Raw genomic sequence first — 57,671 nt, 5'->3', positions numbered from 1 at the left:
CACCGGTAGTTCTATCGAAATAACCTTGGGTAATACCATTGGCAGGAGTCATTCTTAACCCTAAAGGCGGACGATTGTTCAAGAAGGCTTGGTAAACCGCCATAGCGCCGCTGGAACCATATAAGCCTGTCTTAGAGTTATCATCTTGACCAACCCAAATCGCAGCAACGTTTCTTTCATCAAATCCGGCAAACCATGAGTCACGGCTATCGTTACTGGTACCCGTTTTACCCGCTAAATCAACATTTGGGAAAGCGCGTCCTAAACGTTTTGCCGTACCATCTTTTACCACTTGATTCATAGCATATTGCACCAGGTAATCGGTTGCTGGCTCCATTCCTTGTGTGGCACTTTCTCGGCTCACTTTCAAAGGTTGATTGTTGCTATCTAATACCGCCGTAATCGAGGTCAACGGACGGTATCGACCATTATTTGCAATCGTTTGAAATGCTTGTGCCACCATATAAGGCGAGCCATTAATCGCACCTAATAACATTGACGGATAACGCGGTATAGCCTCACTCCAACCCGCATCTGCCATAGTTTTAGCCACATTATCCACACCGACTTCAATACCCACATTGACCGTTGGTACATTCATTGAGTTTTTAAAGGCGGTCAATAATGGTACTTCGTCTCTAAAGACTCTATCCACATTTTGCGGTGACCAAGTTTTACCCTGGCCATTTTGCAAAGTAATCGGTTTATCAGCCACAGGTGATGCCAAGTTGTATTTACTGCCTTGCTGAAGCGCCGTAGCGTAAACAAACGGTTTAACCAGAGAGCCAATCGGGCGTCGAATTTCTACCGCACGGTTAAAGCCATCAAAACTTGGCACTCTATCACCGACCATTGCCGCGATACCGTCAGTATATTTGTCGGTGACGACCATGCCGACCTGCACATTTTTGGCACGTTCATCTAACGTCTTCATAGTCGAAACAACTGCTTTTTCAGCAGCGTCTTGCGCCATAGGATCAAGTGTGGTGTAAACCTTTACCCCAGATTGCTGCAATAAACTGTCACCATAACGACGGCGCAGTTCATTTTTCACTACCGCAAAGAAAGCAGGTAACTTCTGATGTACTGACTTATTAAAGTCACGTAAACCAATGGGCGATTCAACCGCTGCCTTATACTGTTCAACAGTGAGTTTGTCGTCTTCCATTAACAAGCGCAGTACCAAGTCGCGACGATTCTGAGCACGCTCTGGCGAGCGCCACGGATTGTAATAAGATGGCCCTTTAATCGCAGCGATCAAAAATGCTTGCTGCGATACAGTCAACTCGGCAATTGGACGACCAAAATAGAATTGCGAAGCCAAGCCCATACCATGAACGCCGCGAGACTTATCTTGCCCCATATAAACTTCATTTAAATACGCTTCTAAGATTTCATCTTTGCTGTAGCGAAAATCAATAATGATCGCCATTAAGGCTTCACGAATTTTTCGCACGATGGAACGCTCACTGGTCAAAAAGAAGTTTTTAGCCAACTGCTGAGTTAATGTCGAGCCGCCTTGAACTGTGCGCCCTGCGGTGATGTTAACGATCGCTGCTCGCGCGATCGCAAAAGGGTTGACTCCGTGATGCTCATAAAAACTGCGATCTTCTACCAGTATTAATGCATCAACAATGGCTTGGGGCATTGCTTCTGTTGGCACAAATAAACGATCTTCGCCCCCAGAAGCTAATATTCTATCTAATAATACTGGCTCTAAATGGAACACTGCCATCTGACGTTTATCAGACATGCGCTGAACAGCTGAAACACCTTGGCTATCAAATGAAATCATCACTCGCTGTGCAACTTGATCGCCTTCTGGATGTAAAAATGGTCGACGCCATAACTCTATTTTTGTGCTCGACGCTGAAAACTCGCCCACTTGTCTCGGGTTAGCAACTTTGCGATATCCCAGTAACTTAAGTTCAGACATTAATTGTGGATGGTTAATCGCAGCGCCGGGATAAATGGACATTGAGCGACTAAAAACCTGTGCAGGTAAATGCCACTTTTGCCCTTCAAACTTACGCGCAATGATTTGGTCTAAGTAAATGCCATAGGAGCTCACAATCACTAAACCAATCAAGGCTATTTTCCAGGAGAATGACCAAAATACCTTCCATTTAGAGCGAGGTTTCTTTTTCGCATTAACACGTTTTACACCTGACTTTTTAGCGGGTGCTTTTTTTGCTGTGGTCTTTTTAGGCGCTGCTTTTTTTACTGCAGGTTTTTTCTTATTATCAGTCATATTTGGGTAAGTCTGTTCGTCCTTGGCTATTACTGTAAGCCTGGTGTTTTCTTTTTAGTGAATTTAGTGGCCGTAGTGTTGGCCGGATCGTCTGGCCATAAATGGCGCGGATATCGACCACGCATTTCTTTTTTAACATCAACATAAGGCCCTTGCCAAAAGCTGGCTAAATCCGCAGTCACAGCAATAGGTCGCTGCGCAGGAGACAATAGTTCCATCGTGACCACCAGCTTACCATGAAGTAATTGCGGGCTTTGTGATAAACCTAAAGCCTCTTGCAGTCGCACACTTAATAACGCTCGAGCTTGAATACCGAGACTTTTTCCGTTCTGGCGATTCGCTATTTGATCAATATCTGCATTATCACTGGCAATGTCATCAACTTGATAAGTGATCGGCGCTGATGTCCCTGTTGCCATTTTCCAATGTGTTGGTAACAGCTCATTTAATGTTTGTTGCTGCGACCAAGTTAATAGGTTCTTTACGTGGCCTAATATATCCACTTTTTGCAGTTTAGCAATCGAATTAACCTCAGTTAAATACGGCGCTAACCACTGCGACAAGCTGGCAAGTAAATGCTCTGTATCGATAACAGGCCAATCATGTTCAGGGGCAAACTGCTGTGCTAATTTTAAACGATATTGTAACTGATAAAAGCGCTCATCAAGGTTAAGGATGCTTAACCCTTTTCGTTGAATATGGCTCACTAACGCTTGCACAATTAAAGAAGAGTCAACATTACTCTCTAATGTGCGGCTAACAATAATGTCGCCTATTTTTTGTTGTCGTTCAGCATAAAATCGCCCTTTCACTTCATCCCATTCACAGATTTTATGTTCCGAAATCAAACTCGCTAAATCATGATGTAAATGGTCAGAGTTAATGGCTGCGGCTAAATAGACTCGACCGGCATTACGCCCTTGTGATTCTTGAAAATCTGCCACCACTAACCAGTCATGATTGGACATATTATCTTCAATATCTATGGTAACCCCTGTGCCGTTACTCAGCTGAAACCCTTGTTTACCCCGTGCTTTAGCTATGCGGTCAGGAAAGGCTAACGCCAGTAAACTGCTGATATCACGACTTGCTGCATCACGGGCGATTTGTTTTATATCACCTGAAGCCGCTAATAATTTCTGCCACTTTCTCACTTGATTAGCCATTAGCCCTTGGGATGCGAGAGAAAGGTACTGACTAATATCCACGCCTTTTTTAGGTAAGCCTCTCGCTTCTAATACGGCAGCGAGTAAGCATGCTAACGACACCAAATCCGCTTGTTGATGAGCATCAGCAAGTGCCTTAGATTGCAATAACATATGCGCTAAACGTGGATGGCAACCCAGTTCATAAGCGGCTTGGCCTTGTTGGGTAATCTTATGTTGAGCATCAACAAGTGCAAGCTGTGCTAACAAGCGCCAAGCAACTTGCTGATGTATCGTTGGCGGCGGCGTCAGTAAAGGTAAGTTTTCAATATTGCTTTCGCCCCAATAAGCGCAATCTAACGCCATTGAGGTTAATTCACTAATGCTGATTTCTGGGGCTTCTGTTTTGGCTAAGCGGCTTTGCTCTTCTTGTCCCCATAAACGTACACAGCAGCCTGGTGCAAGACGACCTGCACGTCCTGCACGCTGAATAGAGGAGGCTTGGCTTATGCGTTTAAGTGATAAGCGACTCACACCTGTGCGGGGATTAAAGCTCGCTTCACGCTTATAACCACTGTCGACCACAATGGTGATGCCATCAATGGTCAAACTTGATTCGGCAACGTTGGTCGCAATAACAATTTTCCGCTTGCCCTCTGGCGCTGGCGCTATCGCTTTATCTTGCTCTGCTGGGGTTAAGTCCCCATACAATGGACACAAGATAAATTGCTGACTATCAAGCTTTTGACTAAGGAGTCGTTGCAGTTTATTAATTTCGCCTTTGCCCGGCAAAAAAGCTAATACTGAACCTTGCTGATACTGGACTGGCACTGTTTTTGATTCAGTGCTGACACTATCGATGATGACACTCGCTAACGCATCTAACCACTGCTGTTGACCTGCTACTGGGCGGTAGACTTTTTCAACATCAAAACTTCTGCCTTCACTGACTAGCATTGCAGCATCAGGCATTAAGTTCTGTAACGGTAAGCCTGAGAGCGTCGCCGACATGGCAATCAGCTTTAAGTCATCTCGTAATGAATCTTGCACTTCTAACGCCAGTGCTAAGCCTAAATCTGTGGGTAAATGACGTTCATGAATTTCATCAAAGATGATCACTTCAATTCCTGTGAGTTCAGGATCTTGTTGGATCATTCGAGTTAGAATGCCTTCAGTAACAATTTCTAATCGAGTGTTGGTGCTGACTTTTGCTTCACCACGCACGCGATAACCGACACTATCACCAACCTTTTCGCCCCGTGATTTAGCAATAAATTGCGCGACACTGCGGGCAGCAACACGCCTGGGTTCAAGCATCAGAATTTTGCCGTTGATTTGCGGCCATTGCAGCATTGCCATTGGCAATGCAGTGGACTTACCCGCCCCTGTAGGCGCTTCAAGGATAATTTGACTATGGTCGGTCAATGCTTGTTGCAACGGTGCAAACAAAGCTTGGATCGGTAATGAACTCAAAAGGATAACTTTAACAACGGATGATGCTATTCAGTTTACGCATATTCGAATCTTGATGCCATCTCATAGACTGACACTATTGCGTTGAATTGCGATGAATTGAGTTGTGTTGCGTTAATTTAGTAACCAAGGGCTGCGAACCCCTGAGGATAATTCAATTAACCGTGCAGGCCTACCAATAGCATAACCTTGGCCATAATCTACGCCCAGCTCACGTAATAATTGGCCAATGGTCTCGCTTTCAACAAACTCACCAATCACTTCAAAATCCATATCTTTACCCAGCTGACATATGGCCGACACAATGGCTTTATCACTGCGGTCATCACAAACATTCACTACAAATTGACCGTCAATTTTAACGTAATCAACATCAAGGCATTTAAGGTAAGCAAAGCTTGAGAAACCTGAGCCAAAATCATCTAACGCCAGTTTACAACCTAGTGGCTTAAGTAAGTCAATCAAAGCTGTCGCTTGTTCAAGCTGACTCACAGCAGCTGTTTCAGTGATCTCAAAACACAGTTTGGACACTAACTCAGGCTCGACCATTAAACGCATTTCTAACCAGCTCATAAATTTACTGTCAGATAATGACAATGCAGATAAATTTACTGACACCATAGAAAGCTGTTCCCAAATTTCCATGTGGCGAGCGCCCCATTTTAATAAGTTATCTATGACCCAACGATCGATTTTTGAGGCCAGGTTATAACGTTCTGCCGCAGGAAGGAAAACCCCTGGTGAAACGTATCGGCCATCTTCTTGCACCATACGCAGCAGAATCTCCATATGAATACCCGATTCATCGGACGATAATGGCTCAATAAGTTGATAAAATAGTTCAAATTGGTTCAGAGCCAATGCTGAAATGATATCCACTGAAGCGAGCATTTGATTGTACAACTGGTGCATTTGTGGATCGTTTTTACAATAAAAGTGCCAGCGATTTCGGCCGCCTTCTTTGGCAATTCGACAAGCTGCATCAGCTTGGCTCATTATGCTATATATATCTGAAGTGCGTGAGTCAAGTTCTGACAAGCCCATACTGATACTGACATTATGGGTGATTTCCCCCCAAATAAATTCGTGTTCCGATAGTTGCTGGCAAATTCGTTTTGCCACTAATTCGGCCGATTCCTTATCAGCATAGAACATCAAGATGCCAAACTCATCCCCCCCTAACCTTGCGACAATATCACCGGTGCGTAATAGCAAGCTTAGGCGTTTGGATACTTGGCACAAAAGTTCATCACCCGCTTTATGACCACTCACATCATTGATCACCTGAAACTGGTCTAAATCAAGAAAAGCAACACACGCAGGCAGGCGATCTTTAGCATCAATAGCTTCTTCTAACATCGCTTCAAACTGCACACGATTGGGCAAACCAGTAAGAGGGTCATAGTTGGACTGGAATGACAGTTCATCGGCTAATCGATATCGCTCGGAAATATCTTCAACCATCATCAGTAAATGATTTTCGATATCTAACGCACGACAAAAGCTCATTTTATACCAATGTTTTGTTCCAGCGATAATTAATGGAATTTCGCACCAAGACTGATGCAAAGCGCCTTCACGCACAATGTGTAAACAATCTTCCAGCAGCAAATGATCATCTGAGTTAATTACCGAAAATAAACTTTGGTTTAGATGTAATGGTAAGTTTTGGTTGGCAACTTGGTTCTGTTTACTGACATTGTTATCTTTATCGATTAACGCACATGCGACGGGGAGTTGTTGAAATAGTTCTAAATATTGTAATTCTTTATTATTTAATAACTCAGTGACACGAGTCAGCTCCACTTGAGAACAAAGCGTAAGCGCACTTTCATTCACGAGATAAAATTTAGCATCTGCTTGAGCAACAATACCCTTATGTTGATGTTGATACGGCACCAAACATAATCGGCTGTTGCCAATAACGACAGTATGGTTAATGTGTAATTGAATAGGCAGCGTGGATGATGTGATGAATTGATTTAATTCGTCAATTAATCGTACTGAAAAATGACTTTGCTTAACCTCGCGGGACTCTGGCTCTAGGTCTTTATCAGGAAATAAGCCACTGTGTTGATTAAGTAATAATTGCTCACACAGGATTGGAAATGATGCCAATGATAAACCAAGGATTTCGGCATTTTGGCGATTGTTCTCATACACTTTCAATGCATTGGCTTGTAAAACAAAGCCACTGGTAATGTGCTCTGATACTTGGGACAAAATAACGATCACGCCATCGCAGCCAAGTTGCTGTTGCAACGCTTCAACTTCTGTAGCCACTTGCTCTGACGATAACAAGCGACTTAATTCAGAAGATTGTTTACTGACCCATATCGATTCCAATTCGCTATCAATCATTAAATAACTCATTATGTAATTGCAATTTATCTCTCACTATTTAGTCGTATCGCTTTTAGCATTACGATGGTGAACTGTTGTTCCATAACGTTAACTACAATCTTAGCTCATATTATTAACGTCAGGTTAAAAACGACAACTTTCTTGGTTATCCTTAACTTAAGTAACCTATAAATTATCTTAGAGTTTATCTCTGTGCGAGATAATTCAATGCATAACGACTTAGTAAGGCAAACGAATGTCTGAAAATGATAACAAACGCACTTTTATTGGCTTTTCTATATCAATTAATAACCAGCAAAGGCTAATAGACATCCAACAGCGATTGGCATCTCACATCAATTCATCTGCCACACCAGTGCGTAATACTAACTTACACATAACTGCGGCTTTTTTAGGACTGACCAGTGCTCAAGACATTGAAAAAATTGACACAGAGTTATCCTCAATGTCATTGAATCGCTTTAGCCAAAGGCTTGAGCATATTAGTTATTGGCCGAAGGCAAAAATACTGTGTATCGAAGGAATAGCCTCAATTGAATTAAGGAGTATTGTTGAGCAACTCACGCAGTTAACCAAGCAGCTAAACCTGCATCAAAGCCAACATGATTATCGGCCTCATATCAGTTTATTTCGTCATGTAAAAACACCATCTTCAACTCAAGCGTTAATGAATGAGATAACGACAAAAGCTTCCAACATGATAAAACTAGCGCCTATTAGCTTCGATATCACTGAGCTGACTTTATTTGAATCAAAATCAACACCAATGGGCGTTGAATATTTAGCCCTTAAAAGTTGGCCACTGAACTGATAACTGTAAACTGCAAATCGGAAAATTAAACACAAAAAAGCCGCATATAGCGGCTTTTGGGATGTAAATCGATTGTGGACTAACCAATACGACAGCTCTAGATCTCAGCTTATTTATTTAGTATCGCAGCAATAGTCAGAACACCGTGAGCCGTGGCACCCGCGCTCCATAGTGAATTAGCCGATGACGCATAGGCGCCAGCTAAATCCATATGTAACCAGTTAACATCAGGGCGAACAAAGCGCCACAAGAAGCCTGCAGCATTTGAAGCACCACCAGCACCGCCACCTTTCATTGCACGGCTGTTAGCCGTATCAGCATAAGGTGAAGGACACATATCTTTATGCCATGCATCTAATGGTAAAGGCCATACATTTTCAGCAACGCTTGCAGCTTGTTGCTGTGCTAACTGTAATGTTTCCATTTGCGGTGAGAAAATCGCGTTATAATTTGTCCCAACAGCCATGACGGCTGCGCCTGTTAATGTCGCTGCATCTATAATCAGTTCAGCTCCGGTATCGGATGCCGCTTGTAAACCATCAGCTAAGACTAAACGGCCTTCAGCGTCAGTATTAACCACTTCAACGGTAACTCCATTTTTGTAAGTCAGGATGTCACCTAACTTATAAGCATGACCACTGATTAAGTTCTCAGCGCAACATAGGAATAACTTCACGCGCTTATTCAGCCCAGCTTTCATTGCTAAACCTAATGCAGCGGTAACAGTGGCAGCGCCGCCCATGTCACATTTCATATCAAGCATGCCTTCAGATGGCTTAATACTGTAACCACCTGAATCGAATGTAATGCCTTTACCCACAAGTGCAGTTGATACTTCTGCATCATCACCTAGTGGATTAAAATCAAGTACCAACATCGCAGGAGGACGCTCACTACCACGACCTACAGCATGTAAGCCAATCCATTGCGCTTCTAATAGTTCTTGGCCTTCCACGATGTCATAACTAACATTGTCACCACCAATGGCCTTAAGCCATTTCGCAGCATGATTTGCCAATATCACTGGAGATAATTCTTCAGGGGTTTCATTTACCAACATGCGCGCAAAGCTGGCAGCTTCAAAGCGATGAGTTAACGTAGTCTGAACCTCACTGTCACCACACCACAATACCTCAAACTCACCTTTAGCAGTGGTAAAGCCTTGTGAGAATGCCCATTGAGAGTCAATGCTCCAAAGCGCACCATCCAATTGAACCTTGCTTACTCCCTGGCTGCGGATTTTTCTTGCCGCCGCCTGCACTTGGCGTAGTTCATCTGTACCTGATAAATGTATAAACGCTTGGTTGCCTTGATAGGTAACATCAGCTTTACCCCAGAGGCTCTGTGGCGCTTCTTGTGTTAGGGTAACAGTCATTATTTCCATTATGATTTCCTTGTTGTACTTGCATTGTCACTTTTGTTTCCAATGGGCTAAGTGTACTGTAATTCGATAATGAAACGTGACAAAAACTACTATAGATTTCAATAAAAATTGTAAACACTATTATTACGGAGAAAATTTTTTCATGGAGTTTACCCCAGCGCTGCAACAGGGAACCTTGATCAAACGTTACAAACGTTTTTTAGCTGATGTTAGGCTTGATGACGGAACAGAAATAACCATTCACTGCCCTAATACTGGTTCAATGAAGAATTGCTTATTTCCTGGTGAACTCGTGTGGTTTTCTACCTCAGATAACCCTAAAAGGAAATATCCAAATACGTGGGAAATAGCTCAAACAACAGAGCAACATTTAATTGGCATTAATACTGGTAGGGCTAATGCCTTGGCTGAAGAAGCCATCAATTCGGGTGTCATCACTGAGCTTACTGGTTATTCAACCCTAAAACGAGAAGTTAAATATGGTGATGAAAATAGCCGCATAGATATACTGCTCAGCGATGAAAGTCGCCCTTTATGCTATGTAGAAATCAAAAGCTGTACATTATTAGAGCAAACAGTAGGCTATTTCCCTGATTCGGTCACTACAAGGGGGCAAAAGCATTTGCGCGAGCTTATGCATATGGTTAGTCTAGGTCATAGAGCAGTATTGCTGTTTGTTGTTCAGCATACTGGTATCAATATTGTGCAAGCTGCAGAACATATCGATCCGCAATATGCATTATTACTAAAACAAGCGGTAAATAGCGGCGTAGAAGTTTTAGCTTATCAAACAGAATTATCGGCTATTTCAAGTACCCTAAGTCGTTCGTGCAAAGTGATTGTTTAGGTCAAAAAAGCGTAAAATACTAAACAAATAATTTGCCACGCTATAGCGTTTCTGCTATAGATAGCGGCCATAAATTTTACGACGCACATAAATCGCTAATTATTACAGGAGATGCGTTATGCCTGAAGGCACTAAAAAACTCGGCGTACTCGCTATCGCAGGTGTAGAACCTTACCAGGAAAAAGCTGGTGAGGAGTATATGGGTGAAGAGCAACGTGGTCATTTTAAAATGATTTTAGAAGCTTGGCGTAACCAGTTACGTGAAGAAGTTGACCGCACGTTAAACCATATGCAAGACGAAGCTGCTAACTTCCCAGATCCAGTAGACCGCGCGGCGCAGGAAGAAGAATTTAGTTTAGAGTTACGTGCTCGTGATAGAGAACGTAAACTCATTAAGAAAATTGAAAAGACATTACAAAAAATTGAAGAAGACGATTTTGGCTTCTGTGATTCTTGTGGTGTTGAGATTGGTATCCGCCGTCTTGAAGCACGTCCAACAGCTGATCAATGTATCGACTGTAAGACGCTTGCTGAAATTAAAGAAAAGCAAATGGCTGGCTAATTCAGCGACCACTGACAATCGGTTTAAGCACTTTCCGATATCAGATATTGGGCGAGATGATTCTCGCCCTTTGTTTTTGTATTTTCCCTACCGCTAAATTGATTTAAGCAAAAGGTATATCGGTGAACTCACCTCATTATATTGGTCGCTTTGCTCCATCTCCTTCTGGCCCATTACATTTTGGCTCTCTTATTGCTGCACTTGGCAGTTACCTTCGCGCTAGACATCAAAATGGCAAATGGCTTGTTCGTATTGAAGATATTGACCCGCCAAGAGAAGTTAAAGGCGCAAGTGATGACATTTTAGCCACGCTCGACGCCTATGGATTACATTGGGATGAGCAAGTTCTTTATCAAAGTCAGCGAACAGAAATATACCAACAGCAAATAGATACTCTATTAAGTAAAGACTTAGCCTACTTTTGTCAATGTACTCGAAAACAAATTGGTCAGATGGGTGGCGTTTATGACAGTCGCTGCGGACAATTAACCTCACCACTCAACCAAGGCGCTATTCGAATTCGAAATACCGCTAAAGTTGATCAGTTCAATGACTTGTTGATGGGTAATATCACAGTCAATGAAGGATTTGCAGGTGAAGATTTTATTATTAAACGCAGTGACGGCTTATATGCTTATCAACTTGCGGTAGTGATCGACGATGCTTTTCAAGGCATTACTGAAATTGTACGAGGCTGTGATTTGCTCGAAACCAGCTGCCGACAATTAAGCATGAATAAAATTCTTGGTTTTTGTTCGCCAAACTGGCTGCATCTACCTCTAGCATGCACTAAACCCGGATTTAAGCTTTCTAAACAAAATTATGCAAATGCAATTGATGTCATTAGGCCACAAGCCAGTATCAATGCGGCTTTGAAATTTTTAGGGCAAGCCCAAGTAGACATAGACCATGTGGATATCATGCTGAAACAAGCATGCGAGCAATTTAGTATTGTTGATATTCCACAAGTATCTGAGATTCTGATAGCGCAGTGATATACTCATTGGCGTACAATTGGTATATCATAGCCGCCAGATTTTTAACCATTTAATTTTAACCATTAATCGTATCGTTCGAGGTGTATTATTTTTCGCCGTATTAGCCAATTCTGCAAACAACTGTTTGAAGACAATAAATCCACTCCGGTCATTGAGCCAGAAGCTCAAGATGACGGATTGCGCCTGGACATTGTCACCAGAGATGCCCATACAATTTCTAGGCGTCAAATCAGTGAAAATGCACTAAAAGTTCTTTACCGTTTGAGCAAGTCAGGCTACAAAGCCTACCTTGTCGGCGGTGGTGTTCGCGATATCTTATTAGGCATGGAACCGAAAGATTTCGACGTTGTGACCAATGCAACCCCTGAAGAAATCAAAAAACTATTCCGTAATAGCCGCCTTGTGGGTCGTAGATTTAGATTAGCGCACATTGTATTTGGCCGCGACGTGATTGAAGTCGCCACTTTCCGTGGTCACCATGGCGAAACCGACGAAAAAATTTCGAAATCAAATGCTGAAGGTCGCCTATTACGCGACAACGTCTATGGCGAAATCGATGAAGATGCAGAACGCCGTGACTTTACGATCAATGCACTTTATTACGATATCAGTGACTACTCTATCCGCAGTTATGGCGGTGGTATTAGTGACTTAGATGCCAGAACCATTCGTTTGATTGGCGATCCAGAAACCCGTTACCGTGAAGATCCGGTGCGTATGCTTCGAGCTGTGCGCTTTGCAACCAAACTGGATATGCAAATCGAATCAAAAACAGCGGCGCCAATTAAAGAGTTAGCACCACTGCTTAAAGATATTCCAGCAGCACGTATGTACGAAGAAGTACTTAAGCTGTTTTTTGCTGGCAAAGCACAAGCTAACTACGAAATGATGCGAGGCTTAGGATTATTCCAACCACTTTTCCCGCAAATTTCAGCGCAAATTAAAGAGCAACCAAACGGTTATACCGCCAAAATGCTCAATGCTGTCATGAGCAACACAGATTTACGTGTAAGCCAAGACAAGCCAGTCACACCGGCATTTTTCTACGCTGCCCTGCTTTGGTATCCATTAAAGCAACGTGCTGATGATATAGCGCTTGAAAGTGGCTTAAGCCACTACGATGCACATGTCGCTGCAATGGGTGATGTGATGGAGCAACAATGCCGCACCATCAGTATTCCGCGTCGCTTTAGCACGCCAGCTAAAGATATTTGGCAACTACAACTTCGACTTGAGCGCAGCCAAGGCACTCGTGCATTTAAATTGCTCGAACACCCTAAGTTCCGTGCAGCTTATGATTTATTACTCCTTCGTGGTGAAGCAGAAGCTGGCAACATAGGTAAAATAGCAGCGTGGTGGCAATCATTCGTTGAAGCGGATGAACAACAGCGTTCTGACATAGTGAAAAGCAGCAAAAAAGGCCCTAGCCGTAATCGCAATGCTCAACAGCGTAAACGTCGTCGTCCTAGTAAGCCTAAATCAGAGTCTGCAGGTACGACTGAGAAAAACTCAGCACCTAAAGCTGAAACAAAAGGCTAACCATGAGCACCACGGTTTATGTGGCGTTAGGGGCAAACCTAAATGAACCAGTACAGCAAATCCAAGACGCTGTACTGGCGTTAAAAAAGATTGCTCTCGATGCGATTGTTAATGTGTCACCACTGTATCGTTCAGTCCCTATGGGCGATGTTGAACAGCCTGATTACGTCAATGGTGTGGCACGATTTAACACCGACCTTGCACCAATAGCTTTGCTCGACGCATTGCAAGCGATTGAAAATACCCAAGGCCGTGTCAGAGAGATACGTTGGGGACCACGTACGTTAGATTTAGATATCTTACTGTACGGGACACAAATCATCGATGAGCCTCGACTATCGGTTCCCCATTATGGAATGAAGCAACGCAGTTTTGTTCTCATTCCACTTGCAGATATTAATCAACAATTAATACTGCCATGTAGCACCGAATTAAAAAGCTTAATTACCCGTGAAATGCGAGCTGAATTAATTCAAATTTAATCAGCTTTTATGCCGTTTGCATCGCATATCCATTACTTGAATATGAATTGCTTCTAAGAGTTTATTATGTCAAAAGTCACTAGCTCAACCCTCATAAAATTCAAACAAGAAGGTAAGAAATTTACCGCGTTGACCGCCTACGATGCGAGTTTTGCTGGCGCATTTGATAGCGAAGGCGTCGATGTCCTACTGGTTGGTGATTCTTTAGGTATGGTACTGCAAGGCCACAGTGATACATTGCCTGTCACAGTCAATGATATTGCCTATCATACAGCCAGTGTTAATCGCGGTTGCAAACGAGCCCTACTTATTGCTGATATGCCTTTCATGAGTTACGCCACCCCAGAACAAACTATGGCTAATGCTGCAATTTTGATGCAGGCAGGTGCAACCATGGTCAAACTGGAAGGCGGTGAATGGTTACTTGATAGTGTGAGAATGTTGACTGAACGCGGTATTCCAGTATGTGCTCATTTAGGTCTCACGCCACAATCGGTGCATGTTTTTGGCGGCTTTAAAGTACAAGGTCGTGAAGAAGATAAAGCTCAACGCATGATTGATGATGCCTTAGCATTACAAACTGCTGGCGCTCAATTATTAGTGGTTGAATGCATTCCGAGCTCACTGGCAAAACGCATTACTGAAGCATTGACCATCCCAGTCATTGGTATTGGCGCTGGTGGTGATACCGACGGGCAAATCTTGGTTATGCACGATGTACTAGGTATCTCAAGCGGCTATATTCCTAAGTTTTCTAAAAACTATTTGCAGCAAACTGGCGAAATTCGTTCTGCAGTGAAAGCCTATATTGAAGAAGTCGCCAATGGCACATTCCCAGCCGATGAGCACTCGTTTAACTAAGTTTTATAACAAACAACATTGGCATGCAGTGTGAGTTCATCTTAGTAACTGCATTAAAATTTATTGTACAACTAGGTAAATATCGATGATTACCACAGCGAATATTGCTGAAATCAGAGCACAAGTAAAACAATGGCACATGCAAGGCGAAACCGTTGCCTTTGTGCCAACGATGGGTAACTTACACAATGGTCACATAACATTAGTGACTGAAGCGCTAAAACGCGCAGACCATGTGGTGGTGTCCATTTTTGTCAATCCAATGCAATTTGGCCAAAATGAAGATCTTGACGCTTATCCAAGAACGTTAGCAGCAGATAGTGACGCACTTATTAATGCAGGGGCAGAGCTATTATTCACCCCTACACCTAGCATCATCTACCCAAAAGGTTTAGCGCAACAAACTTTTGTTGAAGTACCGAATATTGGTGATGAGTTTTGCGGTGCAAGTCGACCAGGACATTTTCGTGGTGTAGCCACGATTGTATGCAAGCTATTTAATATCGTTCAAGCCGATGTGGCTTTATTTGGCCGTAAAGATTATCAACAGCTCATGGTGATTAAAGCGATGGCTGAAGATTTATCATTACCGATTGAGATTATTGGTATTGACACAATAAGAGAAGCATCTGGTTTAGCCATGAGCTCAAGAAATGGTTATTTAACTGCTGAGCAAAAGCAACAAGCTGCTGCGATTAAACAGTGTATGGATAAGCTTGCAGCTGATGTTGCTTGTGGAAAAAACATTGCTGAAAGTGAGGCTATTGCGGCTGAAACGTTAGTGAAGGCAGGTTTTAAAATGGATTACTTGTCTGTTAGAAACGCCACTAATTTAGCCCCTATTACTAGTGAAGATCACAATCTAGTGATCTTAGTTGCTGCCTACCTTGGCAATACCCGCCTTATAGATAATCTTACCTTTAGCCGCTAATCTATTCGCCACTGACTTTGTAAGACTTAGCTGATTGTTCACTAAGTCTTACAAATTTAACGCAAAGTTCTTCTGTGCCAATAAAAAATCTACTGTCAAAAAACTGGTTTTATCGTTAAAATTAGGCCATAGTAATTAAGTATATTTAAACATTATAGCTACAAGCAGCTATAATGATTTACAACCACCTAGCGCCAATGGGTTTTGGCCGACTAGCGGTAACCATCTGATATACCTTCAACACGGTGTTGAAACGATGTTAGATTACAAAAGGATCTGTGGCCGCATGCCAATAAGACTACTCATCACATTCATTATTGTATTATTCATGGGGCCAACTTTCGCCTCTGCTAATACAATTTATAAATGCATGAAGGACAATAAAATCGCCTTCAGTCAGACTGTTTGCCCAAAAGAATATCGTCAGCACAAAATTGAATACCAGCTTGGGATCACCACAGAAGTTGATTCGGATAAGGTTGTCTTAAAAGAAGACCCGCTTAAAGCTTTGCTGAAAAAACAAACCATTTCCAAAGAGAAATTAATCCAATTATTGGATAGTGAAGTTTATCGCCTCAAGCAAGAAAATAGTTATTTTGAAATTTTACGTGCCAGTGAAATTCAAAAACTTGATCGTAATCGCTATTGGCACAAGAAAGAAAAAGACGATCCAGATTATGTAGAAGATTTAGCTGAGATTAATAATCGATTTGATGAGTTAATGAAAAATAATCGTCACGTGATTATTGTACTTATCGAACACAAAAACAAAATCCTAGCAGAAAGCGCCAATGATGGCGCTATCGCTAAAGAATAATAGTAAGCAAATCCCTCAGCGCAACGCCCACTAACTAAAGCGTTCTCGGGCTATTCCAGTTCCTATCATCCAGATATTCGCCCAACACCTTACATTAGCCATTCATTAATCAGGCTTAAATACGCCGATTACATTACCTGTGGCTTTTTCAGCGACTTTTGCCTCTGTTTGTTGTTCACGGTAATCACAGTCAGTACACTCAACTGTTTCAACACCATTTTCTTTAAATAGTTGAATAGTATCTTGAGCATGACATTGAGGGCATTTAGCCCCAGCTACAAAGCGTTTTTTTATTTTAGCCATAATCTTATTATTGTTCTTCTGTGCATTTGCGATATCAGTAGCAGTATTTTGCCACGAATTGGTTAATCCAGTCTCGCTCTAGTGTTAAAAAAGTATCAATTACGCTATTATCGCTGCACTTTTTGTATTATCACCAGTCAAGTTGCCATTCATGATTAACATCAGCCAAGCCCAACTCATCCGCGGAACGAAAACCCTACTCGATGAAGCTAACCTTACCGTCTATCCTGGCCATAAAGTTGGCCTAGTCGGTGCGAATGGCACAGGGAAATCATCTCTATTGGCGCTCATTTTAGGCAATCTACAACTTGATAAAGGCGAATTTAGTTTACCTGCGGGTTGGCAAGTCGCCACTGTTGCCCAAGAAACACCGGCACTTGAAGTCTCAGCGCTAGAATATGTACTCGATGGTGATATTGAGTTTCGTCAACTTGAGGCTCAACTGGCCATCGCTCAAGAAAAAGATGATGGCCATAACATCGCGCTGATACATGGAAAAATTGATGCTATAGGTGGTTATGCCATTCGCTCACGAGCGAGCTCCCTGTTAGCTGGTCTAGGGTTTAGTGAGCCAGAACAAAGTAACCCAGTAAAAAGCTTCTCTGGTGGCTGGAGAATGCGTCTTAACTTAGCGCAGGCACTATTATGCCGCTCTGACTTATTGCTACTAGATGAACCCACCAACCATTTAGATTTAGATACCATGTATTGGTTAGAAGGTTGGATTAAAGCCTACCAAGGTACGCTTATCTTAATTAGTCATGACCGTGACTTTATTGACGGGATCGTTGATGAAATTGTTCACGTTGAGCATGCCAAACTGAATTATTACAAAGGTAATTACAGCTCATTTGAGCGTATTCGTGCTGAAAGATTATCTCAGCAACAAGCCGCATTTGAACGTCAACAAAAAGAACGCGCTCACATGCAATCTTTTGTCGACCGCTTCCGTTATAAAGCCAGTAAAGCCAAACAGGCTCAAAGTCGATTAAAAGCCTTAGAAAAAATGGCTAACTTATTACCTTCACAAGTCGACAGCCAGTTTCATATGGCTTTTCGTGAGCCTGACGCTTTACCTAATCCTTTAGCGACCATGGAGAATGTGTCTATTGGCTACGGTGACAAAACCGTATTAAGTGAAGTCAAACTTAACCTAGTTCCAGGTGCGCGTATTGGTCTATTAGGCCGAAATGGAGCCGGTAAATCGACTCTGATAAAATTACTCACTGGAGATTTAGCCCCTATAACAGGTAAATATCAGCCTAATCCTGGTCTGAATATTGGTTACTTCGCTCAGCATCAAATTGAATTTTTGAGTTTGGATGACACCCCGCTACAGCATTTAGTCCGTCTAGCGCCCAATGCGAAAGAGCTTGAACTACGTAGCTTTTTAGGCGGATTTGGTTTTAATGGTGATATGGCTATGTCGGCTGTTAGACCTTTCTCGGGTGGCGAAAAAGCCCGTTTAGTTCTGGCACTACTCGTATGGCAAAAACCAAACGTATTACTTTTAGATGAACCGACCAACCACCTTGATTTAGAGATGCGTCATGCACTGACCATGGCATTGCAAACTTTTGAAGGTGCAATGGTCATTGTGTCACATGATCGACATCTTTTACGGTTAAGCTGTAGTGACTATTACCTTGTAGACCAAGGTGCTGTTAAGCCTTTCCAAGGCGATTTAGATGATTATCACCAATGGTTGCTCGATGCAGCAAAAGCAGCGCAATCATCGGCCGCTAAAGAGGGTGACACTAAGCCAACAATCGATAAAAAACAGCAGAAACGTTTTGAAGCCGAATTAAGACAGAAAGTGTCTCCATTGCGTAAACAGCAAATTAAGCTTGAGACACAACAGCAAAAAATCAGCACACGTTTAGCTGAACTTGAAATCGACTTGGCTGATGGCTCGCTTTATGAAGCGGAAAATAAAGCTAAAATGACTAAAGTGCTTAATGAGAGAACTGAACTGACACAAGCGATGGACGAAAGTGAAATGACTTGGCTTGATCTTCAAGAGCAGATTGAAGTTATCGAACAAGAGTTTACCCTCAATTAATCTGCCAATTGTTTGAATGAGCTAAATATGTGCCTGCAACAATCATTCAAACAAGAGGAAACAGGTTAAAGCCTCTGATTTAATAAGCTTTAACCTGTAGTTATCAAAATTTAACTATCACCTGAAATGCACCGAGCTTTTCAAGGACAATAAGATTCAAGTTATCGTGCTATCGATAACGCAAGATAACGTAATTCTCATTATCAGTCTGAATCTTAAAGAATGGATACTTACACGTTGGAGAAAGTCTAGTGCAACCTTTTAACTCATTAATTTGGCGTGATTGTGACAATCTATACGCGACCAATCCAGTAAGCTACATCAGCGTACAAGACGACTACCAAGTTAATGTAAACCTACTATTGTTGGCCCAATACCTTGACCAACAGTGCCATTATTTACCATTAGCGCAGTGGGAAGTACTCGCCTCGACCATTGAAGACTGGGATACTAAAGTTGTTACCCCATATCGTAAATTACGCCGCTTAGCTAAATCACATTTACAAGCAGGCGAATATCAACAAATGTTAGATATAGAGTTGATGATGGAGCGCAAAACTCAGCAAATGTTGCTGAAGAAATTAAATCAGTTTGAGCAAGGCTCAATTAATACTGACGCTATTTCCGATATTGCCTCTGATAAAAAAGACACCTATAACACCGAAAATTACTTGTGCTTATTTGGTATCGACGCAGATTATTTTACTCAATTACAAAGTGCTTAAAGCGAGCAGCGAATACCGATATTATCAATATTCGCTGCACCACTTATACATCCGCTAAAGCAATACTATCAGCCGTTAAAACAATACTATCAGCCGTTAAAACAAAGATTATGAATGACTTTGTTGCGGTAAGCGTGTCGAAATGATTGCTGCTAACGCGATCATCACACTCGAAATCCACAAGCAGGCCTCAAGTCCGTATTGCTGAAATACCCAACCCGATAACAAAGTGCCAATAAGCCTACCCATCGCATTAGCCATATAATAAAAGCCAACATCTAAAGACACGCCATCTTTACCTGCGTAACTCACAATTAAATAGCTATGCATCGATGAGTTCACTGCAAACAATACGCCGAAAACCAATAACCCGCCGATAAGCATAATATGACTATGCCAATCGAAAGTGAGAGCCAGTGCAATCACTCCAGGAATAATAGCCAATACCGCAGCCCATAAGCAGGCACTTTTACCATCAGGGACCTTACCTTGTTTTTTGCCGGTAAAATGGGGCGCAAAGGATTGAACACCACCATAAGCAATAACCCACAAGGCTAAAAAGCCCCCAACATACCAATGATCCCAGCCAAATTGACTGGCAAGAAAGACGGGCAATGCCACCACAAACCATACATCTCTTGCTGCAAACAAAAACAGCCTTGCTGCAGATAAGTAGTTAATGGTACTGCTCTTAGAGAAAATCTCTGTAAACCTGGGCTTCACAGTCGCTTTGCCTAACTGGCTTTTTAAGGTTAATACGCTAAATATCCACACCAGCAATAACGCGACTGCCATGATTAAGATTGCCGCCTGAAAACCAAACACAGTCAGCAACGCGCCACCTAAGAAAAAGCCCACACCTTTAAGGGCATTTTTAGAACCAGTAAGAATAGCAACCCATTGATATAATTTACCTTCAGCTCCAGCGGGAACCAATGTTTTAATGGCACTTTTGGCGCTCATTTTATTCAAGTCTTTAGCAATGCCAGATAACGCCTGCGCCGCCATTACCCACACCACAGTGAGCCATTCACTGGGTACCAGCAGCATAGACAAAGCAAACACTTGCAAGCCGAGGCCGATATTCATGGTGCGATTTAAACCCACTCTCGCACCAAGCCAACCTCCAACAAGATTAGTCACAACACCAAAAATTTCGTAGAACAAAAACAGCATTGCAATTTCAATCGGGCTAAAACCTAAACCATGAAAATGCAGCACCACCAGCATTCGCAGTGCACCATCGGTCAATGTAAATGCCCAATAGTTGCCAGTCACAATTAAGTACTGTTTTATCTCACTGGGCAAGTTTGCCAATTTTGTGAATAAAGACATCGGTATAACCCTATTAATCACATGTGACTACACGTCAGCTTTATCTTGCAAGCCCACTAAACGCATTAATTCAGCAGTACGATTTGCGTAACCCCACTCGTTGTCATACCAAACATAAAGTTTAAGTTGGGTATTATTAACAACCATGGTTGATTGCGCATCGATAACCGCTGAGCGAGGGTCTGTTTTATAATCAATCGAGACTAACGGACGCTCTTCATAACCAAGCACCCCATCAAGCTCGCCTTCTGCAGCTTGTTTAAGCAATTGGTTCACTTCAGTTTCAGTGGTGCTGCGGCTCAGTTCAAAAACACAATCTGTAATTGACGCATTTGCTAATGGCACACGAATCGCGTGACCATTTAAGCGGCCTTTCAGCTCTGGGAAAATATGCGTAATTGCTGTTGCAGATCCCGTGGTAGTAGGAATAAGGCTCATGCCACATGCTCTTGCACGGCGTAAATCCTTGTGGGGAGCATCAAGAATAGTTTGGGTATTCGTAATGTCATGAATCGTGGTCATTGAACCATGAACAATACCTAGTGACTCATGGATGACTTTAACCACAGGTGCTAAACAGTTAGTTGTGCAAGATGCTGCGGTAACAATTGGGTGAATTGATTTATCATAATCTTGATGATTCACGCCCATAACTACATTTAACACCCCGTCTTCTTTCACTGGTGCCGTCACTACAACACGCTTTACACCTTGATCAAGGTAAGCTTGCAGCTTTGCTTTGGTCTTCATCACACCTGATGCTTCAATAACAACATCACAGTTTGACCAATCAGTATCGGCAATAGCTTTATTGGCTGTGCAGACAATCTTATGACCATTAACTTCGATGGTATTATCATGCGCAACAGCTTCATGAGCCCAACGACCATGAACTGAATCAAAATTGACTAAATGAGCCAGTGTGGCTTCATCACCAGCTGGATCGTTAATTTGAACAAATTCAACGTCAGCCCAATCGAATGCAGCACGAAATGATAAACGTCCCATACGGCCAAAACCGTTAATTCCTACTTTAATTGTCATAATCTAGCCTTTCGTTTAATAAAATAAGTTAAATCAGTGTTTGAAATCACTAACAACGATTGCAGTTAGGTCTATTGACCATATCCGCTAAGCGCTTCAGATCAGCTTCAATGAATGCGGTATTGCCTGATGCGGTTTGTGTAATAACGGTTTGAGCCCATTGAGGTAATGCATCATTAAGTCGGTAGTAAACCCACTGACCTTGCCTTCTATCGGTTAACAAACCTTCTTTTCTAAGTTGAGCTAAATGGCGTGATATTTTTGGCTGACTATCATCTAGCGCAGCCATTAGCTCACAGACGCACAACTCCTGATTAAGTGAAATTAAAAGTAAACTCTTCAATCGAGTTTCATCAGCTAAGCATTTAAAAAATATGCTGGGTTGCATAGTTAACCTCTATCATCTTGGTTTGTATTCAAGGTAAATAACCAAGAAAAGTATCAAAGTTCAAAATCGTTATAGATAATGCAGCAAGAATATGCGTAAAAACAGATATACGCAAATTCATATATATGCAAAATGAAATGTTTAATAAAAATGTCATATTACTGAACATATTTTGACAAGGGGTAGCAACAAAAAACCGACTGGTTACAGTCGGTTTTATTGATTAAGCCTTCATATCATCAGTCTTTTAATCTGACTTTAGCGATTTATACTAAAAAGGTATTTATCCCAAATTAAGTGCCATTTATGTTTTGGCCGTTAAACGTTCAGCGAGTAACGTAGCATTACGCGCCACTATGCCATAAATGGATAGTTGTGGATTAGCCCCTAAACTTGTTGGGAACATCGAGCCATCCATGACTGATAAGTTTTCAAAATAATGGGATTGCCCTTCACTGTTAATCATAGATAACGTTTTATCATCACCCATAGCACAGCCTCCCATAACATGCGCAGACGCAACAATCGTCTTGAGCAAACCGATATCCATAGTGGCTATGGTTTCCTTGGCTTGCGCCCAACTAAGCTGCATACCAATACCATCATTAATCGGTAATACTTTTTTAGCTCCTGCAGCAAACTGTAATTCAGCCATAGTCGCAAAGGCACGTCTTGCGGTATCCCAAAAAGGTTGTTCCAGTGGATAATCGAGCGCAAATCCTTCGTCAGTCAGCCTAACTTGACCACCGGGGCTTTGATCAGAATAACCATCTCTTACAAGTGCTATCATCACTTGTAAGTTATTAAAGTGAGTCATAAGCTCTGCATGACTGCGACCATAACCAATCGTTTTAGATGCTATTAAAATCGGGTGAATTGGAGGCACTTCAAGTTTATAGCCCATTCCACCCGCTGCGCCATCTCGCCAAACAAATTCATCGGAATAGATAGATTGTGGTGCGCCGCTGTGACCATCAATTTGTTTATCAAAAAGACTGCCAGATAACAGCGTTGGATGTAAAAATGTTTTACCTAATAACTTATGTGGATCAGGGGTTTTAGCCCGCATTAAAATAGTCGGAGTGTGTATTGCTCCAGCGCTTAAAATATAATGCTTAGCGCTAAAAGTCAGCGTTGCTGCACTTGAACTGCCCGATTGCGCTTTAGCAGACAAGCCTTCAACTTTGTCCCCTTTATGCTTTAAATCAATTACTTTAGCATTTGAGATTAAGGTTGCACCTTGCTCTAACGCACTGGGAATTGTGGTCACTAGCATCGACTGCTTAGCATTTACTGGGCAACCCATTCCACAATAACCCGTGTTCCAGCAACCTTTCACATTACGCTTGATAACAGTGTATTCCCAGCCGAGCTTTTCACAGCCTTCTTTTAAAGCCGCGTTATTCAAATTAGGCTGAAATTGCCATTCACTGATATTCAATCTGGCTTCCATTTTCTCAAACCAAGGTTGCAGGGATTCAGTGGATAAGCCTGTAACAGATTTTTCTTTTTCCCAAAAAGCTAACGCGTTATCAGGCGTTCGAATTGAAGTGGTCCAATTAACCGTCGTCGAGCCGCCAACGCTTCGACCTTGAAAAATTCCAATACCTTTATCAGAGGTTTTCATCGCCGCAGCTTGTTGGTATAAATCAGGATAGGCGGTGCGTTCCTCCATATTGAAGTCACTTGATGACTTTAAAGGGCCACCTTCTACCATAATCACACTAAGACCTGCTTGTGCCAGGATTTCAGCAGCCGTGCCACCTCCAGCACCTGTGCCTACAATGACCACATCAGCTTCAAAGTGTTGATTTTCTGTCAATTGATTAGCATCTATATGCTGCCAACCAGCAGCTAAGCCAGTGGTAATCGGATCAATGATATTTGCAGCCATTTGTTACTCCAGAATTCATGTTAATTAGTGAAAATACAAACAGCTTAGGCATCCAAAAATGTAGGTTTAGCGTAGTGCAGACGTCCCCAATGTTCTGGGCAAGCGTAATAGCTAGAGATGATGAGTTCACGCAGCCCAATATAAGCAGTCTGCATCATCTCAAGAAAGTGATGACGCCAATGCTCCAACATTTCATTCAGTTGTTCAGGCGATCTAAGCACCAATGGCGTAATGCTGCTGGTGAGAATAAGCAGGCCAAATCTTGATTCCAGCATGGTCAGTAATTGGGTTAATTCTTGCTTTTGATCTTCAGGCAATACACTGATTGTTTGGTTAATGGCAATGATGGTCCGATTTAAAAAAGCATCACGATAGTTGGCAACTTCTGGTAATGCGCCATCCATAAATATCGGAATAAGCACACTGAATAATAAGCGATGTGTGTCATCTGGGTTATCGTTTACTTCAGGCGTATACAAACTCACACCTAAAGCGAGCGCAGCTGTTCCTGTAAACGCCCCAGTTAAAAAGGTTCTTCTTTTCATTGTTATCCCTTTTCTATTGCCTACTTCTGTACGAAAGCACGGCCACAAATCAAACACTCCCAAGTGCCACATTTGTTGCCACAAAAGCATCTATGCTAAAGTGAACTCAATCAACATTTAAACACACGTTTGAATATTAACAAACCATTGCACATAAAATACCCATATGAAAAAGACTTTTTCACCACCATGGTGGGCTGTAAGTGCCCATATTCAAACGATTTTACCCGTATTTTTCAAAGTGGACAAACCAGAAGTTTCAAGACAACGCCAAGAACTATTTGATGGTGATTTCGTTGATTTAGACTGGGTGAGTGAAGCGGTAAATGGCCAACCTATTTTGGTCATTTTGCATGGTTTAGAAGGCAGCAGTGATTCTCACTATGTGCGTCGCATGCTACAAACAGCAAAAGAACAAGGTTTATGTGCTGTGGTACATCATCACCGTAGCTGCTCTGGCGAACCAAACCGTCTAGCACGCAGTTATCACAGTGGTGATACTCAAGATATTCACTTCACCCTCACTCAGTTAAACCAACAGTTTCCTGACTCAGCGTTATACGCTGTAGGCTATAGCTTAGGGGGTAATGTACTGGCGAAATATCAAGGCGAGCAAGGTAGTGATAGTTTGCTGGACAAAACCATCATTGTTTCAGCGCCGTTATGTTTGGCCGCTTGTGCAAAAAAATTAGAAAGTGGCTTTTCTACGGTATATCAACAGCATTTAATTAAGCAGTTACAAGACAAAATGCAGGCAAAAGTTGCTGAAGCGCACTTGAGCACTGATATGCCAGTGACCGCGAAAGAAATTGCCGAATTAACAACATTCCATCTATTTGATGATAGAGTCACCGCCCCGCTACATGGCTTCAGCGATGTATATGATTACTATAATCGAGCGAGTGGTAAACCATTTTTAAAACAGGTACAAAAATCGACTTTAGTCATTCATGCTCAAGATGATCCCTTTATGACAGATGCAGTGATCCCATCCAATGAAGAATTGTCTGATCATGTCGAGTACGAACTACATCAAAACGGTGGTCATGTCGGCTTTATCTCTGGCGGTGTACCTTGGAAACCGACATTTTATTTAGAGTCTCGCATCATCCAATTTATTAAAGGCTAATTCATGCTAATCCCTTACGAGGCGTTATTACAACTGCCGCAAGAAACACTTAATAACTTGATTAAAGAGTATTTATTAACTCAAGTTGAAGATGGATCTTTTGGTCAACTTGATGATCAACAAATTGCTGCTGCCATTGAAAAGTGTAAGCACTCTCTTAAGCTAGGCGAGCTCAAAGTAGAATTTAGCGAAGAAGATGAATCAATCGCTATAAGGCATAAAGATCAAATCATTTACCCAACTGCTGAGTAGGATTAACATTGCAGCATTGACCTCAATCGATTCAGCCCGTATAAATAGAGTCTGTTTTTCTTCAAGTTTAATCATGAAAGTGTTAACGATGAGCAGAACGATAAAACACTGAACTGTCTCAGTTATTTAGCTAATTTTCACGTTTGATCTAGGTAGGATAAATGTCAACAAAACATCCCATTATTGCTGTTACTGGCTCTTCAGGAGCTGGCACAACAACAACGACAACGGCATTTACTCATATCTTCCGTCAACTGGGTATCAATGCAGCTTTTATTGAAGGTGATAGTTTTCATAACTTTACCCGTGCAGAAATGGAAGTGTTAATCCGCAAGTCTCAAGCTGAAAATCGCAATCTTAGTTATTTTGGCCCTGAAGCAAATAACTTCGTCAAACTCGAAGAGTGCTTCCAAAGCTATTCTGATACAGGCCAAGGCCAAACCCGCAGTTATTTACACACTTTTGATGAAGCGGTGCCATTTAACCAAATGCCTGGCACATTCACTCAGTGGCACCCTCTTCCTGAAAATACCGATATGCTGTATTACGAAGGATTGCATGGTGGTGTTGTTACCGAAGATGCCAATGTCGCTAAGCATGTAGACTTATTGATTGGCATGGTGCCGATTGTCAATTTAGAGTGGATCCAAAAGATCATTCGAGATACATCAGACAGGGGTCATAGCCGTGAAAAAGTCATGGGTTCGATCGTTCGCAGTATGGATGATTACATCAAACATATGACGCCACAATTCTCGCGAACTCATATTAACTTTCAACGGGTACCGACTGTAGATACCTCTAATCCATTTAGCGCCAAAGATATTCCCAGCCTAGATGAAAGCTTTGTGGTGATTCGTTTTCGCGATATCAACAATGTCGACTTCCCTTATTATCTCAGCATGATTGATGGCTCATTTATGTCTCGAGTCAATACCTTAGTGGTACCGGGTGGTAAAATGTCATTAGCAATGGAGTTAATTCTAACCCCATTGATCAAAGAGTTAATGCATAAAAAAGCCGCAGAAAACGCTTAATACTGAGTCACATTCTTACTAAATGAACGATTATTACTTATGGTTGTTTAAGCTTGTTTTAAGCCATAGGTATTATCATCTTCACTATCGGGATTTCAGGCGAAAGAACGATAGTTGATGTGCTCATGGGTGTTAATTCCCCCATCTTTATCTGTTAGCGCACTTGGGCATATCAGCAAACCTACTTTTAGCACGCTCTTCTTCGTTAGTTTAATGACACTAGCAAGGTTTTGATTTCAGCCCTTACGCTGTCCACTTGTTCAATAATTTGATTCGCTGCAGCTTCATTTTCAGGCATATTCTGCCATTGAGTCGACCATACTTGTGTTAATTGCTGCGACTGCTCAATTACAGGCTTACCAGTTAAACTACTCAAATCTTCTATCAGCCCAACTTTTACCCAGCCAACTCTTGGGCTGCCAAGCTTTAAGTCTTGATCATAATAAGCGGCATAAACCAATTGCTGCAATTGCGCTAACTCAAGTAACATTTCAAAACTCGCGGTTCTCACATTACTATTGTGTTCAGTTATTTCCATTCGCCAAACATTGTATGAAAAACCCATCAACGAAAATAATAAGCTAAAAATGACTGTTAACTGATACCACTTCAATTGTTGATTCATCAAATCACCTCAAAGCTAAATAAAACACCAAAACAAAGCCACCATGCCTATGCTTGAATGATTAAAAACTCGATTTCAATCATTCAAGCATAGGCATTAATAGTTCTTACAGAGAGATGGAATAGAAAATCTTTGAAGTAAAAACAAAAAAACGGCCAACAGGCCGTTTAAGATAGAAAGGTTTGCGTGACACTTAATCCATTAAGGGAATGACTTCTCGGTAAGCCTGACGCTGACGGTACTGCTCGAGACGCATAATAAATTCATCACTCTGTGCCACTTCCGGATCTTGCTTTAAAGCTTCAATCGCTTTTTGCTGAGTATCAACAGCTAACTCAAATTCACCCATTTCAGCATAACCTGCAGCAAGATTATCTAAGTTAGTCGGATCATTGGCATTATTTTCCAGCAACTGTAATGCTAACTCAACAGCACGTGAACCATCTCTATATTGCTCTTCAGGACAAGTGGCTAAAATCCAAGCCACATTGCCTAATGCGATACTGTCACCGACTTGATTAAACTGATCGAGTGCTTTTCCACAGTTACGTTCAACCCCATCACCACCAGCTGAATAGATAAAACCTAAACGAAAGTGAGCGCGAGGATCGCCTTGCTGCGCTAACGTCTGATACCACTGCTCAGCCACTCCAAGGTTTCTCGGTAATAATTTACCTTCAAATGATAAGTCTGCGATAGTTTGCTGAGCTTTAATATGATCTTGCATCGCCGCTTGTTCAACCCAGTACAGTCCTTGCTCTGTATCTTGGTCAACAAAGCGCCCAGCCAAGTTCATCAGGCCTAACAGGAATTGTGCATCGGCATTGCCTTCAGCAGCACGTAATTGAATGTGCACAAGTTTAGTGCCTGCTTGGGATTCTAATGAAGCAGGAATAGAAAAAGCATGAGCAGGTGTTACAGCACTGCCAAGCATAAATAACGAGCAAGCAAGCCCTAGATTTAATAGCTTTTGAGAATATTTCAAATCAACCCCTACAACTCAACTTCATTTGGTAATCGAATTAACAATAACTATCAATTAGTGGTTTTACAATAAAGGAAATGTGTTTAAGTCTGAAAATATCAGCATTAATAGCGAACTGAGAGTAAAAAAACAGTCAAAATATTGATTTAATAGTTACTTAAAGACTTGCTAAATAATTTAACGCACACTAAATTAGATTGACATAGTTATCTAATGTAGCAAAAATAAATCTTAAATTTAATAAGTTAATACTGACTTAGCCGCGTTTTTCATAATGTTAAACTCGATCTTCATCAAGGTTTTACAGCGACAAGTCACGTACAATTACTTTATTAGATAGTCCTTACTTTCATTTTATCAATCGAGGAAATAAACATGGCTCTGATTGGCAAGCCTAAACCTGATCCAACTTTGGAGTGGTTTCTTTCACACTGTCACATCCATAAATACCCAGCAAAAAGCACCTTGATACACGCAGGTGAAGAATCTGACACGCTTTACTACATCGTAAAGGGCTCGGTAGCTGTATTGATTAAAGATGAAGAAGGTAAAGAAATGATCCTTTCTTACCTTAATCAGGGTGATTTCATCGGTGAACTTGGTTTATTCGAAGAACAAGCAGAACGTACAGCTTGGGTTCGTGCAAAACAACCATGTGAAATCGCAGAGATTTCTTATAAGAAATTCAAGCAACTGATTCAGGTTAATCCTGAAATCCTAATGAAGCTTACTGCTCAAATGGCTTACCGCCTGCAAAGCACTAGCCAAAAAGTAGGTGATTTAGCATTCTTAGATGTTGCTGGACGTATTGCTCAAACTTTATTACATCTTGCTAAACAGCCAGATGCAATGACTCACCCAGATGGCATGCAAATCAAGATCACTCGTCAAGAGATTGGTCAGATTGTAGGTTGTTCGCGTGAAACTGTTGGCCGTATTTTGAAAATGCTTGAAGAACAAAGCCTTATTCAAGCTCACGGTAAAACTATAGTCGTATATGGTACTCGTTAAGTTAAGCTTCAGCTTGATTTAAGAGTAATTAATTAAAGTGATAATTAGTCAATCTGATTATCACTTTTTTTATGGGAGTCTTTCCAATGAGGCTGCTGCCAGCGCTTTTTCTCAGTCTATTTGCATACACTCTCAGCTCAACGACACATGCAATGACAAACGAGCTTCAACATGATGAAGTTCAGCGCTTGGTCACATCTGGTAGCATTCGTTCGCTTGATTATTCCCTTACTTTACTTGCACAATACTGTGAAGGTGAATTAATTGATGCCAGCCTCTATCAAGAGGATGATAAATGGCGTTATGATTTACAATTAAAGTTAAAAAAAGGGCATGTTATCCATTTATCTATCGATGCAACAAATGGAATGCCAGAGTCTACTGACCAACTACCAAGTGAATGCCAAATAAATGAAACTGCTACTCGTCGAAGATAATACCCTTTTAGTTGCTGAACTTGAGAAACAACTTAAACAAGCTGGCTATGTTACAGATGTCACTGACAAAGCTGTTGAAGCAGACTATCTAATTAAAGAAACCCAATACGACTGTGTCATTCTAGACATAGGCCTCCCTGATGGTAATGGCTTAACGCTAGTCCAGTCTTGGCGCGAAAAAGGCATCGATACTCCCGTTATCATGCTAACCGCCCGAAGTCAGTGGCATGAAAAAGTTGAAGGTTTTAATGCTGGCGCTGATGACTACCTTGGCAAACCTTTCCATGCCCAAGAGTTATTAGCACGTGTTCAAGCACTTATTCACCGTGCCCATGGCCGACTTAATACCTCATCAAAGCAATTAAGCTATGGCGGCATTACATTAGATGAAGCCGAGCAGAGAGTGCATATCGGTGAAAACCATTTTGAGTTAACCGCGATGGAGTTTAGATTGCTTAAAATCTTCCTGATGTCGCCTAAAAAGTTACTCTCAAAAGCCCAATTGACTGACAAACTATACCAATTTGATGATGAGAAAGAGTCAAATGTTGTAGAAGTTTACGTCACTCATTTACGTAAAAAACTCGGTAAAACGGCCATTGAAACTCGACGCGGCCAAGGATACATCTTTCACGGCATCGTGGAATGATATCGATCCGCAGTAAGCTAAGCTTATGGCTTAGTGCACTCATTATTATTGCGACAGTCATTGGACTCATAATGTTTGAGTCCATGCTGCGACAAGCTTTTCACGACTCTATCATCAATCGACTCGAAGAAGATTTAGAGCACATCATTCTGGCCAGTCATATTAATGCTGGCGAAATCATTATCGACCAAAATGAGCTGTCGAGCTTTTACAAACCCGCATACTCTGGGCGCTACTTTCAGTTTAATTCAGAAAGCCAAGTCATTCGTTCTCGCTCCCTTTGGGATGTGCAACTCGACATTGAACTACTTGAGCAAAACCAAACTCGCGTCTGGCAAGCCAAAGGGCCAAAAAATAATGATATGCAGTTATTATCTATTGGCTTAGGCTCCACCAGCGGTCAGAAAGTGGCAACGTTAACTGTTGCCCAAGATTTAAGTATTGGCCGGCGGGTATTTAGTGAAGTATTTGGTACTAAGCTTGCGATCAATATCGCCATGCTGCTAGCAATGATTGGCGGTATTTTTATCATTATCAGGCAATCTTTTAAGCCTGTAAAATCCATTCAGGATTCACTCGCTAAGCTTAGGCAAGGTGAAATAAACTCTCTCGAGATTAATCAGATCCCAGTAGAAATAAAGCCGTTAGCAGAAACCTATAACGAACTATTGGATTACACCGCCAATCAAATCGAGCGTAGCCGTAATAACCTGGGTAATTTAAGCCATGGTCTAAAAACACCGCTTGCTGTGATGCAGCAGCAAGTTGAAGTGCTCGGTTTATCCAATCCTGAATCTGCCGAAGCTATGCAGCAGCAACTGGATCAAATTCGCAATATGATTGAGCGTAAACTTGCCGCAGCTCGTATCACCGGCGATATGCTCCCCGCTGCACAAATGGTCATTCCAAGAGATTTCGAGGCGCTCACCAATACTTTAGATAAAGTCCACCACCATAAACAAATTGATTGCAGCGTCAATATCATTGCCAATATCAACCGACTGCCTATTCACCGTGAAGATGGGATGGAACTGTTTGGCAATCTATTAGACAATGCCTATAAGTGGGCACAATCAAATATCATTGTCGATATCGACGTCATAGCCAGTAACAGTAAAACGAGTGAGGTTAATTCAGGTCAAACTCTGACACTCACGATAGAAGATGATGGACCTGGTGTGAATGATGATCAACTCAATCAGTTAACCAATCGCGGTAAGCGTTTAGATGAGGCTGTTGTAGGCCATGGGCTTGGCTTATCCATCGTCAAAGAGATTACCGAACAGTATGGGTACAATCTGACGTTTGACCGTTCAGAGCGCTTAGGTGGGCTCAGAGTGACGATTGTATTTAACAATCCGAAAGTGATAACCAGCGTCTAATCGTCAATCTTCTATACCAGACACTAAAAGCCCTGAGTCATTTAAATAACATAAAATGACTCAGGGCTTATTCAATAAAAAGCAATAACCACAATAATCAGCTTGTTGTAGTTTCAGTTTCAGTTTCAGTTTAAATAAACCAAAACTTTAGCCTGCAGCGTTAGTGCTTTCAAAAATTTTATCAGCAGAAGCCGCAACAAAGCCTGTATACAAATTGCCATCCGTCATTGGGTATCGGCGAGCAAACTCATAAAAACAGGTTGGGATTTCTAATTCACCATCCGCAAAAGTAACCATCATTCTGTCAGCCATCGTCGAAGATTGCTCTAACAAAACTTCCGCTGAACCTTTCACTTCACCGCCTGAAGTGTTCAATTTAAAGCCGGCACTTTTCAATGCTTCATTGACTGACTCAATACGTTCAAACTCTGGCAGCGCATTGATTGATACTGTGAAATGGTTTGCGCGATAGCCAATAGCGGCAACCCAAGCTGCGTATTCACTTTCAGCTAATAGTGTTTTGTAGCTTGCAAGATCCACATTCCAATGACGACCAGAATAAAGGAAATTATCCGCTTTAGTTGCGCTCTCATCCACTTGGTTAATTAAACCATGAATAATGGCTTGCGCTTCAGGGCTAAACTCTTCAACTAATAGCTCAGAGATAAAGACTTTTGGTTGATTAGCATCAGGATGCTCAAAGTGTTTGGCGATTAATTTCTTTTGCTCAAAGTTGTAATCACCACAAGCCACATAACCAATGGACTCAAAATGTTCGGCAAGCACTGATAAGTTAACTTTAGCAATGTTAAAGGTTCTCAAAGCAATATGATCATTAATGATCGGCTCGCCGTTACTGAGTAACTTATGAATACTATCCGCTGATGGCGTCATGTTGATATAGTCTTGCCATAATGCAGCGAACAAAGTGTTTACGTCGGTATGCATAATAAAATCCTTCTTTATAAAAAAGGCAATGAGTAAGGGCCTGTTGATCTTTCAAGGTTGCTTTTGCAGCGAATTGTTGGCCATTTGTACAAGGCAGAGACTTTGAGGTGTAGTTATTCTACATAAAAAGTCAATAACGCAGTAAAAGTGGCCAACAAACGCTGCCCGAAGGGTTCGGCTAAAAACATTTTACTCTTTGTTGAATGGCTTTTGCTTAGGTGACTAGGCATCAATCCATTCGCCTCAATTAAAACGTTTTTAACTCGAACAAAATTCAACCAGAAAAGATTAACATGCCCTAGTCATTGCCTTAGCAGCTTTATTGTTATTTTAAATTGAAAGCCCTGGGCTTAAGTTTGCTGGCAAGCTAACACTGTCTGCTTCCACTGAAGCAACAGGGTAAGCACAGTAATCAGCAGCATAAAATGCGCTTGCACGATGATTACCAGAAGCGCCAACGCCACCAAATGGGGCTGAACCTGAAGCACCCGTGATTTGCTTATTCCAATTAACGATACCTGCACGAATGCGCGCTAAGAAGTAATCATAATCTTCACGGCTGTCAGCTAAGATACCTGCAGATAAGCCATAACGCGTGTTATTCGCCATATCAATCGCATTGTCAAAATCTTGGTATCTAACAAGTTGCAGTAATGGACCAAAGTATTCTTCATCTGGTAATTCAGCGATCTCAGTGACATCAATTAAACCAGGAGACACTAAGCCAGTACCCGCTTCAACATGCGTTAACTCAACTAAAGATTGACCACCAAGCGCTTGTAATTCTGCTTGTGCAGCAACCATACCTTTAGCTGCGCCCTCAGAAATCATAGAACCCATAAATGGTTGTGGCTGTGCATTCCAGCTACCGACTTTAATTTGTTTAATGGCAGCAATAAGTTGCTCAATTAATGCATCACCCGCGCTGCCTTGCTCGATATAAAGACGACGAGCACAAGTACAACGTTGACCTGAAGAGATATACGCAGACTGAATAATATCGTGAACAGCTGCTTTAGTATCTTGAACATCTTTGATGATTAATGGGTTATTACCGCCCATTTCAAGTGCTAAAATTTTGCCTGGGTGACCAGCATATTGTTGATGCAGTAAATGACCCGTACGCGAACTACCCGTAAAGAACAAACCGTCGATTTGTGGATGAGACGCTAATGCCTTGCCCGTTTCAAGCTCACCTTGAACAAGGTTAATCACCCCTTGTGGCAATCCTGCTTTATCCCAAAGCTTCAGCATTTCTTCAGCAACTTTTGGAGTCAGTTCAGACGGCTTAAATACCACAGTGTTACCAGCAAGCAATGCAGGAACAATATGGCCATTAGGTAAATGACCAGGGAAATTATAAGGACCAAATACCGCAACGACACCGTGAGGCTTATGACGCAATACTGCACGTCCAGCTGGAATATCGTTGGTTTCTGTACCAGTACGCTTATCGTGAGCTGCTGCTGATAGGCCAATTTTACCTATCATCGCGCCAACTTCTGTTGCCGTTTCCCACTGCGGCTTACCGGTTTCTTGTGCAATCACTTCAGCAAGCTCAGCTTTATGTGCTTCAAGTTCACTGCGGTATGCTTCAACGATAGCTAAACGCGCTTCATAACCCAGCATAAACCAATCAAATTGTGCTGCACGAGCAGCATCAATCGCAGTATTCACTTGAGCTGCAGTTGCAGTTTTACCACTCCAGATAACCTCACCGTTAGCTGGGTTAACTGATGTTACTTCATGGCCTTCGCCATTAGACCATTGGCCTTTAATAAATTGTGTCATTTGTTCTGTCCTAAAGTTCTAGTACGCGAATGTTATCGCCATTAGCCACTTTCAATGCTTCAGCCAACTCTGGGCTGAGCGTTACCTTGTCATGCTTATCCGACACCTTCACTTTGGCCGCTGTCGCGCGATAATCCGCTAACAAAGTATTGGCAATAATATATTGGTGGTCTGCATGAGGCATTTTTCCGATGGTTACAGTGAGCTCTCTGCTCAGCTGAACTGAGCGAATATCATTTAATGCACACTCTACAGTTGGGCCACCATCAAAAATATCGACGTAGTTTCTAAATTTAAAGCCTTCAGCTTGAAGCAATTTCAATGCTGGCTTGGTGTTGCGATGCACTTCACCGATCACTTTTTGCGCTTTTTTAGGTAAAAGGCACACATGAATTGGACTTCGCGGCATCATTTCAGCCATAAAAGCTTTCTTACCTAAACCTGAGAGATAATCAGCTTCAACAAAATCAATGCCAAGGAAATGATCTTGTAACCATTCATAAAAAGGCGAGTCGCCCTTTTCATCGCTAACGCCACGCATTTCGGCAATGACCGTGCTGCCAAAACGTTGCTCATGTTGCGCTAAAAATAAGAAGCGTGAACGTGAAAGCATGCGGCCGTTATAGCCACGACGATAATCTTTATTCAAAAATAAAGTACACAACTCTGCCGCACCAGTGTAGTCATGGCACAAGGTCAGGGTTTCAACTTCATTACGAACTGAGATTTGTTTTGAATGATAAACTTCAGTACCTAAACGGTAATGATAAAAGGCATCTTCCATTCCAACAGCGGCTTCGATACCACAGGTACCGACAACTTCATTGGTTTTCAGATCTTCAAGCACCATCAAATAACCTTCATCAAAAGGCTTTTCAACTTGCTTGGAAAAAGAGGCTTCTGCACGAGCGATTTTCGATCGCAATAGCTCTTCGTTGACAGGCAGAGATGTAAACCCATGTCCTGACTCAACAGCTACCTTGTATAGAGCATCGTAATCACTGGCGCGAATTGGTCGAATGATTAGCATCAAACTCTCCTAAAATAACACCTATAAAGCCAGTATTTATGCCTTCAGGCTTAAATACTTAACCTCATTGGTTACCCAAACAAAAAAGCGCAACCCAATGGTTGCGCAATTTTATCAATTAACCTGCAACTACTTTAGCTACAGCACGTTCAAAACGCGCTAAACCTTCAGCAATATCGGCTTCTGGGATCACAAGAGAAGGAGCAAAACGCACTACGTTAGCACCAGCAATCAGGCTCATTAAACCTTCTGCAACTGACGCAACAAGGAAGTCACGACTACGACCAGCGTATTGTTCATTCAGGACAGCACCTAACAACATGCCTTGGCCGCGTACTTCTTCAAATACATTATATTTAGCATTAATTGCCGCTAAACCATCACGGAATAATTGCTCGCGATGCTTAACACCGTTAAGTACTTCAGGTGTATTAACGACATCCATTACAGCGTTACCAATAGCACACGCTAGTGGGTTACCACCATAAGTAGAACCGTGAGTACCAATTTTTAAATGTGCTGCAATTTTAGCAGTAGTCAGCATTGCTGCGATGGGGAAACCGCCACCTAATGCTTTAGCACTGGTTAAAATATCAGGTACGATATCTGTGCCCATGTATGCGAATAGCTCACCAGTACGGCCAACACCTGTTTGTACTTCATCAAAAATAACTAATGCGTCATGCTTATCAGCTAAAGCACGAACCGCTTTAAGGAATTCTGGGTCACCATTGATAATTCCGCCTTCGCCTTGAAGCGGCTCAAGCATAATGGCACATGTATTATCTGAGATGACAGCTTCAAGTGCAGCAATATCATTGAATGGTACGTGAGTAACACTTTGTGGCTTAGGACCGAAACCATCAGAATAAGCCGCTTGGCCACCAACAGTAACAGTAAAGAAAGTACGACCGTGGAAGGCTTTATCAAATGCAATGATCTGATCTTTTTGTGGACCGTGATTTTCTAGTGCATAACGACGAGCTAGTTTCAGCGCAGCTTCGTTAGCTTCTGCGCCAGAGTTAGCAAAATAAACACGTTCAGCAAAAGTGGCATTAACTAACTTAGTCGCCAACTCAAGTGCTGGTTCGTTAGTCATTACATTTGAAAGATGCCAAAGTTTTTCGCCTTGTTCTTTAAGCGCGCCAACTAGAGCAGGATGACAATGACCTAAACAGTTCACTGCAATACCACCAGCAAAGTCAATAAACTCGTTACCTTGTTGATCCCAAACTCGGCTACCTTCACCGCGAACAGGAATTACTGCTGCAGGCGCATAATTAGGCACCATAACTTCATCAAATTGGGCACGTGTTAAGTTCATTTCAACGCTCATTACTTTTCGTCCTTTGGTTATTAAGTGATTTAAAAATCACTCTAGTCCGCTGTCTGTATTGGTTTTGGTTTAGTATCGCAGCGGTTGCTTGTCTAACTTGAAGGTCATTATTAGCTAAAATGTGATCAAAATACCAGTTTTTAGCTGTTAACTATTCATTACTGAAATGATTAGTGAATAAAGAGTGATAAAAATGCGCATACAAAGTACTTATATTGCTATATTTGAGCATAAATAGTCATAAAAAAAGTTATTTGAACTCGATTTACTTAGCTATTCATCAAATATGCATAATTAGACAAGTCAATTTAGTCAATCACAGTCCCATTACTGTGATTACACTAAATCCAATTTGCGGTAGTTTTGCCCTTTCAGCCTGATAAGTTCCTGCTCAGTAAATTCATAATAATCAAACATCACACGCTTTTCTTGCGGATCAATTAGGCGAGATTCTTCTAACAATAACACTTTCGCGAAGCAACTCGCTTTCGCGACGATGGCACTTTCAGCAGAGAACTCGCTAAAGTGGTAATTAAAATCGAGCTCTTTTAGTATTTTTGTCAGCTTACTGTTTTCAAATTCAAGTAAATCCAGCATTTGCCAATTTAACTGCTCACCATGAGACATTACCTTGCTAAAGACTTCATTTGCAGGAAACTCAGATGCCATCACGGCATCGTAGAGATTCTTATCTCCTTTAGCACTCGTTTCTCGCAGCCAAGTGCCCCAGGTTTTCTCAAACTGCCTTGCGCTAGCATTCAAGATAGTCGCACTGCCTAATTGCTTCATGAGCGACGCGCTGTAAACCAGCGCCGCATCTTTCTCATGCAATACTGCTAGGGCTTTGGCTGCAATTGCAGTCATCATGCTATATCGCCATAGCTTTCTGGTGGTCCAGACTAGATTAGCATTACCAGAAGGCAACCAATTACGTAGGCAAAAGTAAGGTATTACCGCTTGTAAGTTTTCAATGCCAATATAATTAAGGACTAACTTAATATCAGTGACTTTAACTTCCGATCGCTGAGGTCTTCTATGGCTTGATGCTGGGCTATTAATTAAATTGACTAAATCGGTATACAACCAGGAGATGTTTTCGACTAAGGGGCGGATACGACGAAGATCAGGGTCTTTATTCAATAGTAAATCAAGTAGTAAGACTTGTGACTCAGCTAGACCAGATTGTTCCAGCATTTGTTTAGGTGAGCTAATTTGATGCTCTAGGGCATTCATCACTGTGATGGTCAGCTGCTCAGAAATACGCTTAAGCACATGCTGAGCTTTTGCTTGCTCTTCCATGCGCGCCTTAATGGCTTTACGCTCGACTTCTAATTTATTGGCATCATCCTCAAGCTGTTTATCGCGATCATCAAACTGCTGGGTCAGCTTTTCTTTCCCTACAATAAGTTGTTTATATAATCGATTTTCAACTTCGATGACTTTTCCTGGTCTGACTCCACCTGCTACCGACACTGCCACTACTGCAAACCTTTAACCTTGATACATGTTGGTGATAATAAAGGATATCGGCCGCTTTATGTATCAATTGAGCGTAATAATCAAAAAAGAAAGACATAAAAAAGGCTTCCAATAGGAAGCCCTTTTAAGGTGAAGCGCTTCATGCATGGCATAAAGTGCTAATTTTCAATATTTACTTAAGCTCTTGCTCAAATAGTTTGTATATACGACGGTATTCATCTAACCAACTTGATGGTTGTCTAAAGCCATGCGGTTCAACTGGGTAAATCGCCGTCTCAAACATTGGTTTTTCAAGTTCAATTAAACGTTGTACTAAACGTACACTGTCTTGGAAGAAAACATTATCATCCAGCACACCACTCATGATCAGCAGCGGCTTTTCTAAACCTTGAGCATGCTCAATTGGCGAGCTACGCTCATAAGCGATAGGGTCGACATCTGGCGTATTAAGAATATTCGAAGTGTAAGGTGCATTATAATGTGCCCAGTCCGTCACTGGACGTAATGCTGCGCCAGCTTGGAATAACTCTGGCTCATTAAATAATGCCATGAAGGTTAAGAACCCGCCGTAAGAACCACCATAGGTACCCACTTTAGCAGTATCGACATTGGTGTGTTTTGCCATCCAGCTAACACCGTCTTTTAAATCTTCAACTTCAGGGTGTCCCATATTACGGTACACAGCGGTGCGCCAGTCACGCCCGTAACCCTTAGAACCACGATAATCCATGTCCATTACCACATAACCTTGCTGTGTCAGCAGGTTATGGAACATAAACTCACGGAAGTAACCAGAGAAACCATTATGGGCATTTTGTAAATAACCAGCACCATGATTAAAGATGACCGCAGGGTATTTATCAGCATTAGCAGCATCGTAGCCTTGAGGCAAATACACTCTGGCATAAATATCTTTAGCACCATGAGTTGAAGGAACTTTGACGACTTGCGGCGCTTGCCAAGCATAATTGCTAAATGCTTTGCTGGTGTATTGAGTTAATTGTTTAAGCTCGCCACCTATTGGCTGTATGTATAGCTCATTTGGGTTTACAGCTGTAGAAGCTGTCAGTAACAATGATTGACCGTCTGGGCTTAGTTTGTAATCTAAAGTGCCTGTCCACTCGGTTAATTGTTCAGTCTTACCAGTTGCAATCTCTACACGGTAGACATTGTAAGTGCCAGGATGGTCTTTATTCGCACGGTAATATAAATGGCTTGCATCTGGTGATAATGTTACTTGATCAACGACATACTCGCCTTTAGTTAAAGCGGTAGTTTTATCATCTGCTTTGACATATAACTGAGAGAATCCAGATTCTTCAGACAAGTAATAAAACTTATCTTCACCGGTCACCCAGCCAAACTGGTTAAAAGTATAGTTAATCCAAGCATCATCATGTAAACGATGTTCAGTCTCAAGCTTGCCAGACTGTAGATCGACACTTGCGATCCAACGATCTTTGTTATCATGGGCTTCCATCATTACAAGCAATTTATTGTCAGTGTCATGCCATTGAATGGCACTTTGACCCCAGCCCCAGTCTTGCATTAACTGCAGAACACGCGGCTCAGGCTTACTTGTGTAACTTTCGCCTTTGGCTTTAGCATTTTCTGCTTTAACTGATGCCAATACATCTTCATCAAAGCCAGTTAAACCTTCAATCGTGATGTCTTTTTTTACATGCTCAACTAGGTCAAGTAATACTAACCTTTCGCCTGGATAGTTGTCTTCTGCCACTCTTGCTCTTGCAGGTACAGCGTCTACATAACCATCTTTACCTAGGTAGTTAGGCATGATGTCATGTTCAGCTCGCCAGCTATAATTTTTATCTGATAAAGCGACAACAAGATAACGACCATCAGCAGATAAACTCATTTCATCGACAGTTTCACTGTCACCTAAGTACCAGGTTTTAGGTGCAAATGTCGGATCTTGTGCTGCTAATTCTTCTGCGTATTCTGCTCGAGATTTATTCTTGTCATGCTGTAGTGCAACATAAGCAATTAGACGGTGTTGCTGTTTAGCAATATATGACTCAGGATCTTTAACGCCCGCAGGCGCTTTAGCCATTTGAATATCAACAAGTTGCTCAGTCATACCTGTGTCTAAATGTAATTTGAACACACTGTTACCTTGCATATAAGCAAGATCGCCTGAGTTTAAAAACTTAACGTCATCAATCGCATTATTTTGACGAGTTAATTGTTTAATCTCACCGGAGTTAAGTTGTTTAACAAAGATATTTCCTTTGTAAATATAGGCTTTTTGAGACTTGTCAGTATTAAACACACCACGTTTTTGATCTGCTAAATGCAACTGGTTAAGTTTAAGAATCGTAGCTTGAGACTGATTGATGCCTTGTTGGTATACATCCGCAATCGCAGATTGATGCTCTTGGCGACTAAAATAAACTGACTGGCTATCGTCAGACCAATAAGCATTCTTAGCTAACAATCCCATCCAATCAGGATTAGCCATAATTTGATTCAAGGTCAATGCTTGCTCAGCTTGCGGTGGCATAGCGAATGGCACTACCACACTGGCTGATTGATTAGATACGGTTGGAGAGTCATTGTTGCTTGCTGTAGCGCTGCAACCTGAAATTATTGCGAGAGAAAGCGCACTCAATGCGGCATTTCGCAGTAGCCTGGTCATATTAAATCCCTTGTCATCAAAGATGAATGATATATTCTCGCCTAAACGTTAAAAAGTTTGGCAAGTACTTTTATTATTGGCCTTTTATATCACAAATAATGACAATGTTTGTGGGGATTTATCGCTTAAGTTGTAACAGAAGTTAGCATCGAGTCAGAAAATTATTCAATAGTTCATGACCTTGCTCAGTCAATATCGCTTCTGGATGAAATTGCACACCATAAATTGGCAGAGTTTTATGACTCATTGCCATGATTTCTCGTCCATGAATGGGATCATCAAACCAGGCATCTAATTGAAACGCTTCAGGCAAAGATTCAACTAGCAGAGAATGGTAACGCGTGACAGTTAATGGCTGATTTAATTGCTGAAATAAACCTAATTCGTTATGGGTTATTGCGCTCGTTTTACCATGCATGACCCGTTGCGCTTTTATCACGTTAGCCCCAAATACCTGTGCAATCGCTTGGTGACCTAAGCACACGCCCAATAATGGTACTTTACCCGCAAAATGCGCAATGGCAGCAAGTGATATACCCGACTCGTCTGGAGAACACGGACCAGGCGAAATAACCAGATGACTTGGATTAAGCGCTTCAATTTCACTGAGAGTAATTTGATCATTTCTTTTAACCACGACTTCATAACCTAAGCGCTGAAAATACTGCACTAAGTTAAAGGTAAATGAATCATAATTATCAATCATTAACAGCATTAAACATCCCAACTTCAAGGTAAAAATTTGCACGAGTGTGGTCTTGTGAACTCATCGGTTTGCAAAAGATTCCAAACTCAAACCATTATAAAGTTGATTAATAATCAACAGTCACTCTGTAGATAACCAACCAAAGGGTACAAGCCGCGGATAATATCATAGCTTAGTAGCCCACTTAAATTTTTAGCACTCTGTATGATTTATTTCAGCTGTAACGTTTCGTTGCTAGGGTATAATACGGCTCAATTTACTTTATTTGTCTTCTGGGTTTCAACATGCACAGCCACAAACAACAAATCGACAATACCAGCTTATATTTCATAGGTGATGTCTATGGCCGCTTAGATAAATTGAATGACTTACTCACTGAAATTGATTTTGATATTGAAGATCCTGAATCAAGCATTCAATTCGTGAAACTGGTGTTTTGTGGAAACTTAATTGCTGCAAATGAAGCTGAAAATATAGAGCACATTGCATTATTGTCATTTGTAAAAGAGTTAGTAGATAAAGGCCATGCTTTTTGCTTGTTGGGTAGCAACGAATTTGAAGCAATAGGATGGAGTAAGCATCACCCCATTACGGATACGCCCTACTTACCTAATGGTTCTACTGAAACCAATAAGTTAACACCGCTATTCTTAAAAGAATTCGCTCAAGGTGATGAGCAGTTGTTCCAGTGGATTGACTGGTTTATGGCATTACCGATTTATCTCGATTTTGATCATATTCGGGCAATACATGCATGTTGGGACGAATCCGTTATAAGCCAACTTAACCCTTATCTATGTTTATTAACTCAAGAGTCTACATCTACGATAAACACTGATTCAGAAAAAGGCAGTAAAAATGCTTTGTCTCAACAGTTTTGGCCTGCTGCATTTGATGAGACACATCCGTTATCAGCAATGATGACTTCGTGTCTCAACTATACTGTTCTGGAATTAATTGAACACCATCCACACCATCAATTATCGACACCTGTCGTAATTGGCCATTACCCTCAAGACAGTTTCCCTGACATTCAAAATGAGCATTTAGTTTGTGTTAACTACAACGCAGCGGTAGGCGATTATCCGTTAGTTAGCTTTGCTTGGCATCAAGGCCGTAAAAAGTCGATTGAGGTAAGCGCCTCTGAGAGTGCTAAATTAAGTTTAGGTGAGTTTTGTTTCATCGATCAGCCCTCAGCAGAAGAACATATTGCTGACGGAGTTGAAAACTTGCTAGCAGGCTTAGTGGAATTATTGCCAAAAACTGAAATCAGTCACACAAAATCAGAGCAATTAAAATCACATGTGGCTGATTGCATCTGCGCAGATTGGGATCCATTAGATCTAAAACAACACATGCATAATCATCATGCTTATCGTCAATTAATCGAACCAATTGCTTTGCTTGCACTCGCTCAAGATTCTGAACAACTTTGTGCCTATTTGGCCATAGTCGCACGTTATCAATTAGAAACTGACAATGACAATCTAGAGAACCGCAGCTTAAAAGTCGCGTTTAAATTGACTCGGTTGGCAAAAGCTTATCTCGACTAAATTAATGGTTTACTTCAACAATCATTTTTAGTGAGACAGAAATGAAAAAACCAGTCACTCATTTGCGACTGGTTTTCTTATGAACCGAACTGACACATTACATCGTTACTTGACGACAGTTAAATGTGCACGTCCTTTTGGTTTTTCAGAATTGCTTGTAGGCTTTTCTTCTGTAACGTCAGCTTTATCCGTTGTTTCAACTGCAGAGAAAGAGCGTGGTGCTGGAGCTAAATCTTCCGATTCATCTTCAGGCATATAAGCATCTTCCATATCAAACACAGTCCCAGCACCGTTTTCGCGCGCATAAATCGCAACGATTGCAGCCATAGGTAAAACAACTTGCTGAGGCACACCACCAAATCGAGCATTAAACTCAACAAATTCATTGGTCATTTGTAAGTTGCCCACTGCACCGCCAGCAATATTAAGCACGATTTGGCCGTCCTTAACAAACTCTTGAGGTACTTGAGTGCCTTTTACAAATGCATCCACAACAACATGTGGGGTAAAGTGATTATCCATCAACCACTCGTAGTAAGCCCGCAACAAATATGGACGGTTAGGTGTAATCGCTTTCATTACATACCCATGCGCATTTCGCGCTCAACCTCAGTTAACGATGCTTTAAATGATTCACGCTCAAAAATGCGTGTCATGTAAGCATGGATATCTTTAGATGTACGAACATCTAAGTTGATACCTAACTCAGGTAAACGCCATAATAACGGACCTAAGTAACAATCAGCTAAGCCAAATTCTTCACTCATGAAGTAAGGCATTTCAGCAAATACTGGCGCTAAAGCAACTAAGCTTTCAGTCAGTTCTTTACGAGCCGCATCAGCTTTATCACCTTTACGAATACGATCAACTAGTACATACCAGTCAGTATCAATACGGTGCATCATTAGACGGCTTTGGCCACGAGCAACCGGATATACAGGCATCAATGGAGGATGAGGAAAACGCTCATCTAAATATTCCATAATAATACGAGATTCATACAGAACTAATTCACGATCAACTAGAGTCGGTACTGAGTTGTATGGATTAACATCCAATAACTCTTGAGGTCTCTCACTAGGTTCTACCTGCAATACATCAACAGTTACACCTTTTTCAGCCAAGACGATACGTACTTGGTGGCTATATAAATCATCGGCACCAGAAAAAAGTGTCATGATAGAGCGTTTGTTGGCAGCTACAGCCATTGTTACCCTCCAGAAAAACGGAAAAAACAAAACAAACGAGGGGCAAAGCCCCTCGTTTAAAGTATGCGAATAATGTATTTTACCCGTTATTCGTGTCTAGTGCACATCTTTCCAGTATTCTTTCTTCAACAAATAAGCAACGATGAAGAAAATAAACAAGAATCCGAGTACCCACCAGCCTAAAGCTTCGCGTTCTAATTTCACAGGATCTGCAGAATATACAAGGAAACCAGTGATATCACGAACTGCTTGGTCATACTCTTCTACACTCATAGTACCACCAGTTGCAGGCTCAAGACCGACTATCTTAGATACTTCAACACCATTTTCTTCTACGGTTTCGTAGATAGGTTTTGAAACACCTTGTAGATCTTCAAGTACATGCGGCATGCCTACTAGTGGAAATACCGTGTTGTTCACCCCAAATGGACGGCTTTCATCTTTATAAAAACCTTTCAGATAAGAGTAAACCCAATCTTGACCACGAACACGTGCAACCAAAGTTAAATCAGGAGCAGCTCCACCAAACCACTTTGCAGCATCTGCAGGTGGAATTGCGTTTTCCATCAGCTCGCCAATTTTAGCGTCAGTGAACATGTACTTTTGACGCATATCGTCTACTGAAATACCTAAGTCTTCAGCCACACGACCATAACGTTGGTATTGTGTACTGTGACAACCAGAACAGTATTGTTGGAATAAACCAAGTCCACGCTCTAATGATTCATTGTCATGCAGATCGATTGCTTGCTCAGGATATTTTACAAACTCATTGTTGCCACCTGCCGCTATCGCTAGCGCTGGTAACAATGTAACTAATGCAATTAATAACTTTTTCATTAGTGCGTCACCCTCGTAGGAACCGGTTTTGTCTTTTCATTTTTACTGTAAACCCACAGCGCAACGAAGAAGCCAAAATAAGTAAGTGTAAAGATACGCGCTGCAATAGTTAACGTTGGTGTTGCAGGCACAGCACCTAAGTAACCCAGGATTAAGAAAGACACAGTAAATTGTGCAATGTTAATCTTATGGATCAAACCACGGTAACGGATAGACTTCACTTTACAGCGATCTAACCAAGGTAGAATGAACAGCACCCCAATCGCAAGACCCATACCCACTACACCTAATAGCTTGTCAGGAATCGCACGTAAGATTGCGTAGAATGGAGTGAAATACCAAACCGGAGCAATATGTTCTGGAGTCTTCATTGGGTTAGCCGCTTCGAAATTTGGCTTTTCAAGGAAGTAACCGCCACCTTCAGGCATAAAGAACAATACGTAACAGAACACGATTAAGAAACCGGCCACGCCCATAATGTCTTTTACTGTGTAATAAGGATGGAAAGGAATAGCGTCTACTGGCCATCCGTTTTCATCTTTATTCTTCTTAACTTCAACACCATCTGGGTTGTTTGAGCCCACTTCGTGTAATGCAATTAAGTGAAGGAAAACAAGTACAACAAGTACTAATGGCAAAGCAATAACATGCAATGCGAAGAAGCGGTTTAGCGTAGCACCAGAAACAACATAGTCACCACGGATCCACAATGTTAAGTCATCACCAATAAACGGTATTGCACCAAACAAAGAGATAATTACCTGTGCGCCCCAGTAAGACATTTGTCCCCAAGGAAGCAAGTAACCCATAAAGGCTTCAGCCATTAACACTAGGAAAATCAACATACCGAATAACCAAAGTAGTTCTCTTGGCTTTTGGTAAGAACCGTAGATAAGACCACGGAACATATGCAGATAAACCACCACAAAGAACGCCGAGGCCCCAGTGGAGTGCATATAACGAAGTAACCAACCGTATTCAACATCACGCATGATGTATTCAACAGAAGCAAACGCGCCTTCTGCAGTTGGCACGTAATTCATGGTCAACCAAATACCAGTCAGTAGTTGGTTAACTAAAACAAGTAGAGCTAATGAACCAAAGAAATACCAGAAGTTAAAGTTCTTTGGAGTTGGATATTGACCAACGTGACGATTATAAGTCGCCGTCATTGGGATGCGAGCATCAATCCAATCAACGATATTCTTAACCATTATGCAGCTCCTGTGTCTACACCGATGAGTACCGTGCCGTCATCAACATATTGATGTGGTGGTACAACAAGGTTTAATGGCGCAGGTACACCTTGGAATACACGACCAGCCATATCAAACTTAGAACCATGACATGGGCAGAAGAATCCAGCCGTAACACCTTCGACTTGCTCGCCAAATGAATCAGGCAAATAAGTTGGTGAACAACCTAGGTGAGTACAAATACCTACAGCAATGAAAAACTCAGGCTTAATTGAACGAGCAGGGTTAGCTGCATATTCAGGCTGTTGTAATTCTTCAGAGGCAGGATCGCGTAATTGACCATCTAATTTGGGCAGTTCACTTAGAATTGCATCTGTACGACGTACAACCCATACAGGTTTGCCACGCCATTCAACACGAATTAATTGACCTGGTTCTACTTTACTAATATTAACTTCAACCGGTGCACCTGCAGCTTTCGCTTTAGCGCTCGGATTCCATGACTTGATAAAAGGCACCGCTACAGCGACGGCACCAGCTCCACCAACTACGGCGGTTGCGGCTGTCAGGAATCTGCGGCGTCCGGTATCGACTGGCGCATTGCTCATCCACTTATCTCCCAGAGGGTGTTGGAATTCTTATATTTTAATAACTTAGCAACATTAGAATCACTAATCGCTAAATCTATACTTTGAGGCGGGGCTCATTATAGCGAAAAATTAGAACCAGATCATAGTAAAACACACAACTAAGTTGCGGGAATTGTATGTTTTTTTTAAGGCGCACAAAAAACAACCAAGCATTTTGATACTTTTTAGAGAATATATGCAGAAGTGAATTTTATAACTTACTGTTAATTAATAAAATTTAATGAAATACTTTGCTTCTAAATTAGTCATAGCTGATTAATTAAGCCAAAGCGCAAAAAATTCAATTTGTTTATATAAAAAGTCGCAGACATAAAAAAACCCGGTAATAACCGGGTTTTTAATCAACTAAATGACAATTTACTTACCATCAATTGATTTCATGTATTTAAAGAAGTCACTATCAGGTTCTAGAACCATCACATCACTGTTGCCAGCAAAACTTTCTTTGTAGGCTTCTAAGCTACGTAAAAAACCATAAAATTCAGGATCTTTGTTATACGCATCTGCATAAATTTTAGCAGATAGTGCATCACCTTCACCTCGAACAGTTAACGCTTTACGTTCAGCTTCTGCAACTTTAACTGTTACATCAGCATCAATCGTTGCACGAATGATTTCAGATTGCTCTTTACCTTGTGCACGATGCTCTTTAGCAACAGCTTGACGCTCTGCTCGCATACGCTGGAAAATACTGCTACTCACGTTAGCAGGTAAATTGATTTGCTTAACACGAACGTCAACCACTTCAATACCCAAATCCTGTGAGCTTTCAGCTGCATTTTCTAAAGCATCATTTTGCAGTTCATCACGTTTGCCAGAAACAATTTCTTTAATGGTGCGGCGACCAAACTCAGTACGTAAATCATTGTTGATTTTACGTTGTAGCAAGTCTTCTGCAGTTACGATGTTACCGCCACCTGTTGAAAGGTAGAAGGTTTCAAAGTCGTTAATACGCCATTTAACGTATGAATCAACCATCAAATCTTTCTTTTCAGAAGTCACGAAACGGTCAGCAGCGCCATCTAGAGTTTGAATACGTGCATCAAGGTATTTAACCTTATCGATAGCAGGTATTTTAAAATGGATCCCCGGCGCAAGCACACGAGTAACAGCTTCGCCGTTGACATCATCTTTTAAAATTTCACCAAAACGCGAAACAATGGCACGTTCGCCTTCATTTACGACCATCAAAGATGAAAAACCAATCCCTAAAAGGATGACTAAAATAATCAGTCCAAATCTACCCATGAGTTAGTCCCTCCCTTGGCGAGAACGAGCTTCGCGAGTTTGGCGGCCATCAAGCGGCATTGAAGAACCAAACGAATTATTTGAAGGAGTATTGATATGCGTTTCCGCTACAGGCTCAACCACTTCACGTTTAGTTTGATTATCCATCATTTTATCTAAAGGCAAATACATTAAGTTACCACTGTTTTTGGTATCAATAAGTACTTTATTCGTGTCAGCCATAACTGCTTGCATCGCATCTAAATAAAGACGCTTACGAGTCACTTCTGGTGCCATTTCATACTCAGGCAATAACTGTTCAAAACGCGCTACTTTACCTTGAGCTTCTAACACTTCACGCTGTTTATAAGCGCTAGCATCTTGAGCCATACGTTCTACTTGACCACGCGCTTTAGGTTCAATTTCACGTGCGTAAGCTTCAGCTTCACGAATGAATCGTTGCTCATCCTCTTGCGCAGAAATCGCATCATCAAAGGCATCTTTTACTTCTTCAGGCGGACGCGCAGGCAAGAAGTTGACGTCTTGAATTGATAAACCTAATTTGTATGGTTCAAGAATACGTTCTAGTTCAGACCAAGTATCACGACGAATTGCATCACGACCAGTGGTCAGGATGTCATCCATAGTGTTATGTCCAATCACATAACGTAAAGCACTATCTGTCGCTTCTCTTAAACTTGCATTGGCATCAACAGCGCTGAACAAATACAAATAAGCATCATCTACGCGGTATTGAACATCTAATTCAACTTTAACCAAGTTTTCATCAGATGTTAGCATGCTGCCAGAAGATGGAATTGATCGAACTGCTTTGATGTTCACAGGGAAAACTTCATCAATAAAAGTCGCTTTCCAATGTAAACCAGGTCCAACTTCGCCAGAATGTTGACCGAAACGTAAGGTCACCCCACGTTCAGCTTCTTTAATGGTATAAAAACCTGAAGCCCCCCAAACCAACAAACCAATAACTAAAACAACAATAATGCTGGTTGAGTTAAATGAAGGACTTGACGATCCACCTGAACCACCTTTACCACCGCCAAAGCGCTTTGAAAGATTACGAAATACTTCGTCTAAATCTGGTGGGCCTTTATCGTTACCGTTTTTGTTTCCCCAAGGGTCTTTATCTTTTCCCTTGTTACCGGGCTCATTCCAAGCCATTTAGCACTCCATAAGTGGATGAAATAAATGTTATTAGCAAGTAACGTCTACTGCTGAATCTTCAAGTGAAGATTCAGAGATAAACGTCTCTAATTCGCCTTGACTCTGTTTTGTTAATCGGCGCCAATTGGCTTCCGACAAACGAACAGACAAAATACAGTTCCCCAGATCGTCATACTCTTTCTGCTGTATCGCGTCCAGTCCATAAAACTGACCAAGATAATGCCCAGCCGTCGCTGGTATTTTCAATGTTTGCTCTACAATCACTTCACCGATTAACTCGTTGATAGCCTGTAAAAGCAATTCAAATCCAATTTGTTTTTGTGCAGATACCCAAACTCGTTCAGGCATCCCCTCATCGTCGTAATCGATTCGAGGCACAAAGTCTTCCAATAAGTCGATTTTATTACAAACGACCAGTTGAGGAATAGTATCTGCGTCAATTTCTTCAAGTACATTTTGCACTTGTTCGAAATTTTCCGTCATATTTTCATCAGCACAGTCTATGGCATGCAATAACAAGTCAGCTTGACGAGTTTCTTGCAATGTAGCTTTGAAGGCTGCGACTAAATCATGAGGTAAATGACGAATAAACCCAACGGTATCCGCTAAAATGACGGCACCATCAGGTAGATTTAGTTTACGCAACGTTGGATCCAACGTGGCGAATAACTGATCCGCTGCATAGACTTCTGAAGCGGTTAACGCATTAAACAAAGTTGACTTACCCGCATTGGTGTAACCCACCAATGACACAGTTGATAAGTCACTGCGTTTACGCGATCGGCGGCTTTGTTCACGTTGCTTGTCTACTTTATCAAGTCGACGATTAATACTCTTAATTCGCCCACGCAACAAACGTCTATCGGTTTCGAGCTGGGTTTCCCCAGGGCCTCGCATACCAATACCACCTTTCTGTCTCTCCAAGTGAGTCCAACCACGAATAAGGCGAGTCGACATGTGGCGCAATTGCGCTAGCTCCACTTGTAACTTACCTTCGTGCGTTCTCGCTCGTTGAGCAAAAATATCTAAAATCAGTGCTGTCCGATCTAATACTCGGCATTCACAAATTTGCTCTAAATTTCTTTCTTGTGCAGGACTTAACGCGTGATTAAAAATCACCACATTTGCTTCAGTAGCTGCCACCATTGCGGCTAACTCTTCAACTTTACCTGTACCAACAAAAAACTTTCGATCAGGTGAACGACGGCTTCCGGTAATAACACCAACAGAGCGAGCTCCTGCTGATTCAACTAATAATTGTAACTCAGTTATGTCTTCTCTTCGGTCGTCATCAGAAAAGTCAATATGTACAAGAACTGCGGTTTCACCCGCTTCATAGCGATCAAACAAGTAGCAAACTCCTTAAATATTATTCTGATGCAGGTGCTTCATCATGCTGTGTATGAGTACTTTGAGCTGTCACATTAAATGGACGCGCAGGTACTACAGTCGAAATAGCATGTTTGTAAACCATTTGGCTTACTGTATTTTTTAACAAAATAACGAATTGGTCGAATGACTCAACTTGTCCTTGTAACTTAATACCATTCACTAAATAGATTGAAACTGGTACACGTTCACGACGCAGTGCGTTCAAAAATGGGTCTTGTAAAGATTGCCCCTTAGCCATTTCGATTTCCTTTTTTTATTTTCAAAACAAATTTTTTGAATAATGTTTTATTGTTTAGTTTGAGTATTATACAGCAACGGCGAATAATCTAGCTCGAATGTCGTATAAGTGTAACTAAATTTCCTTCGGCTCCACTTTCAAGCCAATTTAAGTCTGGCCAACTTCTCAACCATGTTAATTGACGTTTAGCTAATTGCCTAGTAGCTGCAGTGGCTTTTTCTATCAATGTATCATAGTCAAATTCTTCATCTAAATACTGCCAACACTGCCTATAACCAACGCAGCGCATAGAAGGCATGTCTAAATGCAAATCGCCTCGGGATTTTAATCGCTCAACTTCTTCGATAAAACCCTGTTCCATCATCAGTTTAAATCTTTTCGCGATTAATTCATGTAATACTTTTCTATCAAGTGGTGCAATAGCAAATTGAACCACATCATATGGTAACGCCTCTGACTTAGTTGCTGTCAACTCAGTCATTGTCTTACCTGTTATTCTAAAAACTTCTAAAGCACGAGAAAGTCGCTGCGGATCATTAGGGTGAATTCGCTCACCCGCTACAGGGTCAACCTCGCAAAGTTGCTGGTGTAACACATCCCAACCAAACTCTTCTGCTTCTTTAATTATTTCAGCTCTAATATCGTCATCAGCCGCAGGAAGCGGAGATAACCCTTCAAGTAGTGCTTTAAAGTACATCATGGTGCCACCGACAAGTAGTGGGGTTTTACCACGAGCAATAATTTGTTCTATTTCAATCAGTGCATCACGTCTAAAATCAGCAGCCGAATAGCTTTCACTCGGATCTAATATATCAATTAAACGATGCGGTGCTAATGCTAATTCATCAGCATTAGGTTTAGCTGAACCAATGTCCATTTGACGATATATCAGCGCAGAATCAACTGAAATAATTTCACAGTTATGCTTTTGCGCCATTTCAATGGCTAAAGATGTCTTGCCTGAGGCCGTTGGCCCCATCAAAAACAATACTTTAGGTTGTTTAGCTTGGTTCACATTAATTCTCTTCTAACCAGGTTTTCCATGGTAACGACTTTGCTTGTGACTCAAGACTCAATTTCTGTTCGTTATCTAATTGACTGTATTTAAACCAAATCTCTGATGCTGCTGTAAATGATTGCGTTTGGTGTTTTGCAATCCACAGTGATAATGCTTCATCTGAAGGAGTTTCTAATTTAATCCAGTTTAATAGTTCTGGAATTAATACAGCTAACTGGCTGTCTCTCAGATATGGGGGCACATTCTTTATTATCAACTGTTGGTAGCGAATTGATAGGGTTAATCCTAGTCTGCGCAGTAATATATCTCGTTCTTCCAGTAATGCTTTCCAATCCACATCAGCTTGAATTGACACAGGCATCAGCAAAGGCTGCCCCACTAAACCAGTGTTAATCTTAGAAAGTATTTCATTTTTTGTAACAATAACTGACACTTGCGATATATCGAGCAAGAGTAATTGGCTTTCTTTGGCCATCACCCAATATTGACCATCTAATAAAGGCGGCATGGTATTAACAACTGAAGTATTAACTTCATTAATTTGTGTTAACGATGCATTTTCTTTATTGGTTTGTAGTAATTGACCATAATTTGCTATCGCAGTGGGTGTAACTTCTGCAGAGTCAATGGCCCTGGCATTACCACCTTGAGAACCACCATATTGATGACCTTGTGCCGGTATCGACATGCTACCAAAGCGATTATTACTCACCTCTCTAGGCTGGTATTCCTTATCACTATCGGTATGGTTGGCACCTATTTGGGTTAAATATGCACTCGCTTGAGTTCCTTCACCACGATACAAATCCCCCTGATGACGTCCATTCTGATGTGGATTATTTGCCTGAGCATGTGACGATTCATGGGAGTCGGTAGTTGTAATACTTTGCCCATTTACATTCACACTATCTGAAAAGTGACCTTCAGGATCGATCGCCAATTCAGAAATCTGCTCAAGTACCGACTGCAAAGCCTGAAGTATAAAATCATGGACTAAACGGTTTTGATGAAACCTGACTTCATGTTTTGCTGGGTGAACATTAACGTCAACTTGATGCGGGTCAATCTCAAGCATCAACACATACCCAGGTTGATGCTGAATATTAAAACGACCAAAAGCTTGTTTAACCGCATGGTTAACTAGTCTATCTCGCACTAGTCTGCCATTGACATAAAAGTAGCAGCTATCGGTAACATGCGTATCACTTGGAGACTGTAAATACCCTGATAGTGTCAAACCATCATGCTCACACGATAAGTGCAGCGCTTGCTCAGCAAATCCGCGCCCACAAATTTGCCCCAAGCGTTGCTTATACTGGATTTCGGTATTTGCAGGTCGATATTGGCGCACCAATTTACCATTATGCGTTAGGGTAAAATGCACATCGGTTCTAGCAATCGCAATCCGTTTAAGCCACTCATCAATATGGGTAAACTCAGTCTTATCACTTTTTAAAAAACGTCTTCTAGCGGGGGTATTAAAAAATAAATCCACCACGTCGATGGTTGAGCCTTTTGGGTGTGCAGCTGGAGTAATTTTTACATCCATTTGCGAGCCTGCAGCGTTTGCCTGCCAAGCTTCTGATTGTTCTGCAGGCTTTGAAGTTAAACTCAGGCGCGCAACAGAGCTAATACTCGCTAACGCCTCACCACGAAAACCAAAACTTAAAATCGCTTCTAGATCATCTAGCGAGTGAACTTTGGATGTCGCGTGACGTGATAAAGCTAATGCCAGTTCATCTTTTGCAATGCCTTTACCATTATCTCGAATACGGATTAATTTACTGCCGCCTTTATCAATCTCGATATCGACGCGCGTCGCTCCAGCATCTAAGCTGTTTTCGACGAGCTCTTTAACGACTGATGCTGGTCTTTCAACGACTTCACCTGCTGCAATTTGGTTGGCAAGTTGCGGTGGTAGAATTTGAATTGCCATAGTTTATGCCCTCGGAATGACCAGCTTTTGGCCTATTCGTAATACATCGGACTTTAAGTTATTACTTTTTTTGATGCTGGCGACACTGACTTTATAACGCTGGGCAATCACAGATAATGATTCACCGCTTCTTACCGTATGCTTCACATTACTTGTCTTTGCGAATGCAGTACCTGCAGGCGGGTTGGCCTCAAAATAGTTCACCACCCCCTTGTGAATCGCATTGGCTAATTTCTGCTGGTGATTGCCATTTAGTAACTGTTTTTCTTCTTTTGGATTAGAAATAAAGCCGGTTTCAATCAAAATTGAAGGAATATCTGTTGATTTTAATACCGCAAAACTTGCTGATTCAGGTTTATTTTTATGCAGCTTAGTCACTTTACCTAAGCCTGATAAAATATCAGTCGCAATACTGTGGCTTTCCGCCATTGAGTGATCCATCGACATATCAATCAAGGTCATCACAAGGTACTGTTCACTATCAGTGTTTTGAATAATGTCGCCCACTCCACCTAACAGCTCCGAGTGTTTTTCTTTATCTTCAAACACACGACCAATTTCAGTATTTGCACGGCGTTTAGACAATACCCAAACTGAAGCACCTTTAGGATGAGGTGTCGTAAATGCGTCTGCATGAATAGATAACAATAAATCCGCTCGGCTATTTCTTGCTAACTCGGAGCGTTGATTCAAGTTAACAAAGTAGTCACCACTTCGGGTCATTACCGCTTTCATACCGGGCGTTTCATTAATCTTGCGTTCGAGTCTTTTTGAAATAGCTAATACGACTTTTTTCTCAAAGGTCCCTTTAGGACCAATAGAGCCAGGATCTTCACCACCATGGCCAGCGTCAATTGCAACAATCACATCAGTTGATCGCTTACTCGTTTGCACCACTTGCTTTTTAGCTGCTGGCTGGTTAGCAGAATTATCTAAATCGACCACTAATCGATTGCCGTAAGGCGCTGTTGGTGTCAAAGAAAATAAACTCGCCTTAACCGGAGACGCCAACTCTAAAACCAAACGTAGGGTGCCTTTTTTAGGCGGAGAACTGAGTCGAACTTTATTAATCAGCTTGCTATCTTTGGCTAAATTATCAAATTTCACTTTTGTGGAAGCATCTTTGAGATCGATAACCAAACGCTGAGGGTTTGTTAGCGAGAAATGACTATATGATGGCGCTTTCGATAAATCAAAAACGACCCGGGTAGAATTGGGGGCATCCCAAATGCGGATGCTATCTAATTTATTAGCTGCATCAACTGTATATGAGAAGCTAAGCAACAATATAAACGCAAAAAATCGAGTCATTTTATCTTAAGTCTTAGTCATTATTATTTTAATTTATTGACGATGAACTGCCCTGAAGGTGTCAGTCCAGTAATTTCAACTTGTCTCTGCTCACCTTGATAACTCAAATGAATCGCAAGATCAGCTGCTGGCAGTAAACCATGCCCTCTATCAGGCCACTCTACGATACTGATGCTTTTTTCAGTAAAATAATCACGGATCCCCATGTACTCAAGCTCTTCAGGATCGAGTAAACGATATAAGTCAAAGTGAAATACTTCCATATCTTTCAACTCATAAGGCTCAACCAGAGTATAAGTCGGACTCTTTACATTACCTTCATGACCTAAACTCTGAATTAGGCCACGACTTAACGTCGTTTTACCCGCACCTAAGTCACCGGTTAAATATATCACCAAAGGCGCTGAAACCCAGAGCGACAACTCAATGCCTAATTCAATTGTAGCTTGTTCGTCTTGAAGATTTTTTGTTATAGAAGTCATGTTAACTTACCAGCACTTGAGGGATTAATCATATAAAAAGTATCATTTCACAGAGATTAAATACGCTTAATTGTAATATTACCCGATTTAAACAGCTGAAAAAAATAGAGCCAGCTTAATAGCTGACTCTATTTGGAAATATTAACATAAAATAGAAATGGGCAAAATATCTGTTAAATATCTTCCATTCTTAATGCACTATGCACGAGTCTTTTTTGTTGAGTTCGTTCAACTCTTACCAAGTCTAGTAAAGCCTCTTTAATCTCTGTAACTGCAGTACTGTTAGCAGTCTTTTCTATCAGTCCAATTAATCTATTTTCTAAGTCAAGATGCAGTTCGAGTACATCATCTTCATTCATGTTGGCAGCTAGAGTTGAGTCATCGCAACGCTTTTTAAAGTCTTCGAAAGTGATATCTTTGTACCAAGTATCCAGCATCCGCGTTGGTGCTTCATCAATGTAATCTTCAATACTGTCATGCACATGTTGTTGATGTTGTTGCAAATACTCCAACATCATTTTTACTCGAGTCGAATCAGCATTGCGCTGTAATCGGCTATAGAGTTGTTTCATGTCTAAACGTGACTTAGCAATAAACTCAAGTAACTCACTTAGTTGTTGGATACGTATCATAAACACTCCACGGTATCTGCATTCTCATGCAGCTAATAAATTAGTTTGTAAAAGCTTGTATTTATTATGGTTGAAAAATCACAAGGAATATTTGAGCAAGCTCATATTTTACATATAAAAGACAGGTAAATTAGCAAATATGAAATAAACAGACATTAAACCTGTTAAAACCAGCCTGCGTGTTCATTAAATCTAAAGAAATTTTTAATTCGGGGTATAACTGAAGGAATTTTGCAGCGATCTAATATTTTCAAAAAGAGTGGTTGGAACTGATGACCTATACCTTGGAAAAATAAAGGTATCACTATGCTAAAAACGCAACTGAGCTAATTGTTAAATATGGAGGGTTTCTTGCAAGAGGTATTACTGAAAGAAGTTTGCAGCGATCTAATATTTTCAACAAGAATGGGTCGAACTGATGACCTATACCTTGTCAAAATAAAGGTATCACTATGCTAAAAACGCAACTGATCTAATTGTTAATTTGAAAGTTTACTTGAGATAAAACAGAGAGGAATTTTGCAGCGATCTTATATTTTCAAAAGAGTGGTTCGAACTGATGGCATATCCAGAAAAGATATAGCTGATT

General features: G+C 41.4%; 52 protein-coding genes (1 of these 52 only partly in view). 19 read left to right on the top strand and 33 right to left on the bottom strand.

Annotated features, from left to right (window positions below; genetic code table 11):
* The 3 genes from mrcB to LMH66_RS16030 form a co-directional block, all read right to left on the bottom strand.
* On the bottom strand, nucleotides 1-2,251 hold the 5' portion of the coding sequence (gene mrcB / locus LMH66_RS16040; RefSeq protein ID WP_229371201.1) for a penicillin-binding protein 1B. It extends 116 nt beyond the left edge of the window; the window shows 2,251 of its 2,367 coding nt (coding positions 1-2,251); its start codon is at nucleotides 2,249-2,251; its stop codon lies beyond the left edge, outside the window.
* A 29-nt stretch (nucleotides 2,252-2,280) separates the two neighbouring features.
* Nucleotides 2,281-4,869 (bottom strand): ATP-dependent helicase HrpB, encoded by a 2,589-nt coding sequence (gene hrpB, locus LMH66_RS16035; protein WP_229371199.1) that lies wholly within the window; start codon nucleotides 4,867-4,869, stop codon nucleotides 2,281-2,283.
* A 114-nt stretch (nucleotides 4,870-4,983) separates the two neighbouring features.
* Entirely contained in the window at nucleotides 4,984-7,230 is a 2,247-nt protein-coding gene (locus tag LMH66_RS16030; RefSeq protein ID WP_229371197.1) for a putative bifunctional diguanylate cyclase/phosphodiesterase, read from the bottom strand.
* Nucleotides 7,231-7,468: 238 nt separating this feature from the next.
* Between LMH66_RS16030 and thpR the strand changes: the two genes are divergently transcribed.
* Nucleotides 7,469-8,044 carry an RNA 2',3'-cyclic phosphodiesterase gene (gene thpR, locus LMH66_RS16025; protein WP_229371195.1) on the top strand — a complete coding sequence of 192 codons (576 nt, stop codon included), beginning with the start codon at nucleotides 7,469-7,471 and terminating at the stop codon, nucleotides 8,042-8,044.
* Nucleotides 8,045-8,153: 109 nt separating this feature from the next.
* Here thpR and pepB read toward each other — a convergent pair whose 3' ends face one another.
* Nucleotides 8,154-9,428 (bottom strand): aminopeptidase PepB, encoded by a 1,275-nt coding sequence (pepB, locus tag LMH66_RS16020; protein ID WP_229371193.1) that lies wholly within the window; start codon nucleotides 9,426-9,428, stop codon nucleotides 8,154-8,156.
* Between the two features lie 142 nt (nucleotides 9,429-9,570).
* Here pepB and sfsA point away from each other — a divergent pair, with 142 nt between their 5' ends.
* From sfsA to LMH66_RS15980, 8 genes are all read left to right on the top strand, one after another.
* Complete coding sequence (sfsA, locus tag LMH66_RS16015) at nucleotides 9,571-10,275, top strand: DNA/RNA nuclease SfsA (protein WP_229371191.1); 705 nt, start codon at nucleotides 9,571-9,573, stop codon at nucleotides 10,273-10,275.
* 118 nt (nucleotides 10,276-10,393) lie between these two features.
* A complete protein-coding gene (gene dksA, locus LMH66_RS16010; RefSeq protein ID WP_055024924.1) occupies nucleotides 10,394-10,837 on the top strand; it encodes an RNA polymerase-binding protein DksA in 444 nt (147 codons plus the stop codon).
* A gap of 122 nt (nucleotides 10,838-10,959) precedes the next feature.
* Nucleotides 10,960-11,832 carry a tRNA glutamyl-Q(34) synthetase GluQRS gene (gene gluQRS, locus LMH66_RS16005; RefSeq protein WP_229371189.1) on the top strand — a complete coding sequence of 291 codons (873 nt, stop codon included), beginning with the start codon at nucleotides 10,960-10,962 and terminating at the stop codon, nucleotides 11,830-11,832.
* A 180-nt stretch (nucleotides 11,833-12,012) separates the two neighbouring features.
* Entirely contained in the window at nucleotides 12,013-13,374 is a 1,362-nt protein-coding gene (gene pcnB / locus LMH66_RS16000) for a polynucleotide adenylyltransferase PcnB (protein WP_229371187.1), read from the top strand.
* Between the two features lie 2 nt (nucleotides 13,375-13,376).
* Complete coding sequence (gene folK / locus LMH66_RS15995) at nucleotides 13,377-13,856, top strand: 2-amino-4-hydroxy-6-hydroxymethyldihydropteridine diphosphokinase (protein WP_102529236.1); 480 nt, start codon at nucleotides 13,377-13,379, stop codon at nucleotides 13,854-13,856.
* A gap of 66 nt (nucleotides 13,857-13,922) precedes the next feature.
* Complete coding sequence (panB, locus tag LMH66_RS15990) at nucleotides 13,923-14,717, top strand: 3-methyl-2-oxobutanoate hydroxymethyltransferase (RefSeq protein ID WP_229371184.1); 795 nt, start codon at nucleotides 13,923-13,925, stop codon at nucleotides 14,715-14,717.
* 85 nt (nucleotides 14,718-14,802) lie between these two features.
* The gene (gene panC, locus LMH66_RS15985) at nucleotides 14,803-15,648 is read left to right on the top strand and encodes a pantoate--beta-alanine ligase (protein WP_102529234.1); all 846 of its coding nucleotides are present in this window, start codon (nucleotides 14,803-14,805) and stop codon (nucleotides 15,646-15,648) included.
* Nucleotides 15,649-15,934: 286 nt separating this feature from the next.
* Entirely contained in the window at nucleotides 15,935-16,465 is a 531-nt protein-coding gene (locus tag LMH66_RS15980; protein WP_102529233.1) for a hypothetical protein, read from the top strand.
* 105 nt (nucleotides 16,466-16,570) lie between these two features.
* Here the strand turns inward: LMH66_RS15980 and LMH66_RS15975 are convergent, their stop codons facing one another.
* Entirely contained in the window at nucleotides 16,571-16,768 is a 198-nt protein-coding gene (locus LMH66_RS15975; RefSeq protein ID WP_229371182.1) for a YheV family putative zinc ribbon protein, read from the bottom strand.
* Between the two features lie 151 nt (nucleotides 16,769-16,919).
* On the opposite strand from LMH66_RS15975, the gene LMH66_RS15970 reads away from it, so the two are divergent.
* Both LMH66_RS15970 and LMH66_RS15965 read left to right on the top strand, forming a co-directional pair.
* Nucleotides 16,920-18,830 carry an ABC transporter ATP-binding protein gene (locus tag LMH66_RS15970; RefSeq protein WP_229371180.1) on the top strand — a complete coding sequence of 637 codons (1,911 nt, stop codon included), beginning with the start codon at nucleotides 16,920-16,922 and terminating at the stop codon, nucleotides 18,828-18,830.
* 251 nt (nucleotides 18,831-19,081) lie between these two features.
* Complete coding sequence (locus LMH66_RS15965; protein ID WP_229371178.1) at nucleotides 19,082-19,555, top strand: TIGR02444 family protein; 474 nt, start codon at nucleotides 19,082-19,084, stop codon at nucleotides 19,553-19,555.
* Between the two features lie 108 nt (nucleotides 19,556-19,663).
* On the opposite strand, the gene arsJ is transcribed toward LMH66_RS15965, so the two are convergent.
* The 5 genes from arsJ to LMH66_RS15940 all read right to left on the bottom strand — a co-directional run bounded on the left by arsJ (nucleotide 19,664) and on the right by LMH66_RS15940 (nucleotide 24,761).
* Nucleotides 19,664-20,890, bottom strand: coding sequence for an organoarsenical effux MFS transporter ArsJ (gene arsJ / locus LMH66_RS15960; RefSeq protein WP_229371176.1), 1,227 nt, complete (start codon nucleotides 20,888-20,890; stop codon nucleotides 19,664-19,666).
* A 27-nt stretch (nucleotides 20,891-20,917) separates the two neighbouring features.
* On the bottom strand, nucleotides 20,918-21,934 hold the full coding sequence (locus LMH66_RS15955; RefSeq protein ID WP_229371174.1) for an ArsJ-associated glyceraldehyde-3-phosphate dehydrogenase: 1,017 nt from the start codon (nucleotides 21,932-21,934) through the stop codon (nucleotides 20,918-20,920).
* 49 nt (nucleotides 21,935-21,983) lie between these two features.
* Nucleotides 21,984-22,322, bottom strand: a complete 339-nt coding sequence (locus LMH66_RS15950) for a metalloregulator ArsR/SmtB family transcription factor (protein ID WP_102529227.1) — start codon at nucleotides 22,320-22,322, stop codon at nucleotides 21,984-21,986.
* Between the two features lie 304 nt (nucleotides 22,323-22,626).
* Nucleotides 22,627-24,216, bottom strand: a complete 1,590-nt coding sequence (locus tag LMH66_RS15945; RefSeq protein WP_229371172.1) for a GMC family oxidoreductase — start codon at nucleotides 24,214-24,216, stop codon at nucleotides 22,627-22,629.
* Between the two features lie 44 nt (nucleotides 24,217-24,260).
* On the bottom strand, nucleotides 24,261-24,761 hold the full coding sequence (locus tag LMH66_RS15940; RefSeq protein ID WP_102529225.1) for a TAT leader-containing periplasmic protein: 501 nt from the start codon (nucleotides 24,759-24,761) through the stop codon (nucleotides 24,261-24,263).
* Nucleotides 24,762-24,927: 166 nt separating this feature from the next.
* Here LMH66_RS15940 and LMH66_RS15935 point away from each other — a divergent pair, with 166 nt between their 5' ends.
* The 3 genes from LMH66_RS15935 (at nucleotide 24,928) to LMH66_RS15925 (ending at nucleotide 27,179) form a co-directional block, all read left to right on the top strand.
* A complete protein-coding gene (locus LMH66_RS15935) occupies nucleotides 24,928-25,890 on the top strand; it encodes a hydrolase (RefSeq protein WP_229371169.1) in 963 nt (320 codons plus the stop codon).
* 3 nt (nucleotides 25,891-25,893) lie between these two features.
* A complete protein-coding gene (locus LMH66_RS15930; protein WP_102529223.1) occupies nucleotides 25,894-26,142 on the top strand; it encodes a YheU family protein in 249 nt (82 codons plus the stop codon).
* A gap of 161 nt (nucleotides 26,143-26,303) precedes the next feature.
* Nucleotides 26,304-27,179 carry a phosphoribulokinase gene (locus LMH66_RS15925; protein WP_102529222.1) on the top strand — a complete coding sequence of 292 codons (876 nt, stop codon included), beginning with the start codon at nucleotides 26,304-26,306 and terminating at the stop codon, nucleotides 27,177-27,179.
* A 205-nt stretch (nucleotides 27,180-27,384) separates the two neighbouring features.
* Here the strand turns inward: LMH66_RS15925 and LMH66_RS15920 are convergent, their stop codons facing one another.
* Both LMH66_RS15920 and LMH66_RS15915 read right to left on the bottom strand, forming a co-directional pair.
* A complete protein-coding gene (locus LMH66_RS15920; protein WP_229371166.1) occupies nucleotides 27,385-27,804 on the bottom strand; it encodes a hypothetical protein in 420 nt (139 codons plus the stop codon).
* Between the two features lie 193 nt (nucleotides 27,805-27,997).
* Nucleotides 27,998-28,789, bottom strand: coding sequence for a tetratricopeptide repeat protein (locus tag LMH66_RS15915; protein WP_198589600.1), 792 nt, complete (start codon nucleotides 28,787-28,789; stop codon nucleotides 27,998-28,000).
* 375 nt (nucleotides 28,790-29,164) lie between these two features.
* Between LMH66_RS15915 and crp the strand changes: the two genes are divergently transcribed.
* The 4 genes from crp (at nucleotide 29,165) to LMH66_RS15895 (ending at nucleotide 32,268) form a co-directional block, all read left to right on the top strand.
* Entirely contained in the window at nucleotides 29,165-29,800 is a 636-nt protein-coding gene (crp, locus tag LMH66_RS15910; protein ID WP_102529220.1) for a cAMP-activated global transcriptional regulator CRP, read from the top strand.
* Between the two features lie 152 nt (nucleotides 29,801-29,952).
* Nucleotides 29,953-30,237, top strand: a complete 285-nt coding sequence (locus LMH66_RS15905; RefSeq protein ID WP_133146652.1) for a PepSY domain-containing protein — start codon at nucleotides 29,953-29,955, stop codon at nucleotides 30,235-30,237.
* Nucleotides 30,212-30,886, top strand: coding sequence for a response regulator transcription factor (locus LMH66_RS15900; RefSeq protein WP_102529218.1), 675 nt, complete (start codon nucleotides 30,212-30,214; stop codon nucleotides 30,884-30,886). The genes LMH66_RS15905 and LMH66_RS15900 overlap by 26 nt, the downstream gene beginning before the upstream one ends.
* Nucleotides 30,883-32,268: an ATP-binding protein gene (locus tag LMH66_RS15895; protein WP_229371164.1), complete on the top strand. Its 1,386-nt coding sequence runs from the start codon at nucleotides 30,883-30,885 to the stop codon at nucleotides 32,266-32,268. Before LMH66_RS15900 ends, LMH66_RS15895 begins: the two co-directional genes overlap by 4 nt.
* A 147-nt stretch (nucleotides 32,269-32,415) precedes the next feature.
* On the opposite strand, the gene LMH66_RS15890 is transcribed toward LMH66_RS15895, so the two are convergent.
* From LMH66_RS15890 to LMH66_RS15860, 7 genes are all read right to left on the bottom strand, one after another.
* Nucleotides 32,416-33,216, bottom strand: coding sequence for a DUF1338 domain-containing protein (locus tag LMH66_RS15890; RefSeq protein WP_229371162.1), 801 nt, complete (start codon nucleotides 33,214-33,216; stop codon nucleotides 32,416-32,418).
* A gap of 330 nt (nucleotides 33,217-33,546) precedes the next feature.
* The gene (astD, locus tag LMH66_RS15885; RefSeq protein WP_229371160.1) at nucleotides 33,547-35,007 is read right to left on the bottom strand and encodes a succinylglutamate-semialdehyde dehydrogenase; all 1,461 of its coding nucleotides are present in this window, start codon (nucleotides 35,005-35,007) and stop codon (nucleotides 33,547-33,549) included.
* A gap of 10 nt (nucleotides 35,008-35,017) precedes the next feature.
* Complete coding sequence (astA, locus tag LMH66_RS15880; RefSeq protein ID WP_102529214.1) at nucleotides 35,018-36,037, bottom strand: arginine N-succinyltransferase; 1,020 nt, start codon at nucleotides 36,035-36,037, stop codon at nucleotides 35,018-35,020.
* A gap of 118 nt (nucleotides 36,038-36,155) precedes the next feature.
* Entirely contained in the window at nucleotides 36,156-37,373 is a 1,218-nt protein-coding gene (locus LMH66_RS15875; protein ID WP_102529213.1) for an aspartate aminotransferase family protein, read from the bottom strand.
* Between the two features lie 336 nt (nucleotides 37,374-37,709).
* Nucleotides 37,710-38,852 (bottom strand): HDOD domain-containing protein, encoded by a 1,143-nt coding sequence (locus tag LMH66_RS15870; protein WP_229371158.1) that lies wholly within the window; start codon nucleotides 38,850-38,852, stop codon nucleotides 37,710-37,712.
* A gap of 172 nt (nucleotides 38,853-39,024) precedes the next feature.
* Nucleotides 39,025-41,508, bottom strand: a complete 2,484-nt coding sequence (locus LMH66_RS15865) for a S9 family peptidase (RefSeq protein WP_229371156.1) — start codon at nucleotides 41,506-41,508, stop codon at nucleotides 39,025-39,027.
* 142 nt (nucleotides 41,509-41,650) lie between these two features.
* Nucleotides 41,651-42,223, bottom strand: coding sequence for an anthranilate synthase component II (locus LMH66_RS15860; protein WP_229371154.1), 573 nt, complete (start codon nucleotides 42,221-42,223; stop codon nucleotides 41,651-41,653).
* A gap of 275 nt (nucleotides 42,224-42,498) precedes the next feature.
* Here LMH66_RS15860 and LMH66_RS15855 point away from each other — a divergent pair, with 275 nt between their 5' ends.
* Entirely contained in the window at nucleotides 42,499-43,767 is a 1,269-nt protein-coding gene (locus tag LMH66_RS15855) for a hypothetical protein (RefSeq protein ID WP_102529209.1), read from the top strand.
* Nucleotides 43,768-43,872: 105 nt separating this feature from the next.
* On the opposite strand, the gene LMH66_RS15850 is transcribed toward LMH66_RS15855, so the two are convergent.
* From LMH66_RS15850 to LMH66_RS15785, 14 genes are all read right to left on the bottom strand, one after another.
* The gene (locus LMH66_RS15850; protein ID WP_102529208.1) at nucleotides 43,873-44,346 is read right to left on the bottom strand and encodes a ClpXP protease specificity-enhancing factor; all 474 of its coding nucleotides are present in this window, start codon (nucleotides 44,344-44,346) and stop codon (nucleotides 43,873-43,875) included.
* Nucleotides 44,346-44,975 carry a stringent starvation protein SspA gene (gene sspA, locus LMH66_RS15845; RefSeq protein ID WP_229371151.1) on the bottom strand — a complete coding sequence of 210 codons (630 nt, stop codon included), beginning with the start codon at nucleotides 44,973-44,975 and terminating at the stop codon, nucleotides 44,346-44,348. Before sspA ends, LMH66_RS15850 begins: the two co-directional genes overlap by 1 nt.
* Nucleotides 44,976-45,071: 96 nt before the next feature.
* The gene (locus tag LMH66_RS15840; RefSeq protein ID WP_153916435.1) at nucleotides 45,072-45,815 is read right to left on the bottom strand and encodes a cytochrome c1; all 744 of its coding nucleotides are present in this window, start codon (nucleotides 45,813-45,815) and stop codon (nucleotides 45,072-45,074) included.
* A complete protein-coding gene (locus tag LMH66_RS15835; RefSeq protein WP_153916436.1) occupies nucleotides 45,815-47,029 on the bottom strand; it encodes a cytochrome b in 1,215 nt (404 codons plus the stop codon). The genes LMH66_RS15840 and LMH66_RS15835 overlap by 1 nt, the downstream gene beginning before the upstream one ends.
* Nucleotides 47,029-47,619 (bottom strand): ubiquinol-cytochrome c reductase iron-sulfur subunit, encoded by a 591-nt coding sequence (petA, locus tag LMH66_RS15830; RefSeq protein ID WP_055024958.1) that lies wholly within the window; start codon nucleotides 47,617-47,619, stop codon nucleotides 47,029-47,031. Before petA ends, LMH66_RS15835 begins: the two co-directional genes overlap by 1 nt.
* Before the next feature lie 399 nt (nucleotides 47,620-48,018).
* Nucleotides 48,019-48,909, bottom strand: a complete 891-nt coding sequence (gene hflC, locus LMH66_RS15825; RefSeq protein WP_102529204.1) for a protease modulator HflC — start codon at nucleotides 48,907-48,909, stop codon at nucleotides 48,019-48,021.
* A 3-nt stretch (nucleotides 48,910-48,912) separates the two neighbouring features.
* The gene (hflK, locus tag LMH66_RS15820) at nucleotides 48,913-50,070 is read right to left on the bottom strand and encodes an FtsH protease activity modulator HflK (RefSeq protein WP_102529203.1); all 1,158 of its coding nucleotides are present in this window, start codon (nucleotides 50,068-50,070) and stop codon (nucleotides 48,913-48,915) included.
* 33 nt (nucleotides 50,071-50,103) lie between these two features.
* The gene (gene hflX, locus LMH66_RS15815; protein ID WP_102529202.1) at nucleotides 50,104-51,423 is read right to left on the bottom strand and encodes a ribosome rescue GTPase HflX; all 1,320 of its coding nucleotides are present in this window, start codon (nucleotides 51,421-51,423) and stop codon (nucleotides 50,104-50,106) included.
* Between the two features lie 19 nt (nucleotides 51,424-51,442).
* On the bottom strand, nucleotides 51,443-51,703 hold the full coding sequence (hfq, locus tag LMH66_RS15810) for an RNA chaperone Hfq (RefSeq protein ID WP_102529201.1): 261 nt from the start codon (nucleotides 51,701-51,703) through the stop codon (nucleotides 51,443-51,445).
* Between the two features lie 88 nt (nucleotides 51,704-51,791).
* The gene (gene miaA / locus LMH66_RS15805; RefSeq protein ID WP_102529200.1) at nucleotides 51,792-52,718 is read right to left on the bottom strand and encodes a tRNA (adenosine(37)-N6)-dimethylallyltransferase MiaA; all 927 of its coding nucleotides are present in this window, start codon (nucleotides 52,716-52,718) and stop codon (nucleotides 51,792-51,794) included.
* 1 nt (nucleotide 52,719) lies between these two features.
* Complete coding sequence (gene mutL / locus LMH66_RS15800) at nucleotides 52,720-54,657, bottom strand: DNA mismatch repair endonuclease MutL (protein WP_229371149.1); 1,938 nt, start codon at nucleotides 54,655-54,657, stop codon at nucleotides 52,720-52,722.
* 3 nt (nucleotides 54,658-54,660) lie between these two features.
* A complete protein-coding gene (locus LMH66_RS15795; RefSeq protein ID WP_102529198.1) occupies nucleotides 54,661-55,968 on the bottom strand; it encodes an N-acetylmuramoyl-L-alanine amidase in 1,308 nt (435 codons plus the stop codon).
* Between the two features lie 23 nt (nucleotides 55,969-55,991).
* Nucleotides 55,992-56,450, bottom strand: a complete 459-nt coding sequence (gene tsaE / locus LMH66_RS15790) for a tRNA (adenosine(37)-N6)-threonylcarbamoyltransferase complex ATPase subunit type 1 TsaE (protein ID WP_102529197.1) — start codon at nucleotides 56,448-56,450, stop codon at nucleotides 55,992-55,994.
* Nucleotides 56,451-56,623: 173 nt separating this feature from the next.
* Nucleotides 56,624-57,079: a hypothetical protein gene (locus LMH66_RS15785; protein WP_229371226.1), complete on the bottom strand. Its 456-nt coding sequence runs from the start codon at nucleotides 57,077-57,079 to the stop codon at nucleotides 56,624-56,626.
* Nucleotides 57,080-57,671 lie beyond the last annotated feature (592 nt).

This window comes from Shewanella sp. 10N.7, assembly GCF_020806285.1.
GTDB lineage: Bacteria > Pseudomonadota > Gammaproteobacteria > Enterobacterales > Shewanellaceae > Shewanella > Shewanella electrodiphila.
This window is presented reverse-complemented; position numbering and strand designations above follow the sequence as displayed.

Excerpts from the sequence above, each read along its gene's own strand:
- LMH66_RS16030 (WP_229371197.1), bottom strand. The coding sequence starts at position 7,230 with ATGATTGATAGCGAATTGGAATCGATATGGGTCAGTAAACAATCTTCT.
- thpR (WP_229371195.1), top strand. The coding sequence starts at position 7,469 with ATGTCTGAAAATGATAACAAACGCACTTTTATTGGCTTTTCTATATCA.
- pepB (WP_229371193.1), bottom strand. The coding sequence starts at position 9,428 with ATGGAAATAATGACTGTTACCCTAACACAAGAAGCGCCACAGAGCCTC.
- sfsA (WP_229371191.1), top strand. The coding sequence starts at position 9,571 with ATGGAGTTTACCCCAGCGCTGCAACAGGGAACCTTGATCAAACGTTAC.
- dksA (WP_055024924.1), top strand. The coding sequence starts at position 10,394 with ATGCCTGAAGGCACTAAAAAACTCGGCGTACTCGCTATCGCAGGTGTA.
- folK (WP_102529236.1), top strand. The coding sequence starts at position 13,377 with ATGAGCACCACGGTTTATGTGGCGTTAGGGGCAAACCTAAATGAACCA.
- panB (WP_229371184.1), top strand. The coding sequence starts at position 13,923 with ATGTCAAAAGTCACTAGCTCAACCCTCATAAAATTCAAACAAGAAGGT.
- panC (WP_102529234.1), top strand. The coding sequence starts at position 14,803 with ATGATTACCACAGCGAATATTGCTGAAATCAGAGCACAAGTAAAACAA.
- LMH66_RS15980 (WP_102529233.1), top strand. The coding sequence starts at position 15,935 with ATGCCAATAAGACTACTCATCACATTCATTATTGTATTATTCATGGGG.
- LMH66_RS15975 (WP_229371182.1), bottom strand. The coding sequence starts at position 16,768 with ATGGCTAAAATAAAAAAACGCTTTGTAGCTGGGGCTAAATGCCCTCAA.
- LMH66_RS15970 (WP_229371180.1), top strand. The coding sequence starts at position 16,920 with ATGATTAACATCAGCCAAGCCCAACTCATCCGCGGAACGAAAACCCTA.
- arsJ (WP_229371176.1), bottom strand. The coding sequence starts at position 20,890 with ATGTCTTTATTCACAAAATTGGCAAACTTGCCCAGTGAGATAAAACAG.
- LMH66_RS15955 (WP_229371174.1), bottom strand. The coding sequence starts at position 21,934 with ATGACAATTAAAGTAGGAATTAACGGTTTTGGCCGTATGGGACGTTTA.
- LMH66_RS15950 (WP_102529227.1), bottom strand. The coding sequence starts at position 22,322 with ATGCAACCCAGCATATTTTTTAAATGCTTAGCTGATGAAACTCGATTG.
- LMH66_RS15945 (WP_229371172.1), bottom strand. The coding sequence starts at position 24,216 with ATGGCTGCAAATATCATTGATCCGATTACCACTGGCTTAGCTGCTGGT.
- LMH66_RS15940 (WP_102529225.1), bottom strand. The coding sequence starts at position 24,761 with ATGAAAAGAAGAACCTTTTTAACTGGGGCGTTTACAGGAACAGCTGCG.
- LMH66_RS15935 (WP_229371169.1), top strand. The coding sequence starts at position 24,928 with ATGAAAAAGACTTTTTCACCACCATGGTGGGCTGTAAGTGCCCATATT.
- LMH66_RS15930 (WP_102529223.1), top strand. The coding sequence starts at position 25,894 with ATGCTAATCCCTTACGAGGCGTTATTACAACTGCCGCAAGAAACACTT.
- LMH66_RS15925 (WP_102529222.1), top strand. The coding sequence starts at position 26,304 with ATGTCAACAAAACATCCCATTATTGCTGTTACTGGCTCTTCAGGAGCT.
- LMH66_RS15920 (WP_229371166.1), bottom strand. The coding sequence starts at position 27,804 with ATGAATCAACAATTGAAGTGGTATCAGTTAACAGTCATTTTTAGCTTA.
- crp (WP_102529220.1), top strand. The coding sequence starts at position 29,165 with ATGGCTCTGATTGGCAAGCCTAAACCTGATCCAACTTTGGAGTGGTTT.
- LMH66_RS15905 (WP_133146652.1), top strand. The coding sequence starts at position 29,953 with ATGACAAACGAGCTTCAACATGATGAAGTTCAGCGCTTGGTCACATCT.
- LMH66_RS15900 (WP_102529218.1), top strand. The coding sequence starts at position 30,212 with ATGAAACTGCTACTCGTCGAAGATAATACCCTTTTAGTTGCTGAACTT.
- LMH66_RS15895 (WP_229371164.1), top strand. The coding sequence starts at position 30,883 with ATGATATCGATCCGCAGTAAGCTAAGCTTATGGCTTAGTGCACTCATT.
- LMH66_RS15890 (WP_229371162.1), bottom strand. The coding sequence starts at position 33,216 with ATGCATACCGACGTAAACACTTTGTTCGCTGCATTATGGCAAGACTAT.
- astD (WP_229371160.1), bottom strand. The coding sequence starts at position 35,007 with ATGACACAATTTATTAAAGGCCAATGGTCTAATGGCGAAGGCCATGAA.
- astA (WP_102529214.1), bottom strand. The coding sequence starts at position 36,037 with ATGCTAATCATTCGACCAATTCGCGCCAGTGATTACGATGCTCTATAC.
- LMH66_RS15875 (WP_102529213.1), bottom strand. The coding sequence starts at position 37,373 with ATGAGCGTTGAAATGAACTTAACACGTGCCCAATTTGATGAAGTTATG.
- LMH66_RS15865 (WP_229371156.1), bottom strand. The coding sequence starts at position 41,508 with ATGACCAGGCTACTGCGAAATGCCGCATTGAGTGCGCTTTCTCTCGCA.
- LMH66_RS15860 (WP_229371154.1), bottom strand. The coding sequence starts at position 42,223 with ATGCTGTTAATGATTGATAATTATGATTCATTTACCTTTAACTTAGTG.
- LMH66_RS15855 (WP_102529209.1), top strand. The coding sequence starts at position 42,499 with ATGCACAGCCACAAACAACAAATCGACAATACCAGCTTATATTTCATA.
- LMH66_RS15850 (WP_102529208.1), bottom strand. The coding sequence starts at position 44,346 with ATGAAAGCGATTACACCTAACCGTCCATATTTGTTGCGGGCTTACTAC.
- sspA (WP_229371151.1), bottom strand. The coding sequence starts at position 44,975 with ATGGCTGTAGCTGCCAACAAACGCTCTATCATGACACTTTTTTCTGGT.
- LMH66_RS15840 (WP_153916435.1), bottom strand. The coding sequence starts at position 45,815 with ATGAAAAAGTTATTAATTGCATTAGTTACATTGTTACCAGCGCTAGCG.
- LMH66_RS15835 (WP_153916436.1), bottom strand. The coding sequence starts at position 47,029 with ATGGTTAAGAATATCGTTGATTGGATTGATGCTCGCATCCCAATGACG.
- petA (WP_055024958.1), bottom strand. The coding sequence starts at position 47,619 with ATGAGCAATGCGCCAGTCGATACCGGACGCCGCAGATTCCTGACAGCC.
- hflC (WP_102529204.1), bottom strand. The coding sequence starts at position 48,909 with ATGGGTAGATTTGGACTGATTATTTTAGTCATCCTTTTAGGGATTGGT.
- hflK (WP_102529203.1), bottom strand. The coding sequence starts at position 50,070 with ATGGCTTGGAATGAGCCCGGTAACAAGGGAAAAGATAAAGACCCTTGG.
- hfq (WP_102529201.1), bottom strand. The coding sequence starts at position 51,703 with ATGGCTAAGGGGCAATCTTTACAAGACCCATTTTTGAACGCACTGCGT.
- mutL (WP_229371149.1), bottom strand. The coding sequence starts at position 54,657 with ATGGCAATTCAAATTCTACCACCGCAACTTGCCAACCAAATTGCAGCA.
- LMH66_RS15795 (WP_102529198.1), bottom strand. The coding sequence starts at position 55,968 with ATGACTCGATTTTTTGCGTTTATATTGTTGCTTAGCTTCTCATATACA.
- tsaE (WP_102529197.1), bottom strand. The coding sequence starts at position 56,450 with ATGACTTCTATAACAAAAAATCTTCAAGACGAACAAGCTACAATTGAA.